The following is a 56655-nucleotide window of genomic DNA, read 5'->3' as shown; positions in this document are numbered from 1 at the left end:
GACACCACGGGCCCGCTGCTGCGGGCGGCGCGCTGGGCACTGAGCCTCGTACCGGGCCTGGCGGACGACTGGATGCAGCCCCCGCCGCCGAACGCGACGATGGCGTACATCGGATCGATCGACGCGTTCGCGCGGCGACTGCCGCTGCGGGCCGCCGCGATGCTGCTGCGGGTCCTGGAGGAGGCCGACGACCTGGCGGCGCCCCGCCTCGACGCCCTCGTCACGCGCTGGTGCGAGGTGTACGCGGACCGGTTCGGGGCGCGCTGGGTGCCGGTGGCCCATCAGGTCGAGCACCAGGCGCGGACGACGATCGCGGCGGTCCGGCACGCGCAGGGCTGACCGCGCCCGGCCGACCGGGCCCGCCGGATGACAAAGACGGACCGACGGCCTGCCGGCCGGTCTGTCGGTCTGTCGGTCCGTCGGCCGGTCAGTCGGGCGGTCGGCCTGTCGGCCGGTCAGTCGGGCGGTTCAGCCTGCGGAGAGCCGGAACGACATCCGGCCGAAGGCGACCTGGTCGCCGTCCTGGACGACGGCGGCGCCGATGACCCGCCGGCCGTTCACGGACGTGCCGTTCGTGGAGCCGAGGTCGCGCAGCACCCACGTGCCGCCCTGCCGGCTCAGCTCGGCGTGCACCCGCGAGACCGTCTCGTGGCTGAGGCGCAGGCCGTTCGCCGGGTCGCGGCCGATCCGCAGCGGGTACGGGTTGGCGACCGGCGGCAGCAGCAGCTTGGGCAGCCGCTCGACGGTCCAGGCGCGGCGCAGCCGCACGGTGAACCCGGAGACGGCCCCCACGGCCCCGAAGACGGCACGCGACCACCGGTTCTCGCGGCGCAGGTCGGCGGTGAGCACGGCCAGTTCGTCCGGCTTGCGGGCCGCGAGCGCCAGCTCCATGCGGCGCACGAACGTGTCGTGCGAGAGCCGGCCGAGCGCGACCCCGTCCCTGAGCACCTTCAGCGCACGGTCCCGCTCGGCGTCGGACAACCGCCCCGGGTACGTGTGGTGTTCAAAAGAGGACGTCACAGAGGTGATTGTCGGGCAGCGGGGGCCGGGGTGTCCAGAAAACCGGGAGCGTCCCGCTCCCGCCCCTGCTACGTTCGTCGCCGCCGCGGCCGGGAACGGGCCGCTCCACAAGGAGAGTTCTTGACCTCTGTCACGCAGGACCTGGTGATTCGCGCCCTCACGGACGGCGAGCCTTCGAAGGGCGACACCGCACTCTTCCACTCCATGGACGACCCGGGCCTCGTCGGCCGCGTCATCACCGGAGTCGACTACCGCACGTTCGCCGAGGGCGGTGACTACGACCCCGCCCGGACCTGGGTGGCGCTGCGCGCGGGACGCGTCGTGGCACGGGCCGCCTGGTGGGGCGCGCCGGACGACGCGGAGCCGGTCAACCTGAACTGGTTCGACGTCTCCCCCGACGACCTGGAAGCGGGCGTCGAGCTCCTGAAGCAGGCCCCGTACGACGTCGAGTACGAGCTGATCCTGCCCGCCGACTGGGAGGAGCGCCCCGAGGTGCGCGCCGCCGCCGAAGCACGCATGGAGGCGGCGCGACAGGCGGGCATGCGCCTTCTTGTGGAGCGTTTCCGTTACCGGTGGACTCCGGAGAACGGCGTTCCGGAGCGGCCCGGCCGGCTGGAGTTCCGGGCGGAGCCGGACGACGCGGTCGTCCTCGACGTGCTGCGTCGCGTGCACTCCGCGACGCTGGACGCGCACGCGCTGCGCGCGGTCGAGGAGGGCGGCCTCGACCAGGCCGCGCGGGAGGAGCTGGACTTCTTCCACTGGTGCCCTTCGCCCCGCTCATGGCTGCGATTGGCGTACACGAAGGACGGCGGCGACGTCGTCGGCATCCATGTGCCCGCGTACAACCACTCGGGCCCGATCATCGGCTTCATCGGGGTCGTGCCGGAGCAGCGCGGGCGGGGTTATGCGTATGACCTCCTGGTGGAATCGACGCGTTTCCTCGTCGAGCAGGGTGCCGAGGCGATCGACGCGGCCACCGACCAGGGGAACGTCCCGATGGCGGCGAATTTCACGAAGGCCGGGTACCCGGTGACGCAGAAGCGCGTCCATTACGTGTGACCCGGGCCGCAACTCGCCGAATCGGCCCTCCTGACGATCAAGAGTGACGCACCATGGACGCGTCGTCACCGGCCGCAGACGAGGGGGAACCGTCCGTGCAGTTCGAGGTGTGGGCACCACAGTCCGAGCGGGTCACGCTCCACGTAGCGGGCGCTGCGGACACAGAGCTGGAGCGTGATCCCGATCGCGTCGGCTGGTGGTCGGGGTCGGCCGAGGCCAGGGACGGGACGCGCTACGGGTTCGCGCTCGACGGCGGCCCCGTCCTGCCCGACCCCCGCTCCCGCCGCCAGCCCGACGGGCCCGACGGGCTGAGCGCGGTCGTCGACCACGACCGGTACGTCTGGCGGACCGGTTGGGCGGGGCGGGATCTGACCGGCGCGGTCCTGTACGAGCTGCACGTGGGCACGTACACGCAGGAGGGCACCCTCGACGCCGCCGCCGAGCGCCTCGACCATCTGGTCGACCTGGGCATCACGCACGTCGAGTTGATGCCGCTGTCCCCGGTCCCGGGGCGGCACGGCTGGGGCTACGACGGGGTCGGCCCGTGGGCCGTGCACGAGCCGTACGGCGGCCCGGAGGCGCTGAAGCGCTTTGTCGACGCGGCGCACGAGCGGGGGCTCGGGGTCGTCCTGGACGTGGTGCACAACCATCTGGGCCCGTCCGGCAACCATCTGCCCGCGTTCGGCCCGTACTTCACGGACACGCACCACACGCCGTGGGGCAGCGCCATGAACCTGGACGCGCCCGGCTCGGACGAGGTGCGTGCCTATCTGGTCGGCAGCGCGCTGACCTGGCTGCGCGACTACCGGATCGACGGGCTGCGGCTCGACGCGATCCACGAACTCCACGACCGGCGGGCGCTGACGTTCCTGGAGGAGCTGTCGGCGGACGTCGACCGCCTCGCCGGACAGCTGGGCCGCCCGCTCTTCCTGATCGGCGAGTCGGACCTCGGCGATCCACGGATCATCACGCCGCGCGCGGAGGGCGGGATCGGCCTGCACGCGCAGTGGAACGACGACGTCCACCACGCGATCCACGCCGCCGTCACCGGTGAACGGCAGGGGTACTACGCGGACTTCGCGCGTGAGCCGCTGGCGGCGATCGCCAAGACGCTCACGCACGGCTTCTTCCACGACGGCACGTACTCGACGTTCCGCGGCCGCCGGCACGGCCGTCCGGTGGACCGTACCCGGACACCCGGGCACCGGCTGCTCGCCTACACGCAGACCCACGACCAGGTGGGCAACCGCGCGCAGGGCGACCGGCTCGCCGCCTCCGTCTCCCCCGGCCTCCTCGCGTGCGCGGCGACGCTGGTGCTCACCGGCCCGTTCACGCCGATGCTGTTCATGGGCGAGGAGTGGGCGGCGAGCACACCGTGGCAGTACTTCACGGACCACACCGACCCGTCGCTCGCCGACGCCGTACGCAAGGGCAGGCGGCGGGAGTTCGCGGCGCACGGCTGGGCGGAGTCCGACATCCCGGACCCGCAGGACCCGGCGACGCGGCTGCGGTCCTGTCTCGACTGGTCGGAGCGCGAGAGCGGCGACCACGCGCGCGTGCTCGCGTGGTACCGGGAACTCATCGCCCTGCGCCACGCCCGTACGGACCTTCAGGACCCGGATCTGGCGGCGGTGCGGGTCGCGTACGACGAGGAGGCCCGCTGGATCGCGTACCGGCGGGGTGATCTGCGGGTGGCGGTGAACCTGTCGGGGGCGGCGGTGTCGATTCCGCTGGGGCGGCCGGTGGCGCGGTTGCTGGCGGCATGGGAGCGGGTGGACGTCCCTGGGGCGGACGGAGTGCTCACGATTCCGCCGGAGTCGTGCGTGGTCGCTGTCGCGCCTTAGGGGGGCGGCGGTGCGGGTGCGGGTGGGTGGAGGCTGAGCGGAACCGCGCCCTTATGCCCCGCGCCTCTGAGAGGGCGCACGCAGTGCGCATTTCAGAGGCGCGGGGAACTGCGCGACCAGCCCCCACCGCTCCCGCACCCGCACACCCGCACCGAACCGCACCCACCGGCCCGCATCCACCGCCCCAAGACCCCCCTCACCCCTCCGACACCAGCTCCAGCAGAATCGGCTCCCACACCCGTTCCAGCCGCACCCGCAGCAGCGCCCGATCGCCCTCCGGCCCGGCGTCGCCCTCCGCCAGCCGGACCAGCGCGTCGCACCGGCCCAGCCACAACCCCCGCAGACACACCCGCGCCCCGTACCCCGCCAGCGTCGCGGAGCGGACCGCCGCGCGTGCGCCGACCGATGCCGCGAGGCCCGCGATGTCCTCCGCGGGGTCGCCGATGACCGCGTCACCCCAGCCCAGCGCGCCGGTCACCCGCCCGTCGCGCGTGACGATCAGGTGCTCGCCGGAGAGGCCGTGGTGGACGAGGACGGCGTCGGGCAGCGGTCCGAGCTGAGCCACCGCGTGGCCGGTCAGCTGGCGCAGCCGCTCGGCGTCGAACTCGCCCTGCCCGTCGAGCTTCTGGGCCGCGGGGGCCGCCTGCCGCCGCAGGTTCTCCAGGGAACGCGGCGCGACCTTGGGCACGCCGAGCTGGGCGGCACGCGCGACCGGCACGGCCCGCAGCGCGGTGAGCAGACCAGCGAGGTCCTCCTCGCCGGCGGCCGTGACCTCCCGCTCCTGCGCGGTCTCGCCGGGCAGCCGGGTGTCCAGGGAGTAGACGAGTCCGGGCGCCCACTCCCCCGACGCGATGCCGACGGGCACCGAGACCGGCACGTAGGGGCGGACGAGGTCGCGCAGTCGCAGCTCGCACCGTCGCCGCGTCGACGCCGGAGCGTCGGGGGCGAGGCGCAGGACGTGCTTGTCGCCGACCCACCAGGCGTACGGCGTGTCACCGGCGCGGACCGAGCCGCCTCCCGGGAGCAGGGGCTCCAGGAGGTGGCGCACCGTCTCGGCGGTGGGGCGCGGTGGCGTCGGCATGGCGGCTCAGCTCACGATCGCCATGTCCCGCGCCGTGGCGTTGAGGCGTCGGCCGCCGTCCTCGGTGACGGTGACGATGTCCTCGACGCGGACGCCGAACCGGCCCGGCAGGTAGATGCCCGGCTCGACCGAGAAGCACATTCCGGGCACGAGTTCCTGCTCCTCGCCCTCGATCATGTACGGCGGTTCGTGCGTGGTGACGCCGATGCCGTGCCCGGTGCGGTGGATGAAGTACTCGCCGTACCCGGCGTCCGTGATCACCTTGCGGGCGACGCGGTCGACGTCCTGGCAGGCGATGCCCGGCCGCACGGCGTCGCACGCCGCCGTCTGCGCCTCGCGCACGATGTCGTGCACGCGCCGCTCCTCGTCCGTGGGCTCCCCGACGTGCACGGTGCGGGTCGTGTCGGAGCCGTAGCCGTGCTTCAGGCCGCCGAAGTCGAGGACGACCATGTCGCCGTGCCGGATGACGCGGTCGCTCGCCTCGTGGTGCGGGTTGGCGCCGTTGGGACCTGATCCGACGACCGTGAAGTCGACCTGCGAGTGCCCGAACTTCCGCAGCAGATCGGCGAGTTCGCGGGCGATGTCGTTCTCCTCGCGGCCCGCGAAGGCGACCTTCTTGATCTCCTCGTACGTCGCGTCCGCGGCGGCGCCCGCGGCGGCGAGGCGTTCCAGTTCGGCGGCGTCCTTGACGCCGCGCAGCATGGGCAGCGCCTCGGTGAGCGACACGTACGAGGTGTCGGGCAGCGTCTTCTGCAACCCGAGCAGGTGCATGGCCCAGGCGTTGTCGCTGACACCGAAGCGGCCGGTGACATCGAGCAGCGGGGCCGTGACGTCGTACGGGTTCGTGCCGTCGGTCCAGTCGCGCAGCGTCATCGCGTCGGCGCCGGCGGCCTTCGCCGCGTCGGGCGCCTCCAGCGTCGGCACGACGAGCGTGGGTTCCTGCCCGGCGGCGAGGACGAGGAGGGTGAGCCGCTCGGTGTCGGCCGGTACGGAGTAGCCGGTGAGCCAGACGAGGTCCGGTCCGGGCGCGACGAGCACACCGGCGAGTCCCGCGTCGGCGGCGGACTGCGCGGCACGCTCCATGCGGGCCTCGTAGTCGGCGGCGGTGAAGGGCGCGGGTGTGCCGGTCGTCATCTCCGGAACCTCCAGGAAGCTGCGGTCGCCTCACCGGACCCGGGAACACGGTCCGGTCTCTGGGCAGCATCCTGCCCGGCGGCCGCGGACGGCGCGAGTCCGCCTCCGGGCCGAACAGCCGCCCGTCACGGAGCACAAGCACACCCAGCACCGGCAATTAACGCCTCAGCCTTGTTCAAGCATTAACGCTAATGCTTAGATTCAGGAGAGCCATTACGTACGGGGTCTCCCGGCCCCTCTACCGGACAAGGACGTACGCCCATGCTCGTGCTCGCCCAGATCAGCGATCTGCACCTCGACGGGACCCCGCGCGCCACCGAGCGGGCCCGCCGCGTGATGGACCATCTGCGGGCGCTGCCGGGAGGGGTGGACGCGCTGCTCGTCACCGGCGACATCGCGGATCACGGCGCCGAGTCGGAGTACGAGGAGGCGGCCGCGCTGCTCGGTCTGCACGACCCGGCGTCACCGTTCCCGGTCCTGACCTGCCCCGGCAACCACGACAGCCGCGCCCCGTACCGCAAGGCCCTGCTGCGCGAGGCCGCCGCCGACGGGCCGGTGAACAGCGCGCACCGGGTGGGCGGGGCCGCGATCCTGATGTGCGACTCCAGCGTCCCGGGCGCCGACGAAGGGGCGCTCGACGAGGAGACGTACGGCTGGATCGAGGAGGAGCTGGACGCGCTCGACGGCGACACGCCCGCCCTGATCGCCTTCCACCACCCGCCGGTCGCCCTCCACCACCCGCTGCCCGACCGCTACCGGCTCGACCAACCCCGCTCCCTGGCACGCCTGCTGGAGAGCAGGCCGGAGATCGTCGCCGTCATCGCCGGCCATGCGCACACTCCGGCGGCGACGACGTTCGCCGGGCGGCCGCTGATCGCGGGGCCGGGTGTGACATGGACGTTGCGGCTGCCGTGGGAGGGCGAGCAGGTCGCCGACCGGGCGGCGCCGGTCGGGTTCGCGTTCCATGTCCTGGACGACGAGCGACGCCTGACGACGCACTTCCGTACGGTCTGAAGCCACCGCCGGTCCGCACGGCCCGATCACCCACGATTCCGTACGACGCCACGACGCCCCGACGGCATGACGGGACAATGACCGCGCCCTCCGTACGGTCCGGTCCGCGTCCGGCGTCGCGCGCTCTCAGGTCACCACTCCCGGTGTCACCGTCAACTCCTGCCGTGCACCGCTGTCGTGACGGACCGTCAACGTCAGTTGTCGCCCCGGGTGCGCGTCCCTGACGACCGCCGCGAGGTCGCTCGCCGAGCCGATCCGCGCCGTTCCGAGGCTCAACAGGACGTCACCGCGCACCAGTCCCGCGGTGTAGCCGGGCCCCGGCACGTGTACGGCGACGACCAGCGCGCCCGGCCCCTTCGGAGCGTCGACGACCTCCACGCCGAGGCTGCCCCTGGCCTCGGCGCGGGACCGCGAGGGCGCGGCGCTGTGCGCGGTCGGCGCGGCGGACGGCGTGCCCGGCGCCGGGGCGCCTGGGCCGCCTGCTTCCGCGTCTCGGCCAGCTTGCTCATGCCGATGACGGTGGCGCCGACGGTGCCGAGGCCCACCCCGGCCAGCACGAGAACGATCGCGCAGAGCAGGCCGGACAACCAGGTGACCAGGCGCTTTCCGCGGCGTCGCGCGGCATGTGGGCGGCGGGCGGGGCGCGGCTTCCGCCCGGGAGCGCCGCCGGGGTCGTGCCCCGCGGCTCCTGGCCTGGACTTGGGTCGCAACGCGGTCTGTTCCATAGGTCGCTCGCCTCCGGCCACAGCCCTACCCTCCGCCGCGGCACGCGACGATCCCCGAACGAGTGAGAGTGCCCGCCCTCGCGCGAATTCCCGCACCTCACAGCAGGTCAGCGCACTCATGCCGCCGTCGGTTCGGTCCACGCAAGCCGTACGGGCCCCGCCCGACTCACCTCAATAGACCCACCCGAAAGGAGAGTTCAGCAGCGAGAGGGCAACTCGAAGGGGCCGACGACAGCCCGGTCCGGCACTGGCGCGGTGTCATGCTCGGCGTGCGCCTCACCCGGGAGCACGACGCCCTGGCCGCCGCGGGCCTGCCGGACGCCGTGCGGGCCGCGGCCGACGCCCTGCGCGCCCAGCTCTCGGAGGCGGGCGCGCGGAGCGTCTGAGGCGACCGTCAGCGGATCAGGAGGCGATCCACTCGAAGGGCAGCCGGTGCGGGGCCGTCGGCGCCGACAGCACGACGCTGTCGGCGAGTTCGGGCTCGCGCACCGTCGGTGTCACCGTGGGCAGCGGGGCCGTCGGGATGCGGTCCGGCAGGAAGCCGTGGGCGCGGGCCGCCAGGTACTCGGGGCGGTAGCGGTCCACCTCCCGGTGCCAGTTGAGGATGCCCGCCATCCAGTTGCGCAGGTCCTCCACGTATCCGTCGAGGATTCCGCGCGCCTCGTCGGAGAGCTTGAAGTCCTCGTACAGGACGGGGAATTCGTGCGCGACGACGTGCTCGAACTGCTGCATGCGCTGCGTCATGAGGTCGTGCACGATGCCGAGCGCCCTCGGATAGTCGACGCCGAAGAAGTTCTGCACGACGAGGATCGCGTTGTGGATCTCGCCCTCGTACTCGATCTCCTTCTGGTACGAGAACACGTCGTTGATGAGCATCGCGTAGTCGACGGCGGCGTTCTCCAGCGAGCGGACGGGCCCGCTGCGGTACACCTCCGGCGGGACGGCCGGGCCGTGGCCCATGCGGCACAGGCCCATCGTCAGGTCGGCGCCGAAGGTGGCGCGGCGCATCTCCAGGTAGTCGACGGGGTCCGGGATGCGGTTCTGGAGCTGGTTGGCGACCTCCCACACCCAGCTCTCCGTCATCACGTCGACCGTCGCCTTCATGGTGCGCCGCTGCTCGGGCGTCATCGTGGCGGTGGTGCGCGCCCACAGGTCGACGAGGCCGCGTTCCATGGCGTTGACCGGGACGGGGGCGGGCTCGCCGTCGACGGGCATGCAGGCCGACAGGCGCGCGGTGCACGCCTTCGCGGCGGCGAGGTCGCGCCGGTGCCCGAAGACCAGCGGGTAGTAGTCGTCGCCGTACGTCCCCCACGCGAGCCACTGCGCGCTGAGGTCGAGGGCCTCGGGCGAGCCGTCCGGGTCGAGCCCGGCCGAGCACAGCGCCAGGTCGGCGGCGGCGAGCTTGACCTCGTCCCAGACGCCCTCCGCCAGGATGCCCATGCGGTGCGCCCACGGCACGAGACGGGCGCGGGCCCCGTCGAGTCCGGGGTTGAGGCGCAACTCGAACGGCATGAAGAAGTCGGGCAGTCGCGACGGCCCGACCTTCTGGTACGGCACGTGGGTGTACGCCCGCAGCCGTTCCGCGCCGACGGACGCGAGCAGCGCCGGTACGTCCGCGCCGCTCGTCCCGAGCCCGGTGGGCCCGCCCAGCGGCGACGGCTCGGCGACGGCCCCCTTGTTCATGTACCTGCTGGATCGCAGATGCCATTCGTGGCCGCCGGACTGCCAGTCCTGAAGGCCCCGCGTGTAGGCGGCGACGGCCGCGACCTCGTCCGGCGTGAGGCCCTTCTCCAGGGCCAGCGCCGGGACTTCGGTGAGCGCGGTGTGCTCGAACTGGTGCAGGCGCGAGCTGAGCACGTTGTTGACGGCCTCCGCCGCCTCCTGCGTGCCGCAGTCGAAGAAGGTCTCCAACACCAGGACCCCGTTGGAGAGTTCGCCCTCGTCGCACACCTCACGCTCGTACGAGAAGAGGTCGTTGCGCAGGTGCACGGCGTCGGAGAACGTCTCCATGAGGACGCGCAGCGGCCGCGACTCGGCGACGGAGGCGGGGACTTCGGCGGTCGCGTACTCGACGAGCCCCGCCGACCAGGGCGCGCCGCCCACCTTGCGGCGCATCTCGATGTACTCGACGGGGTTGGAGATCCGCCCCTCGTTGATGTTCGAGAGCTCCCACATCGACTCGTTGAGCAGGTGTTCGGTGGACTCGGCGAAGCGGCGGCGCCAGTCGGCCGACATGGCGGGGACGGTGCGCCGCCACAGGTCGATGAGCCCCGCCTCGACGGGGTTCTCCGGCTCGGGCACCTCGGCGTCGAGGTCCATCGGCATGAACAGCGGCAGCCGGTCGAGGTGGGCCTTGCCGGCCTCCCGGTCGTTGGTGCGCTTGAACATGTCCAGGAAGTGGTCGTCGAAGAAGAAGACCCACACGTACCAGTCGGTGATCAGCGACAGCGCGGGGCCGTCGCAGTCGGGGTGGGTGTACGCGCAGAGCAGACCGTAGTCGTGCGCGTCGAGGTCGCTCTGGTCCCAGACGCCGCTGCCCTCCAGCATGCCCATCTCACGGGCCCAGGCGCTGGAGTGCGTGCGAGCCTCGTCCAGGTGCGGGTTGAGCCGCGCCTGGTAGGGCATGTAGAAGCGCGGCAGGTGGAACGGCTGCGAGGACTGCTGTGTCATGTGCGCGGCCCTACCCGTGCCGGTCAACTGCCATCCGCGGGGCGGCACATGATCGTCCTATCGCGTGAACCGCGGCCGTTCGAGTCCCTTCGGGTTTATCGGCCCGGCGCCCGGGAAAGGCCCGGCGGTCATAGGGTCTACGCGTCCCAGTGCGCGGGCCGTCGCAGCGCCGCGGGCACCTTGGTGGTGGCGTCGCCGTGCGCCGCGTTCAGCTGGGCCTGGGTGAGGAAGACGCTGCCGGTGAGGTCGGCGCCCGCCAGGCGCGCGTCGCGCAGGTCGGCACCGATCAGGTCGGCCGTGCGCAGGTCGGCGCCGGTCAGGTCGGCGGCGACGAGGAGGGCGCCGCGCAGGTTGGCGCCGCGCAGGTCGGCCTTCCGCAGGCGGGCTCCGACGAGGTCGGCGCCGCGGTGGTTCTTCTTGCGCCCGAGCGCTCCGGGCACCTCGGCGCGCACCAGTTCGCTCGCCCTCAGCAGCAGGGTGTTGACGTCGCCCCGGATCGCGGGCACGTCGGCGGCGAGCAGCTCTTCGGCGTCCGCACGCGTGAGCAGGTCGATGGTGTCGAGGGCGCGCCGCGCGTCCTGATGCACGGCGGCGGCCCGGCGCAGTGCGAGGACCTCCTCCAAGTACCAGAGCAGCTCGTGCAGTTGGCGCATGACGGGAAAGACGTCGTACATGGTGCGCGCGCTGTCGGGGCGCTCCCGCCAGCTCACCCCGTCGAACGTGACCTGCGAGACCTTCTGCCCCGCGCCGAAGCAGTCGAAGACGGTGCAGCCGCGGTAGCCGTCGTCGCGCAGAGTGGCGTGGATGCCGCAGCGGAAGTCGCTCCGGAGGTTGCGGCAGGGCGTGCCCGCGTTCTTGTTCGCCGCGAAGTCCTGGGACTTGGCGAAGGGCAGCGCGACGCAGCAGAGGCCGAAGCAGGTGCCGCAGTCGGCGGTCAGGTCGGCGCGGGGCAGAGCGGGGCGACGGGCATCGGGAGAGGTCACGCCCCCTATTGTCGCCGACCGCCACCGCACGCCCTCTTGTGGCCCGGCCCGCGGAGCGCCACCGTTGACGCGACCGGAACCGCTCGTCCCACACCCCCAGGAGTCGACGTGGCCTCCTTCTCGCTGCCCCACGCGCTGCACGGCGACGGCCCGCACAAGGTGATCGCGGTGCACGGCTGGTTCGCGGACCGCTCCGCGTACGCGCCGATCGTCCCCGACCTCGACCGCGTCTCCTTCCAGTACGCCCTCGTCGACCTGCGCGGCTACGGCGAGGCGATCCAGACGCCGGGCGCGTACACGACGGCCGAGGCGGCGGACGACGTCATCGACCTGGCGGACCGGCTCGGCTGGGAGCGCTTCTCGCTGATCGGGCACTCGATGGGCGGCAGCGTGGCGCAGCGGGTGGTCGCGCGGGCGGGGGCGCGGGTGCGGCGCGTCGCCGGGGTGTCCCCGGTGCCCGCCTCAGGGCTGGCGCTGCCGCCCGAGCAGTGGGAGCTGTTCGCCGGGGCCGACACCGAGCCCGCGAACCGCCGCGCCATCCTCGACGTCACGACGGGCGGCGTCCGCCCCGCCGCCTGGCTGGACCGCATGGTCGAGCGGTCGCTGGCGTGCAGCGACGCCAAGGCGTTCCGGGCCTGGCTGGACTCGTGGGCGCGCGACGACTTCCACACCCGACTCGAAGGCTGTACGACGCCCGCGCTCGCTGTCACCGGCCAGCTCGACCCGGCGCTGTCGGCGGACCTGATGCGGCAGACGTGGCTGCGCTGGTTCGTGCGCGGCGAGCTCGTCGATCTGCCGGTGTGCGGCCACTACGCGATGGACGAGGCGCCGCTGGCGCTGATCAGGGTGGTGGAGGACTTCCTCCGGGCGGACGGCGCGTGACGGGCGGGCCGCCCGACGTCTTCGACCCGCGCCTGTACGCGGCGGGAGTCCCGCACGACCGCTACCGCGTCCTGCGCGACCACCACCCGGTGTCATGGCAGGCCGAGCCGGCGGTCCTCGGCTGGCCGGAGGGCCCCGGTTTCTGGGCCGTGTCCCGGCACGCGGACGTGGTCCGGGTCCTGAAGGACGCGACGACGTACTCCTCGTACCTCGGCGCGACGCAGATCCGCGACCCGGACCCGGCGGACCTGCCCTTCATCCGGGGCATGATGCTCAACCAGGACCCCCCGGCGCACGGCCGGCTGCGCCGCCTGGTGAGCCGGGCCTTCACGCCGCGCCGGGTCGAGGGGTTCGAGCGGGCGGCGCGCACCCGGGCGACGGCCCTGCTGGACAAGGCGCTCCGGGCGGACGACGGCACGTCCTCGGTCGACCTGGTCTCGACCGTCACCGACGACTACGCCCTGCTCAACCTCGCCGACCTCCTCGGCGTACCGGAGTCCGACCGCGCGCTGCTCCTGCACTGGACGCGGCGGGTCATCGGCTACCAGGACCCGGACGAGGCGCCGGAACCGGTCCTCGACGACGCGGGGCGCCCGGTGAACCCGCGCTCCCCGTCCGCCCTGGCCGACATGTTCGCGTACGCCGACGCGCTCGCCGCCCACAAGCGGGCGCACCCGGCCGACGACGTCATGACGACGCTCGCCACGGACCCCGAACTCACGCCGCCCGAACGGCAGATGTTCTTCTTCCTGCTGACGATCGCGGGCAACGACACGGTTCGCGGCGCGGCGCCGGGCGGCCTGTCCCTGCTGGCCGAGAACCCGTCGACGTACGCCCGACTCCGCGCGAACGAGCTGGACTTGGCGTCTCTCACGGACGAACTCCTGCGCCGTCACCCGCCGGTGCTCACGTTCCGCCGTACGGCGGCGAAGGACACGACGCTGGCGGGCACCCGTATCGCCGAGGGCGACAAGGTCGTCGTGCTCCACGCGTCCGCCCACCACGACGAACGCGTCTTCACCGACCCCTTCCGTCTCGACCCGCACCGCGCCCCGAACCCGCACGTGTCCTTCGGCGACGGCCCGCACGTCTGCCTGGGCGCGCATTTCGCACGGCTCCAGCTGCGGGTGCTCTACGACGAGGTGAGCCGCGCCCTGCCGGAGCTGCGCCCCGCCGGGACACCACGGCGGCTGGTGTCGAACTTCATCAACGGGATCAAGGAACTGCCGGTGCTCCGGGAGCCGTGAGGCGGCGGCCTCGACGGGGCTTCCGTACGCCGCCGGTCCCGGTGTACAGTGACGGCCGATCGATCCCGATCACAGGGTTGTTACTCCCCACGAAGACGTCGCCGTCCTCGTGAGGCGAGGCAAGGCCTGGGAAACGCCGTTTGGCGTTGCCCGGGCCTTTTTTGTTGCCCGGACCCGGGTCGGGAGCGATCACGAGCCGATGTACGACAGCAAGAATCCGAGATGCGAGGAAGCATCATGAGCAGCACCACCGCACCGGGTACCGAGGCGCTGGCGGAGAGCATTCTCCGTGGCGTCGGCGGGCCCGGGAACATCGAGAGCCTCACGCACTGTGCGACGCGGCTGCGCTTCCAGCTCCACGACGGGCAGAAGGTCGACCAGGCCGCCCTCGACGCCCTCGGTGGCGTCATGGGGACCGTGCCGCAGTCCGGCGACCGCTTCCAGATCGTGATCGGAGGCGCCGTCGCACGCGTCTACTCCGAGATCATGAACCTGCCGTCGATGACCGCGGGCGGCACGGCCAAGCCGAAGTCCGACGCGGACGTCAAGGCCGAGATGCGCGCCAAGAGCCGCGGCCGCTTCGCCTGGGTCGACAACTTCTTCGAGTACCTCTCGGACTCGTTCCGCCCGCTCATGGGCGTGCTGCTCGGCTCCTCGCTGATCATCGCGATCGCCTCCATGCTCGACGCCTTCGGGCTGGTCGACTTCCGGGCCACGGACAAGTCCGCGACCTGGGTGTTCGTCGACGCCATGTGGCGCTCGGTGCTGTACTTCCTGCCGATCTTCGTCGCGTACAACGCGGCCAAGAAGCTGAAGATCGACCCGTGGGTCGGCGCCGCCGTGATGGCCGCGGTGATGACCCCGAACTTCACCGGCATGCTCAACAAGGACTCCGGGATCCCCGGAATCACCTGCACCACCAACGCGACCCTGGGCACCCAGGAGTGCGTGGCGCACGTCTTCGGCCTGCCGATGCAGCTGAACGACTACGGCGGCCAGGTCTTCGTGCCGCTGCTGATGGTCGCCCTGCTCGCCCTGGTCTACAAAGGCTTGCAGCGCGTCTTCCCGGAGAACGTGCACATGGTGTTCGTGCCGTTCTTCAGCATGCTGATCATGATCCCGGTGACCGCGTTCCTCATCGGCCCGATGGGCATCTGGGCCGGCAACGGCCTCGGTGAGGGTCTGTCGTGGCTGAACAACAACGCCCCGATCGTCTTCGCGATCCTGATCCCGCTGATCTACCCGTTCCTGGTGCCGCTCGGCCTGCACTGGCCGCTGAACGCCCTCATGCTCCAGAACATCAGCACCCTCGGGTACGACTTCATCCAGGGCCCCATGGGCGCGTGGAACTTCGCCTGCTTCGGCGCCACCGCCGGTGTGCTGCTGCTCTCGATCCGTCACCGTGAGAAGGAGATGCGCCAGACCGCGACCGGCGCGCTCGCCGCGGGTCTGTTCGGCGGTATCTCCGAGCCGTCCCTGTACGGCATCCACCTGCGCTTCAAGCGGATCTACCCGCGCATGCTCGTCGGCTGCCTCGTGGGCGGTGTGATCGTCGGCGTCATGGGCGGCGTGGACACCGACGCCTTCGCCTTCACCTCGCTGCTCACCATCCCGGTCTTCGACCCGATGGTCACGTACATCATCGCGATCACCGCGGCCTTCTTCACCTCGATGGCGCTCGTCTACTTCTCCGACTTCCGCACCAAGGAGGACCGCGCCCAGGCCAACGCCGAGCGCGACGCCGCCGAGGCCGCCGCCCGCGGCGAGGACGCGCCGGCCGACGACCGTGAGGTCGTCACCGCCGCGAAGGTGGAGCTCGCGGCGCCGGTCGCGGGCCGTGTGGTCGGCCTCGACGAGGTCCCGGACCCGGTCTTCTCGTCCCGCGCGCTCGGTGAGGGCGTGGGCATCGAGCCGGCCGACGGCCGCATCGTCGCCCCGGTCGACGGTGAGCTCGTCACCGTCGTCGACACCGGTCACGCCTTCGGCATCCGCACCGCGGACGGCGTCGAGGTGCTGGTCCACGTCGGCATCGACACGGTCAAGATGCAGGGCGAGGGCTTCGACGTACGCGTCGAGTCCGGCCAGAAGGTCTCCGTCGGCGATCTCCTCGCCGAGGTCGACCTCGACGCCGTGCGCGCCGCGGAGCACCCGACCGTCACCCTCATGACGGTCCCCAACACCGCCGAGTTCGCCTCGGTCGAGCCGCGGATCGGGCAGGACGTCGTCGCCGGCGCCCCCGTGGTGACCGTCCAGCGGTAACCCTCCGCCGTCCGTCCGGTGCGCGCGTCCCTCCGCGGGGCGCGCGCACCGTGGCCGTTCCGGCGCGGTTGGCGCGGACGGCGGACAATACGGGATCATCGGACAGGCATCGGACCACGGACGGAAAGGAGGGCCGGTGGAGGCACTACGCGTCCTGAACAACAATGTGGTCCTCGCTCGTGACGAGCGGGGCCAGGAGGTCATCCTCACCGGGCGTGGCATCGGGTTCAGCTCGCAGCAGGGCAAGCCCATCGACCCCGCGCTGATCGTGCGCGTCTTCGTCCCGGCCGACGGCCGCGATCCCGATCATCTGGCCGAGGTCTTCGCCCTCATCGGCGAGGAGGTCCTGCGCGCCGTCGTCATCGCGCTCGAAGAGGTCGGCATCGAGGGGCGCGAGTCCACGCGGCCGACCCTCGCCATCGCGGTCGCCGACCATGTCGCGGGCGCCCTGGACCGGGCGAAGCGCGGGATCGTCGTCGAGTACCCGCTGCGCGCCGAGACGCAGGCCCTGTACGGCACCGAGTACGCCCAGGCGCAGAGCCTGCTGGCGGCCATCAACGAGCGGGTGGACCCGCGCCTCGACCCCTCCGAGGCGACGGCGCTCGCCCTGCACCTGGTCAACGCCGGCTTCGCGTCGGGCGACCTGTCGTTCACGTACACGATGACCGGGGTCATCCAGCAGATGCTCGCCGTCGTGCGCGAGCAGTACGGCCTGGACGTGGCGCAGGAGTCGTTGAGCGCGGCGCGGTTCATCACGCACGTCCGCTATCTCTTCGTGCGGATCCAGCAGCACCGCCAGCTGAAGGGCCACGAGTCCACGATCGGCAAGGGCATCCGCCAGCACTACCCGGAGGCGACCGGTACGGCGCAGAAGCTGGCGACGATCGTCGAGCTGCGGCTGGGCGAGCGGCTGAGCGACGACGAGATCTCGTACCTGGCGCTGCACATGGCCCGCATGACCATGGAGGCCGACGCCGACGCGGCGTGACCTCCAGGTCGAGCGGGCCGGGCGGCCCGGTCCGTCAGTCCTCGTCCGCCGCCAGTCGCAGCGAGATCGAGTTGATGCAGTACCGCTGGTCCGTCGGCGTGGGGTACCCCTCGCCCTCGAACACGTGCCCGAGGTGCGAGCCGCAGCGTGCGCAGCGGACCTCCGTGCGGACCATGCCGTGCGAGCGGTCCTCCATGAGCTCGACGGCGTCCGAGTTCTTCGGGTCGTAGAAGCTCGGCCAGCCGCAGTGCGACTCGAACTTCTCCGTCGAGGTGAACAGCTCCGCGCCGCAGGCGCGGCAGGAGTAGACGCCCTTGGTCTTGGTGTCGGTGTACTCACCGACGAAGGCGGGCTCCGTGCCGGCCTGGCGCAGTACCGCGTACTCCGCCGGGGTCAGCTCCGCGCGCCACTGCTCGTCCGGCTTCTCGACGTCGTACGACATGAGGTCTCCTTCAGCGCTGTGCGAGGTGGTCCAGGATCCGCGGGCCGAGGTCCGTGACGTCGCCCGCTCCCATGGTGAGAACGAGATCGCCGGGCTTCGCCATTCCCGCGATCGCCTCGACGGCCGCCGCCTTGTCGCTCGCCGGCTGCACGTCGGCGCCGGCCGCACGCGCCGCGTCGACGATCAGGGCGCTGGTGATGCCGGGGATCGGGTCCTCGCGCGCCGGGTAGATGTCGAGCACGACCGAGGCGTCCGCGAGCTTCAGGGCGTCACCCATCTCCTTGCCCAGCTCCTGGGTGCGGGAGAAGAGGTGCGGCTGGAAGAGGACCAGGATGCGGGAGTCACCGACCGCCGAGCGCATGGCTTCCAGGTCGGCGGTCATCTCGGTCGGGTGGTGGGCGTACGAGTCGACGACCTGCACGCCGTTCTCCTCGCCCTTGAGCTGGAGGCGGCGCTTGACGCCCGTGTAGGACTTCAGCGCGCCCGCCAGGTTCCGGGACGGGATGCCGAGGGCGACGCCCGCCGCGAGGGCCGCGACCGCGTTGTGCGCGTAGTGGCGGCCGGGGACCGAGACGGTGAAGGTGAGCAGCTTGCCGTCCAGGAGGACCGTTACCTCGCTGGCCAGCCCACGCGGGGTGATCTTGTGGATGCGGATGTCGGCCGACTCGGACTCGCCGTACGTGACGACCTTGAGGGACGTCGTGTCGCGGATACGGCGGGTCAGCTCGACCGCGCCGTCGTGGTCGGCGGCGATCACCAGCGTGCCGCCGGGGACGATCTTGGACGTGAACGTCTCGAAGGAGTCGTAGATCTCGTCCATCGACGCGTAGTTGGCGTGGTGGTCGAGCTCGACGTTCAGGATGATCGCGACTTCGGGCCGGTACTTGTGGAAGCTGCGGTCCGACTCGTCGGCCTCGGCGACGAAGATGTCGCCCTCGCCGTGCAGCGCGTTCGAACCAGGGGCGTCGAGGTCGCCGCCGATCGCGTACGACGGGTCGAGCCCGAGGGCGCTGAGCGAGACCGCCAGCATCGACGTCGTGGTCGTCTTGCCGTGCGTACCGGCGACGGCGATCGGGCGCAGGCCGTCCATCAGGGCCGCGAGCGCGTCCGAGCGGTGGACGACGGGGATGTCCAGCTCGGCGGCGCGGACCAGCTCCGGGTTGTCCTCGCGGATCGCGGAGGAGACGACGACGCAGCTGGCGTCGGGCGCGAGGTGCGCGGCGTCGTGGCCGATGTGGACCGTGACGCCGAGCGCACGCAGGGCCTCGGCGGTGGCGGACTCACGGGAGTCGCTGCCCGCGACCCGCGCGCCGCGCTGCGCGAGGATCTTGGCGATGCCCGACATTCCGGCGCCGCCGATGCCGATGAAGTGCGGTCGGTCCATGGCGGCGGTAGAAGTGGGCAGGCCGGGTGCCATACGTGTCGCTCCCCTGAGGTCGTCCTTGGGTGTCCTGATCCGCGGCCGGAACGGCGACGGACGGGGCCAAGCCTATTGCCTCGGCCCCGCCCGCCTCGCACCTCGGCTACGGCACCGCTCACGCCTTGCTGTACGAGAACAGCTTCAGAACCGGAACGCCCACCTTGTGCCGGGCGCGGGAGGCCCAGTCGCGGTGGAAGAACTCCTCGACGTAGTGCGGGTCGGTCAGCACGATGACCTCGTCCGCCTTGACGTCGTCGACCAGCGCCTTCAGGGCGTCCAGCGGGTGGTCCTCGATCAGTCGCCCCTCGGCCGCGCAGCCCGCCTGGTGCAGGGCCGCAAGGGAGACCGCGAGGGCCTGCTCGGCCGGCGCCTTGGCCTCGTCGCCTTCGGGGACCTCGTCCTCCCGCGCCGCCTCGTCGAGCTCGCCCATGGCGACGTCGTCGATGGCCCGCAGCAGGCGGTCGGCCTGGTCGCCGCGGGGCTGGAGCAGCACATGGAAAGAGACTTCCTCGTCACCGTGCAAAGTGGTGACGAACTCCACGTCGGCAGACGTCAGGGCCTTCTCGATCATCAATACGCTCGTGAACACGACGGGCGCCCTTCTTCTCCTACCGTGGGCCGCCTTGCGACGACCCCCCGGGGTGGACCAGCGGAACTGCGGAAACCATCCTGCCCCGTGGCCGCACGGGGTCTGCGAGATTTAGTGTGCCCAGCGGAAGCTAAACGGAACGACTCATTCCGTCGAGTGTCGGGTCCGACGGTACCGAGTGAAGAGAAAACCGTCCTCCTCCAGGAGAGATGCCAGTTCGAAACGTTCCAGCACGGCCAGGGTCGACCCTCCCGCGATGCGCTGCGCGTCACCCGCGGTGAGCAACGGCGCCACCGTCAGACACAGCTCGTCGAGTACCCGGGCCGCCACGAACTGACCCAGCATCCGGGGACCGCCCTCGGTGAGCTGCCGCCGCAGCCCGCGCTCGGCGAGGGCCCGCACCGCGCGGTCCGGGTCCACGGTCGCGCCCTCGCCGGCGACCAGCACCTCGGTGCCCGTCCTGCGCGCGGCCGCCACCCGGTCGGCCGGGGCGCCCGCCCCCGTGACCAGGAACGTCGGCGCCAGCGGGTCGGTGAACAGCGGCAGGTCGAAGTCGAGGTCGAGGCTCGCGCTGATGACCGCGATCGAGGGGGCCGGACGCTGGCCCGCGGCCGCCCGGCGTGCCAGGAAGGCCTCCCTGGCGCGGGCGGGCCGGTAGCCCTCCTGGCGGACGGTCTGGGCGCCGACGATCACCACGTCGGCGAGGCCGCGCAGGGTGCCGAAGATCCGCATGTCGGTGGGGCAGGAGATGGGCTGCGAGCGGCCGTCGTGCTGGGCCGCCCCGTCGAGCGTGGAGACCATGTTGGCGCGCAACCACACGTCCCCCTCCTGACCGACCTCCCGACCGGCTCCGGTACCGGCGGGGTAGGCGTAGGCGTCGGCGAGTTCGTCGAGACTCCACTCGCGGCTCACCGGCCCCTCGGCCACCTCCTGGCCCTCGTACCCCTTGCCATCTGCTGTTTCGTACGTCACAGGGAACAGGCGTCGCATGACGTGCAGTGTGGCACGGCCACTAAGCTGAGGAGTTGTGTCGTCCTCCACCGAAGCCGCCGACTCCCGGGAGTCCCGCCCCATGGGCATCAGCCCCATACCCGACGCGGCGCCGCTGTCCCTGTGCGCCCGTGAACCGCACGTCCCCGCGGAGCGCCTGGTCGCGGAGATGGTGCCGCCGCCCCGGTTCAGCACCGCCCGCTTCGAGACGTACATCCCCGACCCGAACCAGCCGAGCCAGACGCAGGCCGTCTCGGTCCTGAGCTCCTTCGCCGCCGGGCTCGGCGGGGCGCACGCCTCGGGCTCCGGGAAGAAGCGCGGGCTGTTCGGCTTCGGCAAGAAGGCCGCCGCCCCGACCGGGCCGCGCGGCGTCTACCTCGACGGCGGCTACGGCGTCGGCAAGACCCACCTCCTCGCCTCCCTGTGGCACGCGACCGCGGCCGCGCCGGAGCTCAAGGCGTTCGGCACGTTCGTCGAGCTGACGAACCTGGTCGGCGCGCTCGGCTTCCAGCAGACGGTGAAGACGCTCAGCGGCCACCGGCTGCTCTGCATCGACGAGTTCGAGCTCGACGATCCCGGCGACACCGTCCTGGTCTCCACCCTGCTCGGCAAGCTGGTCGACGCGGGCGTCGCGCTCGCCGCCACCTCGAACACACTGCCGGGCAAGCTCGGCGAGGGCCGGTTCGCCTCCGCCGACTTCCTGCGCGAGATCCAGGGCCTGTCCGCGCACTTCCGTCCGCTGCGCATCGACGGCGAGGACTACCGGCACCGCGGGCTGCCCGAGGCCCCCGCGCCGTTCTCCGACGAGCAGGTCACCAAGGCCGCGTACGCCACCGAGGGCGCGTCGCTCGACGACTTCCCGCACCTCCTGGAGCATCTCGCCCGGGTGCACCCGAGCCGCTACGGCGCCCTGACGGACCACCTCAAGGCCGTCTGCCTCACCGATGTCTCCGCCGTCCCCGACCAGTCGACGGCCCTGCGCCTCGTGGTCCTCGCGGACCGGCTCTACGACCGCGAGATCCCGGTGCTGGCGGCGGGCGAGCCGTTCGACCGGCTCTTCAGCGAGGAGATGCTGAACGGCGGCTACCGGAAGAAGTACTTCCGGGCGATCTCGCGGCTCACGGCACTGGCCCGGGACGCGAAGGGGCTCGTCCGCGCATAGGGGCTCGTCCGCGCCCAGGGGCCGCGCCTCCTCCCCCGTAGGTCCCGGGGCGGGAAGGCCGCTTGGCTACACGAGTAACCATCCTCTAGCTGCACTTGCTACGCGCGTGGTTCCCGTGACGGAGTGTGCGTGATAGACACAGCCGGGTCACAGTCCTGTCCGCCAACAGGAAGTTGCTCTCATGTCACGCACCACCGATGCACGGCAGTCCGCAACACGACGTCAAGTCCTCGCCCGCACCGGCGCGCTGGGGGTGGGGATCACCTTCGCCGGGGCCGTCTCCGAGCTGTTCGCCGGGTCCGCCGCGGCACAGGGGAAGGGCGGCTACGGGCCGTTGGTGCCCGACCCGGCCGGACTGCTCGACCTGCCGAAGGGGTTCTCGTACAAGGTGCTCTCCCGCGAAGGGGACCCCCTGCGGTCCGGGGAGGGCAAGGTGCCGAGCAACCACGACGGCATGGCCGCCTTCGCCGGGAGACAGGGCCGCGTGCACCTCGTGCGCAACCACGAGAACCGGGTCACCGCGAAGATCCAGGTGCCGACCGTCGCCGGCCTCACCTACGACCCGATGGGCAAGGGCGGCTGTACGGCGCTCACCGTCGACCGGCACGGGAACGTGCTGTCGGAGCGGGTCGCGATCGCCGGTACGGCCGTCAACTGCGCGGGCGGCCACACCCCTTGGGGCACCTGGCTCACCTGCGAGGAGACCGAGGACCGGGCCGGTACGAACGGCTACACGAAGGACCACGGCTTCATCTTCGAGGTCGACCCGGTCGACCCGCACCGCTCGGGTGCCGTCCCGCTGACCGCGATGGGTCGCTTCCAGCACGAGGCCGTCGCCGTCGATCCGCGGCGCGGCATCGTCTACGAGACGGAGGACGCGTTCCAGTCCCCGTTCGGCCTGTTCTACCGCTTCCTGCCCAACAAGCCCGAGGGCGGCCTGGGTTCGCTGCGCGCGGGCGGCCGGCTCCAGGCGATGCGGGTGCCGGGCGTGCCCGACCTGTCGGCGGTCCAGGAGACCGGGGCGAGCTTCGGCGGCGTCGAGTGGGTCGACGTACCGGACCCGCTGGCCGCGCAGACCCCCATCCGCAACCAGGACTTCGGGCCGAAGGGCATCACGCACGCCCAGAAGCTGGAGGGCTGCTACTGGGGCGGGTCGTGCGTCTACTTCGTGTCGTCGTACGCGCGCAGCAGGGAGGGCTCGGCCGCCGACCACTTCGGGCAGATCTGGCGGTACGACCCGGCGTCGCGCCGCCTCACGCTGGTCATCGTCTTCGGGCCGGACACCGACGTGCAACTGCCCGGCGAGGAGCCCGACAACATCTGCCTCGCGCCCAGCGGCGGCCTGATGGTGTGCGAGGACGGTGAGGGCGCGCAGCACGTCTTCGGCGTCACGCGCAAGGGCGAGGTGTACGCCATGGCGCGGGGCCGGCAGAACATCGGGACGCCCGAGGCCCCGGAGTGGGGCGAGTTCGCGGGGGTCACTTTCTCCCCCGACGGCGACACGATGTACGTGAACTGCTACACGCCCGGCACGACGTTCGCGGTGACGGGTCCCTGGCACTCCTGACCGTGTGCGTCACCGACCCGCCGGAACCTGTGCCGCCGGGCGGCACAGGTTCCGGCCCGGTCCCACCTCATCTCACTTCAGGTGCCGCCCGAAGAACCGGTTGCCGTCCTCCGCCTCGAACCACGGGGTGCCGGTGTGCCCGCCCAGGTTGGCGTGCAGCGTCTTCTCCTTGCTGCCGAAGGTGTCGAACAGCTCCAGGGCCCGCCGGCGCGGGTTCCCCTCGTCGTCCCACTGCAACAGCATCAGCAGGGGGACGGTGAGCTGCCGGGCCTCCTCGCGCTGGGCGCGGGGCACGTAGCCCCCGGCGAAGAAGCCCGCGGCCTTGATGCGCGGCTCGACCGCCGCGAGGCGGATGCCGAGGGCGGTCCAGCTCGTGTATCCGACCGGCCCGTCGTCGACCTCCGGCAGCTCAAGGGCGGCGTCCAGTGTGGTCAGCCATTCCGGGACCGCGTTCTCGACCAGCGGGCCGATGAGGGCTTCGAAGATCTCGTCGACCGGCTCACCGGCCCGCATCGCGCGGCCCAGCTCGGCGCGGGTCCGCTCGGCCTCGGCGGACCGGGGCCGGTCGCCGCATCCGGCGGCGTCGATGGTGACGACGGCGTAGCCGCAGGCCGCGGTGTGCCGGGCGCGGGCCACGAGGCGGGGCTGCGCCTTGGGCAGGCCGTTGTTGTGGGACATCAGGATCAGCGGGACCGGTGCGGACGCGGAAGCGGACGCGGGTGTCCACAGGGTGCCGGGGATCTCGCCGAGGGTGAACTCGCGCTCGACGATGCCGTCGTCGAGGCGCTGCTCAGAGAGGAAACGCATGGTCGTGCCTTTCGGGAGTGCACAGCGTGGCGCTCCCGGACGACCTATCGCCCGGCCGTGACCCCAGAGGGGAGCACCCATGTCAGTTGTGTCTTCACGGGTACCACCTCCTCGTTCTTCCGCACGGCCGCCCGCAAGCTACCAGGCGGGGCCGCGGTCCCGCGAACGGTTTTCCGCTGAGGCCGGGTAGCGGTGGTCCGCATCCCGACGCAGGATCGGAGGACCTGACCTGAAGGGGTGCGCTGTGGCGAAGAACAAGAAGGGCGGCGGGAAGGCCGGCGGACAGAGCAAGGCCGCCCGCAAGGCGTCCCGGAGCGCCCCGCCTCCGCTGCGCGAGCTGCTGCGCGTCCCCGGGGGCGAGCCGATCGACCTGTCGTCGTACGACGCGGCGGCGACGCCCGGCGGCCCCGCGGACAAGGCGGCGGGCGTCGCCGCGACCGCCCGGATGGGCGAGCGCCTCGCGGGCCTCCAGGAGCGGCTGTGGGCCGCGGGGTCGGCCGGCGACCGGCGGCGTGTCCTGCTGATCCTCCAGGGCATGGACACCAGCGGGAAGGGCGGCACCGTCAAGCACGTGATCGGGCTCTTCAATCCGTCGGGCTGCCGCATCAAGGCCTTCAAGGCGCCGACCAGGGAGGAGCTGAACCACCCGTTCCTGTGGCGGGTGATGAAGGCGCTGCCGGAGCCCGGCGAGATCGGCATCTTCGACCGGTCCCAGTACGAGGACGTGCTCATCGCGCGCGTACGGGAGTTGGTGCCGCGCAGTCAGCTCGGCCGGCGCTACGGGCAGATCAACCGGTTCGAGCAGTCCCTCGTCGACGACGGCGTGGTCGTCGTGAAGTGCTTCCTGCACGTCTCCTACGAGCAGCAGGAGCGACGGCTCCTGGAACGGCTCGACAACCCCGACAAGCACTGGAAGTTCAACCCCGGCGACATCGACGAGCGCGCGCTGTGGCCCGCGTACCAGGAGGCGTACGAGATCGCCCTGGAGCGGTGCTCGACGGACGCGGCTCCGTGGTTCGTGGTCCCGGCCGACCGCAAGTGGTATCGCAACTGGGCCATCAGCAAGCTGCTGTCGGAGCATCTGGAGGCGATGGACCCGCAGTACCCGAAGGCCGACTTCGACGTCGAGGAGTGCCGCAGGCGGCTGCTCGCCACCGAGTGAACCGCCGTACGCGTGGCCGGATTTGGCGGGTGGGGGGCCGCGTGCCGCGCGGGCGGCCTGGGCAAGGTCCCTGCATGGAACAACGGTCAACCACAGCGTGGGAGTTCACCGACGACCGCGGCCATCCGGCCGCTGCGGCGGAGCCGCCCGCCCGGGTCGTCGCCTACATACAGGCCGGGGCGGGCCTGTGGGATCTCGGGATACGGCCTGTCGGGATCTTCGGCTCGTACCACGACGGAGAGCATCCGGACCGCGCCAAGTCGGGCGTCCTGCCGCTCGACGACGTGGCGTATCTGGGCGCGGGGGCGGGGCTCGGCCTCGACGACGTGCTCGCGGTGCGGCCCGATCTGGTCGTGGCCCTCACGTACGGCGGCGGGCAGGTGTACGGGATCGAGCCCGACACGGCCAAGCACCTGGAGGAGCACGTCCCGGTCGTCGTGATCGACGTGGGGCAGGGGCGGAGCCTGGCCGGGGTGCGGGAGCGGTTCGCGGAGCTCGGGCGTTCGCTCGGCGCTGCGGAGGAGCCGTCCGTCCTGGCCGAACTGGAGCGTGCCGAGCGGGAGTTGGCGGACGTCGCGGCACGGAGCGCGGGCGGGGCCAGGGTGCTCGCCCTGTCGCCGGGCGGCGCCGACAGCGTGCATCTGGCGCGGCCCGGGAAGTGGCCCGACCTGAGCGCGCTCGGCGGTCTCGGCGTGCGCACGGTGGAGCCGCCCGAGGGCCCCGGCGCCAACTGGCACACGGGGACCTGGGGTGACGCGGCCGAACTCGCCCCGGATGTCGTCCTGTTGGACGCGCGGGCCAACGCGGCTCCGGCCGACGAGTACGTGGGCGACCCGCAGTGGGCCGCCGTCGCCGAGCGGGCTCTGGTGCTGCCGTGGAACCCGGAGCTCGCGGCCAGCGCGGTGGCCCACGCGGCGTTCTTCGACGCGGTCGCGGGGCGCTGCGCGCGCGGGCGTGACGCCCCGGGTCCGGTCGGGCCGTCAGCCGGAGGGCTCGTCGGGGACCGGCTGGTCGGGGTGGACGCCGCCGGAGCGCGGTGAGCCCTTGCGGCCCGTCCCGGATTCGTCGGGCTCGGGCACGGTGTCGTCCGGCGCCTCCTCCCGCGCCGCTTCCGGCGGGGTGACGTCGAGCGGGTCGCCGTCGTGGGCGCCCGCCTGCTGGTCGGGCAGGTCCCGGGGGACGGCCGGCGCTGTCTTGCCCGGCGTCTCGGGACGGATCTCCGGCTCGGGGTGCCTGGTCACGGTGACGGCCCTCCTTCATGTTCGACGGCGACTCGATGGCACTGCGGCTCATCGGCTCGCCGGCTCAGTGGTTCTGCGGTTCGGTCGTTCTGCGGTTCCGTCGTTCTGCGTTCCGTCGTTCAGCGGTTCCGTCGTTCAGCGGCCGAGTGCCTCGGCCAGTTCGGCCTTCGTCATCGACGAACGGCCCTTGATGTCGCGGCTCCTGGCCTCTTCGTAGAGCTGATCGCGTGTGGGGCCCGCGGCTCCCTGGTGCGAGCGGAGGCCGCCACGTCGGCCGGACGAGAGGTCGTGGGTCGAGGTACGGCTCGCCGTCCTCGCCTCGCCGGACCTCGCGCGCTCCTTGTTCACGGTGCGGGCGGCGATCTCCTCGGCCCGGCGGGTGCTCTCGCCGCGGTCCAGGGCGCTCCGCTTGATCTTCTCGTACTGGCGCTCGCGCTCGGCATCGGATCCGCTCGGCATCTTCTCGTCTCCCTTCCGTGTCGGTTCGGTGCGCGGGCTCGGTTGCCGGGTTCCGGGCGTGGCCGGGGCCGCGGTCCGTGTGGTCCCGCGGCCCCGGTTCCCCTTCGCTCCCCGGCCACTCGGGCCGGGGGCTCGGGTCCCCGTGGTCCGTGCGCCCAAACTCGGCGTTTTCACGCGGCTGTTGTGGGGCACCCGCGCCGTCATGCCGGTACCTGTGAGGGAAACGGAAATGGAGTGGCTCGAGCGGGCCGCGTGCGTCGGTGAGGACCCTGAGCTGTTCTTCCCGGTCGGCACGACGGGGCCCGCCGTGCACGACGTACACGAGGCGAAGGAGGTCTGCCGACGCTGCCCGGTCATCGCGGCGTGCCTGGAATGGGCCGTCGCGACCGGACAGACGACGGGGGTGTGGGGCGGCACGTCGGAGACCGAGCGTGCGGGCCTGCTGCGCGCCGAACGACGACGGGCCCGGCGGGCCGGGGCCCGCTGACCCGGACGATCAGCCGCTGTCGCCGCTCCAGCGGGGGCGGTGCTGGTCGTCGCTGGGCCTGCTGCTCTGGTGCTTGAGCTGGTGCGGGGTCAGCCGGTGTCGGTTGTCGTCCGTCTTCGGCATCTCCTCGGGCTCCCGCACTTCCTGGACCTCGCGCACGGGGCCGCTGTCGGGGAGCTTCGGCTGCTCCTCCGGTGCGGGAGGGCCGGGCTCGCGCCGGCGGGTCCTGATGCCGAACCACACGGCCCAGATCAGGGCCAGGGCGATGACCAGGCCTCCGACGAACGAGACGACCGCCGCGGAGACGTCAGGGAGTGCGGTGACGGTGGTGGTGGCGAGTCGGTTCATGGGAGCCGGGTACCCACGACTCGGCGATCACGCCTCCGGCGACGGAGACGTCACGCCGGTCCCGCTCCGTCACCCGTCGAGTCACGCGGTTCGACCTGCGCCTTCGTGCGGTAGCTCACCCCGGGCGCGAAGGACGGGTCCGTGATCGCGCGGTCCACGAGCGCCGCCACCTCGTGCGGTGCGGGGAGTTCCGTGCGCACGCTCGTCAGGCGCGGGCGCAGCAGCCGGGCGAGGAGGAGATCGTCGGCGCCGACCAGCGCCACCTCGCCGGGGATGTCGACGCCCGCGTCCTGGAGCGCGCGCATGAGGAGCATCGCGTACTCGTCGTTGTACGCGAAGACGCCGTCCACGTGGCCTTCCGAGATGGCCTGTCGGGCTCGGGCCGCCGATTCCTCCGTAGGGGCGAGCGGCAGCGGGGTCACGGTCGCCCCGGGGAAGGCGCGCGCCGCCGCCCGCGCTCCCGCGAGGCGCGGACCGCTGAAGGAGTCGAGGCCGCGCTCGTCCGGGACCACCACGCCCAGGGCGCGGCGACCTGTCGCCAGGAGGTGGGCCGCCGCGACGGCGCCGATCTCCTCCTGGTCGATCGTGATGCCGTGCGCGCCGGGCGTCGGCGCGGGCCCGAGGGAGAGGACCGCGCGGGTGCCCGAACGGTGCAGCAGGGCGACCGACTCCTCGGTGAGCGGGGCGCCGAAGGTGGTGAGAACGGCCGCGGGGCGCAGTTCGGCCCAGGCGCGGGCGGTGTCCAGCGGTGAACGGTCCGCGCGGGCGCCGTGCAGGACGCCGGTGTAGCCGTACTCCTCCAGCGCCGTCTGGAAACGCGCGACGAAACCCGCGAAGAGCGGCCCGAAGGCCGGGACCTTGTCGGCGGGGACCGCGATCAGGACCAGGGCGCTGCTCCCGGACCGCAGGGAACGCGCGGCCGCGTGCGGGACGTAGCCCAGGTCCTGCGCCGCCTGTTTGACCTTGGCCTGGGTGGCGGCGCTGACCCGGCCGGCGGCCTGACCGTTGAGGACGTAGCTGACCGTCGCGCGGGACACCCCGGCGTGGCGGGCGACCGCGGAACTGGTGGGCGGCGTGGGCGGCGTGGGCGCGTTGCGCGGACTGTCGTTCATGGCGTTCCGGGATTCATGACGTTCTGGCGATCACGACGTTCTGAGGTTCATGAGGCTCGGGGATTCATGAGGCTCGGGGATTCATGAGGTTCCGACATTCACGAGGTTCCGACTTCACGACTGGTGAGTCCCGCATCCTTTCACGTCGGCCACCTCGGCCATGTCGGCCACCTCGCTCACCTCGCCACCCTCGGCCGCCTCAGGCACATCGGGCACGAGACCCACGGAAGCCCCAGCACCCCCGCGACACCCCCCTCGGCGGCGATCGGACCGGATTCCCTGCGCGAAGGTCTGGTGCGCGACGGCACCCGGGTGCTAAGAATCCGTTACACGTGTCAGCTTACACGTGTAACCACTCTGTCATGAGGACACTCATGAGGACTCCGAGGAGGAGGGCAACGTGGCCCTTTCCGCCCAGCACGATCCCGTGGCCGGCGCCACCACCCCTGATGCCACCCCCGACGCCGCGCCGGACGCCACGCCTGGCGCCCCGGCCCGCGCCCCGCGCGGCCTGCTGCCGTTGCTCACCCTCGGCAACACCGCGATGTTCACCCTGTACGTCGGGGTGGGCGGCGTCCTGCTGCCCCTGCAGATCGAGGACATCGACCGGGCGGACAAGGTCGCCCTGCTCGGACTGGTCAGTGGGGTGAGCGCGGTGTTCGCCACGCTCTTCAACCCGGTGGCCGGAGCCCTGTCCGACCGCTCCGGGCGGCGCAACCCCTGGATCCTCGGCGGCGGGCTCGCCGCCGTCGGGGCGATGGCGCTGCTCGGCGGGGTGAACACGGTGCTGCTCGTCGCCATCGCCTGGTGCGTGGGACAGGCCGTCATGAACGTGTTCCAGGCCGCCCTCACCTCCGTCGTGCCCGACCGCGTGCCCGTCTCCGCGCGCGGCAGGGCCTCGGCCGCCGTCGGTCTCGGCATGCCCCTCGGGTCGACGCTCGGAGCCGTCATAGGCGCGGCGTTCACCGAGCAGTTGCGTACCGGATATCTGATCCTCGGCCTCTTCGTGGCCGTCGCCGGTGTGGTGTTCACCGCCTGTACGCGGGAGGAGAAGCAGCCCGCGCGTGAAGTGGCCCCGCTGAAGCAGCAGGTGGCCGCGTTCATGAGCGCCCTGCGCGATCACGATTTCAAGTGGGCTTTCATCGGGCGGGCGTTGCTCGTGCTCGGCTACTTCTCGGTCTTCGGCTACCAGCTGTACATCCTGGATGATCATGTCTCGCTGCCGAAGGGGATGGAGCCCGCCGATGCCGTCGCGATCCTCACGCCCGTCTCCGCGGTCGCCATGGCCGTCGCCACGCTGGTGGGCGGCGTCCTGTCCGACCGGATGGACCGGCGCAAGCTGTTCGTCGGCGTCTCGGCGTTCGTCTCCGCCGTCTCGCTGCTCGTCCCGGCGATCTCGCCGACATGGCCCGCCATGCTCGTCTTCGCCGGCCTCAACGGCCTCGGTTTCGGCTGCTTCATGGCCGTCGACAACGCCCTGGTGACGATGATCCTGCCGAGCGAGGGCGACACGGCCCGCGACCTCGGCGTCCTGAACATGGCGACCGCGGGGCCGCAGATCGTCGCCCCGTTCGTGGCCTCCGTGATCGTGTCCGTGTCCGGCGGCTACACCACCCTGTTCGTCGTCGGCGCGGCACTGGCCGTGCTCGGCGCGCTCGCCGTGCGCCCCATCCGTGGCGTGCGCTGAGCACCGTACGTACGTGAGAGAGAGGCATCCCCTGATGAAGTTGCACACCCGTGAGTGGGGCAGCGGTGACCGCGTCGCCCTGCTGGTCCACGGGATCATGTCGGACCACCGGACCTGGCGGCGGGTGGGACCCGCGCTCGCGGGGCTCGGGTACCGGGTGATCGCCGTCGATCTGCGCGGGCACGGGGCGAGCGGGCGCGGGGCGTACAGCGTCGACGCGTTCGCCGACGACCTCGTGGAGACCCTGCCCGCCGGTGCCGAGCTGGCGCTGGGGCACTCGCTCGGCGGGCTCGCGCTCTCGCTGGCCGTGGAGCGGCTCGCCCCGCGTCGCGCGGTGTACGCGGATCCGGCGTGGGCGCTCAGCCAGGAGTTCGACCCGGCGGTGTTCATGGAGTTCCGCGGGGCGAGCCGCGAGATGATCCGGAACCTCAACCCGCGCTGGGAAGAGGCCGACATCGACGTCGAGTTGGCGACGCTCGCCGACTGGGACCCGCGGTCCGCGCTCGCCGTCGCCGGGGAGCGGGCGATCGACCGCACCCCGGCGACCGCCGTCGTGCCGTCCCTCGTACAGGTCGCCGACCCGAGCTTCCTGGTCCCGGAGGAGATGAGGGAGGAGCTGGTGCGGCGCGGGTTCGAGGTGCGGACCGTGAAGGGCGCGGGGCACACGATCCACCGTGACGACCTCGACGGTTTCCTGGCGTCGCTGGAGGGCTGGCTGTGACGGCCGTGACCACGCTCACGGCGAGCGGCGAGGTGCGCGGCACCCGGCTGCGCGGTGGTGTCCAGCGGTATCTGGGGATTCCGTACGCGGCCGATCCCGTCGGCGAGGCGAGGTTCAGGCCGCCGGGGAGACCGGCGGCGTGGACCGGCGTACGGCACTGTCTCGCCGCCTCGCCCGCACCGCCGCAGGGACCCGACCCGCTCCTGGAGGAGGTGGTCGGAACCGGACGGGTGGCCACCGACGAGGCGGGCAGCCTGACCGTCAACGTGTGGACGCCGAGCGGCCGTTCGGGCTGCCCGGTGCTCGTGTGGGTGCACGGCGGCGGCTACGTCCAGGGGTACGGCCACCAGGTGTGGACCGACGGCGCGCGGCTCGCCGAGCGGTACGGCGTCGTGGTCGTGTCGCTCAACTACCGCCTGGGCGCGCTCGGTTGGCTGTACGTGCCCGAACTGCTCGGCGAGGAGTACGCGGCGTCCGCGAACCTGGGGCTCCAGGACCAGATCGCCGCGCTGACGTGGGTGCGGGACAACATCGCGCGGTTCGGGGGCGATCCGGGGCGGGTCACCGTGTTCGGGGAGTCCGCGGGCGGCGGCAGTGTCGCCGCGCTGCTCGGGGCGCCCGCGGCCCGGCCGCTGATCCACCGGGCGATCCTCCAGAGCCCGCCGGCCCGTGCGGTGCGCTCCGCGGCCGAGGCCGCCGAGGTGGCGCGGGCGTACGCGGTCGTACTGAAGGAGCGGACGGGCGCGGGCGACGTACGAGACGCCCTGCGGACGGCGAGTGCGGAGCAACTGCTGGTCGCACAGGACGAGTTGATGCGCCGACATGCCGTACGGGCGATCCCGTTCACGCCGGTCGTGGACGGGGCCGTGCTGCCGGTGCATCCGTTGCGGGCACTGCGCAACGGCTCGTGCGCCCACATACCCGTGCTCGCGGGGACGAACGAGCACGAGGGCCGGCTGTTCACCGGGCTCGGGCCCGGCGCGACGGAGGAGGACTTCGAGGACGCGCTCGCCGGGGCCTTCCCCGACGCGGACCCGCGGGGCCGGGCGCGTGCCGTCTACCGTGCGCAGGAGGGGAGTTCGGCCACGGCGAGGCTCGCCGCGCTGCTCACCGACGACCTGTTCCGCGAGCCCACCGACGCGTTCCTGGACGCGGCCGCCGAGGGCGGCGGGCGCGTGTGGTCGTATCTGTTCCGGGAGCCGACCCCGGCGCTCGGCGGGCAGCTGGGCGCGGCGCACACCCTCGACATCCCGTACGTGTTCGACGTCCTGGACGGGCCCGGACTGCGCGCCTGGGTCGGCGACAAGGCGCCGCAGCGGCTCGCGGACGCGATGAGCGGGGCCTGGGCGCACTTCGCGCGCGAGGGCTCCCCGGCGCACCACCTGCTGCCGACCTGGCCCCGGTTCACCGGGACACGGCGGGAGACGCTGCTGCTCGGCGGCCGCGACGCCACGGCGACGGGCGGCGAGCAGGTGGGTGAGGTCGCGCTTGACCCGTTCGGGGAGCGGCGGGCGCTGTGGGGTGAGACCGGTCGCCGGCTGACCGAATAATCCCATTTACGGCGTTATGGTCACGGCGTGATCAGCTACGTACGCCGTCTCGTGTCGACCTGCGCCCTCGGCGCTCTCGCCCTCGGTGCCGCCGCCTGTGGTGGCGGCACCGAGCCCACGCAGCCGGGGCGGGCCGGGCATCCGGCCGCGAGCCCTCGGTTCGGCCGTCGCCGACCGTGCCGCCCACGCTCGCCCCGGGCCCGGCCGGTCTCACTCCGGTCTTCAAGAGCGCCGCGCGCGCGAAGGAGCGCACCGTCGCGCTCACCTTCGACGCCGACATGACCGCCGACCAGGGCGCGCGCGCCGCGGCGGGCGAGCACTTCGACAACCCACAACTCATCTCGGCGTTGCGGACGTTGAAGGTGCCCGCGACCGTCTTCATGACGGGACGCTGGGCCGAGGAGTATCCGGCCGCGGCCAAGGACATCGGGCGCGACCCGCTCTTCGAGGTCGCCAACCACTCGTACAGCCACTACGCCTTCACCGGCGACTGCTACGGGCTGCCGAGGGTCCCGGCCGCCGGGATGCGCGCGGACGTGGAGCGGGCGTTCACGGCGTTCCGCAAGGCCGGGGTCGAGCACGTCGTCCCGTACTTCCGCTTCCCGGGCGGCTGCTACGACAAGCAGGCGCTGCGGGCCCTCACCCCGGCCGGGGTCACGGCCGTGCAGTGGGACGTGGTGAGCGGGGACGCCTTCGCGACGGACGCCGACGCGGTGACGCGGCAGGTGCTCGACGGGGTGCGCGCCGGTTCGGTGGTCGTCATGCACTGCACGCGCAGCGCGGCGCCGACGACGGAGCGCGTGGTGCGCGCCGTGGTGCCCGCGCTGCGCGCGAAGGGCTTCCGCTTCGTCCGTGTCTCGGAGCTGCTCGGGGCGGCCAGGACGGCGTGACCGTACGCCGAGGGCCGCGACCGTGCGCCCGCGGCCGCGACCACGCAGGGAAGGTGCTGACCGTAGGCTGAACGGTATGGCCGACGACTACTGCACCCCGCCCGCGGACCGTCCCGCACCCGCCGCCGAAGGGCCGTTCGCCGAGTGCGTGCTGTGCCGCAGGCCCACCGAGTACCCGGAGTCGACGAAGGGCGCGACGCTGTGCCCGGTGTGCGAGTGGCAGGAGGCGCAGCGCACGGCCTGCTCGGGCTGAGGACCCGCTCGGGATGCGGCGGGGCCGGGGCCTGTCCGGCGGATCAGGTCGCGGCGCGGGTCGCGTCCGCGACCAGCGCCGGACAGACCCTAGCGGCGGGACGACAGGAAGCACGCGGTGGTCGCGCAGGCCGCCGCCAGGAGCGCGGACGCGGCGAGCGGCAGCAGCGGGAGCGGGACCGAGCCCCGCTGCGATCCCTCGACGAGGGCCGTCACCGCCGCGCTCGCCGGGGAGCCGGGGACGACCAGGGCGAGCAGCGCGCACAGCAGCAGCGCGGCGACGCCGAGCCCGGGGGCGCGCAGCACCGGCCAGGTGGTGACGGCGCCCACGACGGTGCCGACCAGCGCGCACACCAGCATCGCGAGCAGGCCCGCGCCCGCCGCGGGCACGATCGCCACCTTGACCTGGTGGTTCGTGCTCGCGCCGTCGCTGACGAGGGCGACGACGGCGGTCGCCACCGCGCCGAGGGCCGCCGTGGCGAGGAACCCGGTGACCAGACTCGCCAGGTGCGCGCGCCACGGGGTGGTCGCCGCGGCGGTGCAACTGCGGGCGGCGGACGGCTCGTTGGAGACGCAGATCCGTACGAGCCAGGCGCCGACGGGCAGCAGGGACGCGGCGGCGTAGCCGAGCGAGTCGAGCACCGGCTGGCCGCCCTGCACACCGATCGCGACGAACGCGGCGTACAGGACGACCGGGGCGAGCCAGCGCTGCGAGCGGAGCAGCAGGGCCGACTGGTACGCGAGGAGTGCGGTGGTCATCGGGGCTCCGTGGGGGCGGTCGCGGGCTCGGTGCGGAGCGCGACGACGTGCCAGGGCGGCCGCGCGTCGAGCAGCGCCCGCAGGACGGCGTCCGAGTGCGTGGCGGGCGCGGTGATCCGTACGGTGCGGGCGTCCGCGCGGGTGAGGGTGTGCGGGTGGGGCAGGCCCTCGGGGTCGTGGGCGGGGCCCGTCGCCTCCACGACGACGCGCGGCCCTTCGACGACCGTCGGCACCTCGCCTCCCCGTCACGGCGGAGGCGTGTGCCCTCGATCAGGTATGTGGCGTCGGCGGCGCCCGCGAGGCGGCGCGGGTCGTGGTCGACGAAGACGACGGCGCCGCCGGCCGCGGTGCGTTCGGCGACGGCCCGGTCGAGTTCGTCGCGGGCGGCGGTGTCGAGGCCGGTCCACGCCTCGTCGAGGACGAGCAGCTCCGGTGCGGCGAGCAGCGCTTGGGCCACCGCGACCTTCTGGCTGCTGCCCTTGGACAGCGCGGCGAGCGGCGTGTGCGCGTACCCGTCGGCGCCGAACCGCTCCAGCCACTCCCCCGCCCGCCGTACGGCCTCGCGCCGGACGAGTCCGTGGACGCGGCCCAGGTGGGTGAGGTAGCCGAGCGCGCTGAAGGGGAGGGCGGCCGGGAAGCGTTCGGGTACGTACGCGGTGCGCGGGCGTCCGGTGATCCGGCCCTCGCTCGGCGCGTCGATCCCGGCGACGAGCCGCAGGAGCGTCGACTTCCCGGTGCCGTTGGGTCCCTGCACCCGCACGAGGGTGCCCGGCCGCACGTCGAGGTCGACGCCGCGCAGCACCCAGGGGCCGCCGAGTCCGTAGCGGCGGCCGACCGTGCGCAGCGCCAGGTGGGCCGGGAGCGGGTCGGTGGTGTGCATGCGGTCATGGTCGCGTACGGGGCGTGGGTGCGGGGCAGGGGGTGACCGGCGGGCGGGAGGCGGTGCGGGGTGTGCTGGCAGACTGGAGGGCGTGACCAGCGATGACACCGGCACCACGCCGACGGCCCCGGCCTCCGACAGTCCGTTCCGCGACGAGCGCACCGCCCGCGACGAGGCACCGCAGTTCGTGCTGCCACTCGTCGTGCGCATCGAGCGCGCCGAGCCCCCGGCCCGTACGGACGCGCTGGAGACGGCGGCGCGCGCCGTGCTGGTGATCCTCTCCGACGAGCGTTCGCTCGGCGACGGCGAGTGGGCGCAGGTCATGCGTGACTGGCAGGACGCCCGGATCCGCAAGGTGGTGCGGCGGGCCAGGGGCGCGGAGTGGCGGCGCGCCGAGGCGCTCGACGGGATCACGGTCACGGGCCGTGGCGGCGCGCAGGTCCGGGTCTTCCCACCGGTCCCGCTCGACGGCTGGCCGAAGGACCTCGCCCGCCTCCAGGTCTCCGGCACGGACCTCACCGACCCGGAGCCGCCGGCCGCGCCCGACACCACGGCCCCGGTCCTGTGGCTCAACCCCGACCTCGACATGACGGCGGGCAAGGCGATGGCGCAGGCCGGGCACGGGGCCCAACTCGCCTGGTGGGCGCTGTCCGACGCGGAGCGCAAGGAGTGGCGCGAGGCGGGCTTCCCGCTGTCGGTGCGCACGGCCGACCCGGCCCGCTGGGAGCCGCTGACGCGCGCCGGGCTTCCGGTGGTGCGGGACGCCGGGTTCACGGAGATCGCACCGGGCTCGTGCACGGTGGTGGCCGAGGGGCCGCGTACGGGCGGCGCCCTGCCGGGACTCGGCACCGCGGACCCGGCCTAGGGCCTGTCTCCCAGATCTCTCCTGCCCGCGCCGCACCACCTGGCCCGTCCGGCACTCCCGGCGTGACCGCCGGGCGGGCGGACGGAGTTCGGCGACCGCACCGGCACCTGTCCGATTCGCCCCCTGGCGGCCCGGCGTGTGGAGTTCTAGCATCGAGACAGCCGAGCTTCTTCACACTCGGACGGGTCGACTCCGTTGAGTCCGCCCGCGCATCGCCCCCGAGACCCCGGGCACGTACGACCGCAGCACCCACAGCGGCCGGGGGCGTTTTCGCCGACATTCGACCCCGGTCACACGTCCTCCTGGCACACCGGGGCGAACTCCCGCACGCCCCCTCCGGCCGGTGGGGACGGTGAGCGCGTGCACACACGCCGGGGGAGACGTGTGAGCCCGCGCTCGCGGGCCGCCGCCGATGCCGGCTCAGCCGCCGGCGGCGGCCGCTCCCCCGTACCTCATCATGGACGTATGACGGAGGCGGGCGGCGTGGTGGACGGCAGGGTCGAGCGCGGGAACGAGACCCGGCGGCTCGTGCTGCGCAGGACGGTCGACCTCGCCTCGGTGGAAGGGCTCGAAGCCCTGTCGCTCGGCCGGATCGCCACGGAACTGGGGCTCAGCAAGAGCGGCGTCTTCGCCCTCTTCGGTTCCAAGGAGGAACTCCAGCTCGCGACCGTCCGCGCGGCGGCCCGCGTCTACCAGGACGAGGTCGTCGATCCCGCCTTCACGACCCCGCCCGGCATCGCCCGCCTCCGGGCGCTGTGCGAGAGCTGGCTGGAGTACTCGCGCCGGCGCGTCTTCCCCGGCGGCTGCTTCTTCTCCGGGGTGCTCGCCGAGTACGACGCCCGGGAAGGCGCGGTGCACGACGCGCTGGCCGGGGCGCAGCGCACCTGGGTGGAGCTGGTGGAGCGGTGCGCGGCCGAGGCGCGGGACCTGGGCGAGCTGCGCCCGGACACCGAAGTGGCGCAGCTGGCCTTCGAGTTGATCGCCCTGATGGAGATGGCGAACGCCCACTCCGTACTGCACGGCGACCCGGCCGGCTACCGGCGCGCCCGCGTGGGCATCGCGACGCGGCTCTCCGCGCAGGTCACCGATCCGGGTCTGGCGCCGGAAGTCGGTTGAGCGGCGGCCCTCCGTGCGGGAGGGTCTGCGGTCATGGAGTTCTTCTGCTACCACCGCGACCGGCCCGGTTCCCTTGCGCTGCGTGAGCGGCTCGTCGAGGCCCACTGGTCCTACATGGACGGTTTCGACAAGGAGTTGATCGCGCGCGGCCCGACGTTCGGCGCCGACGGCGAGACACCCACCGGCAGCGTGCACATCGTCGACCTGCCGGACGCGGCCGCGGCCCGCGCGTTCGCGTTCGAGGAGCCGGGGTGGCAGGCCGGCGCCTACCGGGACGTGCTGGTGCGCCGGTGGCGCAATCTGCTGGGCCGCACGATGTGGGAGTTCCCCGGCGGCCGCAGCGGCGGCAACCGCTATCTCGTGCTCGGCCTCGGCCCGGAGCGGCCCGTGGACGACCTCGCCGTACCGGCCACGTTCCGGGACGAGCTGATCGCGTTCGGGCCGCTGCTGTCCGACGACGGGTCGGCACGGCTGGGGACGGCGGCGCTGCTGCGGGCGGCGGACGCGGACGCCGCGCGGGCCGTCCTGGAGGGCGTGGAGCGGTACGCCGGGATCGAGGTGCACGACTGGGAGTTCGGCGGGCGCCGGTGAGCGAGGCCGACTGAACGAGCGGCGGGCGGGGCCGGGCGGATCAGGGTCGACTGCGCGGTTCCGCCCACTTCTTGGACAAACTTTCAGCACGACCGTTCGTTTAGTTTTATGGTCGAGGCATGAAGTCTGGGGACAGGACAGATCGAGGCACGACACGTCGAGGCACGAAAGCCTCCCTCCTGCGGGCCCGTTGGCAGCCGGGCCCCGACCCGGACCCGGCCGACGCCCCGGTCTGGATCAGCGTCACGGAGTTCACCGCCGACGGGCACCGGCGCGCGCTCGGTGTCGCGCTCAACGGCCTTCGCCTGCGCCGCGGCTGGCCCGCCACCGACGGCGCCGTCGGCATGTGGCTCTGGGCCGATCCGCGGCGCCGCCGCTCGGGAGCCGTCTCGGTGTGGTCCGGCGGGCCCGCGATCGCCGGGTTCGTCGGCCGCCCCGACCACGCCCGGATCGCGGGGGCGTTCCGCGCCCACGGGACGATGCGGGCCACCCTCTGGTCCCAGCCGCGCTTCGACGCGGCGGCCGCCTGGGGCACCGCCCACGACCTGCTCGTCGGGGCGACGCCCTGGCCGGAAGAGGCGTCCCGATGACCGACCTGACCCGTCTCGTCACGCTGGACCGCGTCGCCGTGGAGGAGTCCGTACGTCTCGTCGGCCTGGTCCGCGCCGACGACTGGGTCCGTGACACCCCCTGCGCGGCCTGGACGGTGCGCCGGCTCGTCGCGCACATGACGGCTCAGCACCGCGGTTTCGCCGCTGCCGCGCGGGGCCGGGGCGGCGACCCCGACGTCTGGCGGGAGGCATGGGCGGAGGCGGACCCCGCGGGTGCGCACCGGGACGCCGCCCTCGATCTGATCGCGGCGTTCGCCGAACCGGGCACCGCCGAGCGGGAGTTCACGCTGCCGGAGCTGGACCCCGGGCCAGGGCCCGGCGGCGGCTGGCCCGCGCGGAGCGCCGTGGGGTTCCATCTGGTGGACCACGCCGTCCACGCCTGGGACGTCGCGGTGGCCGTCGGCGCCGGGGTCGAGCTGCCCGAGCCGGTCGTCGCCGCCGCGCTGAAGGTCGCTCTGCGGGTCCCGACGGGGGCGGCCGCGCGGGGGCCGGGGGCCGCGTTCGCACCGCCGGTGTCCGTGCCGCCCGGCGCCCTGCCCTTCGACCGCATGCTGATGGCGCTGGGCAGGGACCCCCGGCGCCGACCCGCCGCGCGGTAGGCCGGGACCCCGTCGGGAAACCTCAGATCTAGCTCTGAACGTCCCCCTTCAGGGGTTCGGCCGGGCGCGCCGGGGTCAGAAGACCTGCACGGAGCAGGAGGGGGACGGGCACATGGAGCATCTGACGCACCTGGGTACGGGGATCGGCTGGCGGCCCGAGATCGCCGACATCGTGGAGGCGATGCCGGGCATCGACTGGGTCGAGGCCGTCGCCGAGAACCTGTGTCCGGGACATCTGCCCGACTCCCTGCTGCGGCTGCGCGAGCGCGGCGTCACCGTCGTGCCGCACGGCGTCTCGCTCGGTCTCGGCGGTGCCGACCGGCCCGACGAGCAGCGTCTCGCGGACCTCGCGGCGCGCGCCGAGGCGCTGGGCTCGCCGCTGGTGACCGAGCACATCGCGTTCGTACGGGCGGGCGGCGAGCGGACCGCGACACAGCCGCTGGAGGCCGGGCACCTGCTGCCCGTGCCGCGCACCCGGGACGCGCTCGACGTGCTGTGCGCGAACATCCGGATCGCGCAGGAAGCGCTGCCCGTGCCGCTGGCCGTGGAGAACATCGCGGCGCTGTTCGGCTGGCCCGGTGAGGAGATGTCCGAGGGGCAGTTCCTGTACGAGCTGGTGGAGCGCACGGGCGTCCGGCTGCTCATCGACGTGGCGAACCTGCACACCAACCACGTGAACCGCGGCGAGGACCCGGCCAAGGCGCTCGACGAGCTGCCGGTCGAGGCCATCGCGTACGTGCATGTGGCGGGCGGCTTCGAGCGGGACGGCGTGTGGCACGACAGCCACGCCCACCCGGTGCCGCGCCCCGTCCTGGACATCCTGGCCGACCTGGCGTCGCGGGTGACGCCGCCGGGGGTCCTGCTGGAGCGGGACGAGAACTTCCCCGAGGACGAAGGGGAGTTGGGGCGCGAGGTCGCGACGATCCGCGAGACCGTCGCCGCGGCGGCAGCCACCCCGTCACCCCCTGGTTCCCGCTCAACTCCCGTGCACGCGAGCGACGTCGACGAGTCGGTACGCGGACGGGTCGGGCTCGCCCAGGCCGCCCTGCTCTCCTCGCTCGTCGCCGGGACCCCGGCCCCCGAGGGCTTCGACCGGGCCCGGCTCGCCGTGCAGAGCCGGGCCCTGGCCGGCAAGCGGGCCGACATCGTCGCGAAGGTGGCGCCCGAACTCCCCGTCGTCCTGGGGGCGTCGGCGTATCGCACGGCGTTCCTCGCGTACGCGCAGCGGCGGCCCATGGCGGGCGGCTACCGGCGTGACGCGCTCGACTTCGCCGAGGACCTGCTCCTCACGCAGGCCGTCCAGGAGCCGGGCGCGCGGCGGCGGTTGACCCAGTGGTGGCTGGAGCGCTCGGGTCCCGCGCCGCTCACGGGGCGCCCGGTGGCGCGGGCGCTGCGGGCCGCACGGTTCGCGCTGCGCCGGGGATGACCGGCCGTGGCGGACCCCCCGACGCGCCGGTGTTCCAGCCGCCTCCCCCGCCCGCCCCAGCGGCGGCGTACTGACCCCAGCGGGGCGCGCGAGCCGCACAACCCCCTTGTCCCGTACGGTGGTTGACGTAGTCCATGCTGATGCCTGGCACCCCGCGCCCGAGGCGCACTAGCGTGCGGTGCCGCAACAGGAGGCACCATGCGACGACACATACCCCACCGCGTCAACGGCACGGCACTCATCGTGACCGGCCTGCTGGCGACCCTCGCCGCGCTCGTCTTCCCGATCTGGTCGTACGCGGACCGCTCGGGCACCGGTCTGGACACGCTCAACGCCGAGACCGTGTCGACCAGATTCGGCCCGCTGTCGGCCACCGACCGGATCTTCATCACGAAGGTGCGGCTCGCCGGGCTGTGGGAACTCCCGGCCGGGCAGCAGGCCGAGGAGCGCGCGCCGAGCAAGGCGGTGGAGACGGCGGGCGAGCACCTCGTGCAGGGGCACACCTTCCTGGACGCGCGGGTGCGGGAGGTCGCGGCGCAGCTGAACCTGGAGCTGCCCAATCAGCCGAACGAGCAACAGCAGGGCTGGCTACGGCAGTTGACGGCCGCTCAGGGGCAGGACTACGAGCGGAAGTTCGCGAACGTGCTGCGCCGGGCGCACGGCCAGGTGTTCTCGCTGGTGGCCCAGGTGCGCGCGTCGACCCGCAACTCCCTCGTCCGGGACCTCGCGGACGACGCGAACACCACGGTCCTCGACCACATCAAGGTCCTGGAGGCCACGGGCCTGGTCGACTTCGACTCGCTCGCCAGGGACGGCGCCACCGCGAGCCCGCCGCCGGCGACCCGCTCCCCCGCCCCGCCGGGACCGACGACGTCGCCGGACGAGCCGACGCCCGTGACGCCGTCGCCGACGACCTCGTACCCGCTGCCGCCCGCCGCGTCCCGCCCCCCGGGCGAGGACGACGGGGAGCGGCAACCCGGGGCCTCCGGAACGAAGGGGCCGCGGAAGAAGCCCGAGAACGCGCAGGGGCCTCAGGACGCGCGGGACCCGCAGGACGCGCAGCCGCCCGAGCGGAAGGCGAGCCACCGCTGACATGTTGTCCGCATACTGAACGAGCCGTAGCGGATACGCGGACAACTGTCGTAGAAACACGGCATGTTCTGGGTGCTGTTTCTCGTCCTGGCCTGCGGCGTGGCCATCGCGTCCTGCGGGCGCCTGTGCCTGGCCGCCGTACGCGCCGCCGAGAGCGAGCGCCGCGCGGGCGACGCCCACCGGGGATACGAGCTGTCCCTGTACGAGACGGCGTTCCTGTCGGGCGGTCCGGTCCGGGTCGCCGACGTGACGCTGGTGTCCATGGCCCGTGCCCGCCGCCTGCTGCTCGCGCACACCGGCTGGGCGACGGTCGTCGACCCCGTGGGCCGGGACGACCTGGAGCGCTCCGTGCTCGGCGCGATCGGGCCCGCCGGGCAGTCGCGGACAGCCCCGCTGCGGGCCGCGGCCGCGGCGGGCGAGGCCGTGCGCGCGCTCGCCGAGCACCTCGTCGCGACGGGGCTGGCCGTGCCGGACGCCGAGCGGGCGACGGTCGCGGGGGCCGTGCGGCAGGTGCAGGCGGCCACCGTCGGGGTGGTGGCGCTGGGCGCGGTCGCGGTGCTGATGCCGGGGCAGACCGACCCCGGGCAGACGCCGGTGGCCCTCTGGTTCGCGCTGCCGCTGCTGCTCACCGTGAGCTGCCTGGGCATCGCCCGTATGGAGATCCACCCGTACACGCGCTGGGCCTCCCCGACCGGGCAGCGGCTGCTCGCCGCGCTGCCCAGGGGCACGGGATCGCTGCTCGCGGTCGCCGTGCGCGGGGTGCGCGCCGTGGACGATCCGGAGATGCGGGCGGCACTCGGCGGCGCCCGGAACGCCACGGCCGAGTGAGCTGAGAAACGCCCGAGTGGCGCATCGGAGTCATTGATCCGACACCGGCGACCTGGTGCTTTACATCGCCAACGACCGCCCCAAGTATCCCTTTGTTCCCGAGCCGCAAGGGTTCGAGAGCCCGACGAAAGGGATGCATCCAAGCGATGAGAGCAGCATCCGCCCTTTATGCCGCCGCGGGATCCCTGGTCCTCTCGGCCCTGGTCGCCGCCCCCGCGGGCAGTGCGACCGGCACCACCTCCCCCGAATCCCAGGGCACGGAACTCGCCGCCCGGCGCGCCGCGGCGGCCGGCATCACCTTCGGCGCCTGCCCCGCCGTGGAGAACCTCCCGGAACCGGTCACCTGCGGCACCGTCACCGTCCCCCTGGACTACGCCCGCCCCGACGGCCGGCAGATCAAGCTGACCGTCAGCCGTGTGAAGGCGACCGGCAAGCGGGGCGGCGAGAAGGTCGCGCGCCAGGGCGCGCTGGTCTTCAACCCCGGCGGTCCCGGCGGCAACGGCATGTACTTCCCGCTGGTCTCGATGATGCCGGAGTGGAAGAACATCGGCTCCGCGTACGACCTGGTCGGCTACGCGCCGCGCGGCGTGGGCCGCTCCGCGCCGCTGTCCTGCCAGGATCCCGAGCGGTTCGCCAAGGCCCCCAGCCAGTCGCCGACGTACCCCTCGCCCTCGTACAAGAAGGAGCGCGTCGCGCAGGCGCAGTCGTACGCGCGGGGCTGCGCCAAGAACCCCGGGCTCCAGCACTACACGACCCTCAACAACGCCCGTGACCTGGACGTCCTGCGGGCCGCGCTCGGCGAGCCGAAGCTGACGTACATGGGCGCCAGCTACGGCACGTACATCGGCGCCGTCTACGCACAGCTGTTCCCCTCGCACGTGCGGCGCATCGTCTTCGACTCGGCGGTCAACCCGGATCCGGACCAGATCTGGTACGTCAACAACCTGGAGCAGTCTGCCGCGTTCGAGCGCCGCTGGAGCGACTTCCGGGCGTGGGTCGCCCGGCACGACGCCACGTACCACCTGGGCACGACGCCCGAGGAGGTGCTGCACTCGTACGAGAAGGCGCGCGCGCAGCTCGCGCACGAGCCGGCGGGCGGGAAGGTCGGACCCGGCCAGTTGCAGGCGGCGTTCCTTCAGACGGGCTACTACGACGACTACTGGCCGATGCGGGCCGTGGCGCTGTCCGAGTATCTGAAGGGCAACCCGAAGCCGCTGATCGGCCAGGCCGCGCCGGCGCCACAGGCCGCCGCCGAGAACGAGAACGGCAACGCCGTCTACACGGCCGTCGAGTGCAACGACGCGCCCTGGCCGACGGACTTCGACACCTGGGACCGCGACAACTCGCGGCTCGCGCGCGTCGCGCCGTTCGAGACGTGGGACAACGCGTGGATGAACCTGCCGTGCGCCTACTGGTCGGCGCCGCGGCAGCGTCCCGTCGACGTGCGCACCCGGCCGGGCGCGCTGCCGCCCACGCTGATCCTGGCGGCCGAACGGGACGCGGCGACGCCGTACGCGGGCGCGCGCGAGCTGAACCGCCGTCTCGCGGGTTCGGTCCTGGTCACGGAGCGGGAGGCGGGCACGCACGGGATCGCGGGCGGCCCGAACGCCTGCGTCAACGGCCACCTGGACGCGTACCTGCTCGACGGCCAGGTCCCGATGCGGCGCGCCGCGACCTGCGCGCCGCACGCCGAGCCGACGCCGCTGGGCGGCTAGGGCCCCTCGGAGAGCTCAGAGCACGAGGAGCGGGGCCCGGGGCAGTGCCCCGGGCCCCGCTCCTGTGTGCCACGCGGTCGGGCTACAGCGCGCCCAGCCGCTCGAACGGGAACGGCGACTGGACCAGGGGCCTGACCGCCAGCCTGGTCAGCGGCAGCGCGTTGTCGTCGCCCGCCGTGCGGTTGGCGTGCAGTACGCCGCAGCGCGTGCAGCGGTGGACGAGCACCCACTCGCCGTCACCGCGTACGGAGATGGCGAGCGGCTCCATCCGGGCACCGCAGTCGGCCGCCCGGTCGCCCGGGGTGTCGTCGAGGTGACGGCTCCACAGGCAGGTCGGGCAGTGGTTGCGGTGGTCCGTGCCGACGGCGGTCATCGAGACGTCGAGGCCGCAGTTCAGACAGCGGAAGGACTGCGCGCGGGCCTCGGTGCGGGCCCGTCGTGAGGTGTTGCGGGACATCGTGGAAACGACTCCTGAGCGATACGGAAGGGACAGCGGTCAGCTGAATTCCCGTCTCGCATCCGGGAGTTCACGCAGCGGATGCGAGAACGGTCCCGAGGGCCGTGGGCATACAACACCACCTCTACGTCAAGGGCTCGGACCTTCGCATGAAAGCCCGAGCCATGACCGTGCGACAACCGATTTACGCGAGACCCTCGACGAGCTCGGCGACGGACTTGCGGCGGCCCGTGTAGAACGGGACCTCTTCGCGCACGTGGCGGCGCGCCTCGGAGGCACGCAGGAGACGCATGAGGTCGACGATCCGGTACAGCTCGTCGGCCTCGAACGCGAGGATCCACTCGTAGTCGCCGAGCGAGAACGAGGCGACCGTGTTGGCGCGCACGTCCGGGTAGCCACGGGCCATCTTGCCGTGGTCGGCGAGCATCTTGCGGCGCTCGTCGTCGGGCAGCAGGTACCAGTCGTAGGAGCGCACGAAGGGGTAGACGGAGACGTAGTCGCGAGGCGTCTCGTCGGCCAGGAACGCCGGGATGTGCGAGCGGTTGAACTCGGCGGGGCGGTGCAGCGCCATGTTCGACCACACCGGCTCCAGGGCGCGGCCCAGCCGGGTGCGGCGGAACAGGTTGTACGCCTCCTGCAGCTGGTCGGCGGTCTCCGCGTGCCACCAGATCATGAGGTCGGCGTCGGCGCGCAGGCCCGACACGTCGTACGTGCCGCGGACGGTGACGTCCTTCGCGGCGAGCTGGTCGAACAGCTCCTGGACCTCGTCGGCGTACCCGGAGCGGTCCTCGGGCAGGACGTCCTTCAGCTTGAAGACCGACCAGAGCGTGTAGCGGATGACCTCGTTCAGGTCCTTCGCCAGCTTGCCCTTGTTCGGGATGCGCTCTGCCGCCGGGTCGGTGGTGGGGTTCTCGTCGCTCATGTCCCTCATTCTCCCGCTCCGCCGTGCAGGCTCTGCACCGGGTGGGCCTTCAGCTCCTCGCGGGCGCCCGTGTCGCCGCTCAGCTCGTCCACCGCGGCGTACGCGCTCGCGATGCAGGCGGGGATGCCGACGCCGTCGTACGCCGCTCCGCAGACGGCGAGGCCGGGCAGCGGGGCGAGGTGCTCGCGGATGCGGGCGACGCGCGCCGTGTGGCCGACGGGGTACTGCGGCAGGCCGTCCTGCCAGCGGGTCACGTGGGACGCGACGGGGGCGGCGGACAGGCCGGTGGCCTCGCGCAGGTCGTCGCGGGCGATGCCGGTCAGCTCCGCGTCGTCGCGGGCCAGGTCCTTCTCGTCGCCGTAGCGGCCCACCGAGGTGCGCACGACCAGGAGGTCGGGGTTCTCCTCGGCGATCCAGCCCCACTTGTGGGAGGCGAAGGTGGCGGCCTTGATGGTGTGGCCGTCGACGGGCGGGACGAGGAAGCCGCTGCCCTCGGGCAGGTCGGCGCCGGCCTTGCGGTAGGCGAGCGTGATCAGGGCCATGGAGGCGTACTCGATCCCGCGCAGCTCCTGGGAGGCCATGGGGGACGCCGTGCGCAGCAGGCTAGCGGCGGGGGCGGCCGGCAGGGCGACGATCACCTGGTCGGCCTCGAAGGTGCGGCCCGACTCGGTGTCCACGCGCCAGGCGCGCTCCGCCCCACGGGCGCCCAGGGCCGTCGCGCGCACCCCGTGCAGGATGGTGCCGCCCTTGGCGCGCACCGCGTCCGCGACCGCCTCGGGCAGCGTGCCGACGCCGCCCTCGATGCCCATGAAGACCGGGCCGAGCTGCTGGTTCGCTGCCGTACGGGCCTGGATCGCGCGGACCGCCTCCGTGAGGGAGGTGTAACGGCGGGCCTCCTCGAAGAGCTGGGGGACGGCGCTGCGCAGCGAGATGCGGTAGGCGTCGCCCGCGTAGACGCCGCCGAGGAGGGGCTCGACGAGGCGGTCGACGACCTCCCGGCCGAGGCGCGCGGCGACGTACTCGCCGACCGCGATGTCGTCGCCGATCTCGGTGGGCGGGAGCTCGGCGTCCCGTCCGATGCGGGCCAGGCCCTCGTCGGAGAGGACGCCGGCGAGCGCGTCGGCCGTGCCGGGCACGCCCATGACGTGGCCCTTGGGCATGGGGCGCAGCTCGCCGCGGGTCCAGATCGAGGCCGTCGCCGTGGACGGCGGCTGGAGGCGGTCGGCGAGACCGACCTCACGGGCCAGGCCCACCGCCTCGGGCCGGCGCGCGAGCAGCGACTCGGCGCCGAGGTCGACCCGCGCCCCGGCGATCTCGCCGGCGCGGAGCTTGCCGCCGACCCGGTCGGAGCTCTCCAGGACCGTGACCCGGGCGTCGGGGTCGTGGTCGAGCAGCCGGTGGGCGGCCGCGAGTCCCGCGATGCCGCCGCCGATGACGAGGACGTTCCGGCCGTGCCCCGTACCCGTACCCGTGGATGTGTCCGTTTCGCGCATGCCCCCACTCTGTCAGAACGTCCGAGTCCCGACCGTGACCGGTTCGGGACCGCGCGGCAACCACCGAACCGGGGTGCTCGCGCGTCGAAGGAGTCGTCCGATGACCGTCACGTCCTTCGGGGGGTACGTCGATGCACGTTCCAGGTACGACCCGCACCGCGCCGCGCCCGCGGCCCGTCCATGCCGTCGCGAGCGTCCTGCTCGCCGCGGCACTCGCGCTCACCGGCTGCTCGGCCGGTGGTGGCGGCAACGACAGCAGCGACGCGAAGAGCCAGGCCGACAGCGCGGCGAAGGGCGCCGGCGGCGCCGGCGCCGACTCGTCCTCGTCGCAGGAGGCGAAGAAGCCGCCCAAGCTCACCGGCGTCCACATCATCCGCACCGCGAACCTCTCCCTCCGCGTCAAGGACGTCCCGGACGCCCGCGCCGAGGCGCGTACCGCCGCCGAGGACGCGGGCGGCATGGTCGGCAACGAGAACACCGACCGCGACGGCCACGGCCGCGAGCGGTCCCGGCTGACCCTGCGGGTGCCACAGGAGTCGTACGCCGAGGTGCTCGACCAACTCTCGGGCTCCGGGCGCCTGTTGGCGCTCGACGAGAGCGCGAAGGACGTCACCGACCAGGTCGTCGACGTGGACAGCCGCATCAAGTCGCAGCGGGCGAGCGTCGCGCGCGTCCGTGAACTCATGGACCGGGCGACGAAGTTGAGCGATGTGGTCACTCTGGAAGGGGAGTTGAGCAACCGCCAGTCGGAGCTGGAGGCGCTGCTCGCGCAGCAGGCGTCCCTGAAGGACCGCACGACGCTCGCCACGATCACCCTGAAGCTCACCGAGGCCCCGCCGGCCGGGGCCGCGGCCGCCGACGACGACCCCGGCTTCCTGGACGCGCTGTCCGGCGGCTGGAGCGCGTTCGTGACGGTGCTGAAGTGGATCGCGATGGCGCTCGCGGCCGTCCTGCCGTTCGCGGCGGTGACGGCGCTCCTGGTGGTCGCATGGCTGCGGCTCGTGCGGCCCCGGCTGCCGCGCCGCCCCGAGGAGCCCGCGGTGCAGACGGCGCTCGGCCCGCTGCCCGCCCACCCCACGTCCGATCCGGACCAGCGGGGCTGAGGGCCTTCCGCGCACCCCCGCCCACGTAGCGTGGGGCGCATGAGCACTGGGAATGAGCGACTCGTGGTCATCGGCGGCGACGCGGCGGGCATGTCCGCCGCGTCGCAGGCACGCCGACTGCGCGGTCCTGACGAGCTGGAGATCGTGGCCTTCGAGCGGGGGCACTTCACGTCGTACTCGGCGTGCGGGATCCCGTACTGGGTCGGCGGCCAGGTCGACGAGCGGGACGACCTCGTGGCACGCTCGCCGGCCGCGCACCGGGAGCGGGGCATCGATCTGCGGATGCGGACCGAGGTCGTGGAGATCGACACCGCGGGGCGGCGGGTCCGGGCGCGCGAGCTGGACGGCGGGGCCGAGTCCTGGACGTCGTACGACAAGCTCGTGATCGCGACGGGCGCGCGGCCGATCCGCCCCGCGCTGCCCGGCATCGACGCGGCGGGCGTGCACGGTGTGCAGACCCTGGACGACGGGCAGGCGCTGCTCGACACCCTGCGGGTGACGAAGGGGCGCCGCGCGGTGGTGGTGGGCGCCGGGTACATCGGCGTGGAGATGGCCGAGGCGCTGATCAACCGGGGCTACGAGGTGACGGTCGTCAACCGGGGCTCCCAGCCGATGTCGACGCTCGACCCGGACATGGGGCGCCTGGTGCACGAGGCGATGACGGGCATGGGCATCACCATGGTCGACGACGCCGAGGTGACGAAGGTCCTCACCGGCGACGACGGGCGGGTGCGGGCGGTCGCGACGCAGGACGCCGAGTACCCGGCGGACGTCGTGGTGCTGGGCATCGGCGTGCGGCCGGAGACGACCCTGGCGAAGGCGGCCGGGCTGCCGCTCGGCGACCACGGCGGGCTGCTCACGGACCTGGCGATGCGGGTGCGCGGGCACGACGACATCTGGGCGGGCGGCGACTGCGTCGAGGTCCTCGACCTGGTGTCGGGGCGCGAGCGGCACATCGCGCTCGGCACGCACGCCAACAAGCACGGCCAGATCATCGGCTCGAACGTGGGCGGCGGGTACGCGACGTTCCCCGGCGTCGTCGGAACGGCCGTCAGCAAGGTGTGCGACCTGGAGATCGCGCGGACGGGGCTGCGCGAGAAGGACGCGCGGCGGGCCGGACTGCAGTACGTGACCGTGTCCATCGAGTCGACCAGCAGGGCGGGTTACTACCCGGGCGCGGCGCTGATGACGGTGAAGATGCTCGCCGAGCGGCGCACCGGAAAGCTCCTCGGGGTGCAGATCGTGGGCCGCGAGGGCGCGGGCAAGCGGGTCGACGTCGCGGCGGTCGCCCTCACGGCCGGCATGACGGTCGAGCAGATGACGGCCCTGGACCTCGGCTACGCGCCACCGTTCTCCCCGGTGTGGGACCCGGTCCTGGTGGCGGCGCGCAAGGCGGTGGCGGCGGTGCGCGCCGGGTAGCGGTGCGAACCCCCGGGGCCCGCACCGCCGTCCTCGGCGCGCTCAGTCCGCGAGCCCCGCGGGGACCCGCGTCAGGATCGCCTCGGTGTCGACCTCGGGCGGCAGCGTGCCGAACGCGATGCCCCAGGAGCCGCCGAGCCGCGAGGAGTTGAAGGCGTCGGCGACGGCGGGCGTGCCGTGGCGCACCAGGAGCGAGCCCTGGAACACCAGGGCCATGCGCTCGACGAGCCGGCGGGCCTGGAACTCCAGGGTGTCGGTGTCCTGGAGGTCCTTGCGCAGTGCGGTGACGGCGGCGTCCAGGCGCCGGTCCGCGCCCCGGGCGAGCTCGACCTCGCCGAGGAAGCTGTCGAGGACCTCGGGCTGCTTGCGCAGGGCGCGCAGCACGTCGAGCGCGGCCACGTTCCCCGCGCCCTCCCAGATCGACTGGAGCGGCGCCTCCCGGTAGAGGCGCGGCATCCCGGACGTCTCGATGTAGCCGTTGCCGCCCAGGCACTCCAGGGCCTCGCCGACCACGGCCTGGGCGCGCTTGCACACCCAGTACTTGGTCACCGCGAGGCCGAGCCGCCGCACGTGCGACTCCGTCTCGGACTCACCCGCCCGGTCGGTCGCCCCGCCGAGCCGCATCAGCGCGAACACGGCGGCCTCGGACTCCAGGGTGAGGTCGGCGAGGACGTTGCGCATGATCGGCTGGTCGACGAGGCGCTTGCCGAACGCCGAGCGGTGCCGCGCGTGGTGGACGGCGCGCACCAGGCCCTTGCGCATGAACGACGAGCTGAGCACGGTGCAGTTGAGGCGCGTGAAGTTGACCATCTCCATGATCGTGCGCACCCCGCGCCCCTCGTCGCCGATGAGCCAGCCGGTGGCGCCGTGGTACTCGATCTCGGCGGACGCGTTGGACCGGTTGCCGAGCTTGTCCTTGAGCTGCTCGATACGGATCGCGTTGCGGGTGCCGTCGGGCAGGACGCGGGGCAGCAGCAGGCACGTGATCCCGTTCCGCGTCTGGACGAGGGTCAGGAACGCGTCGCACATGGGCGCCGAGGTGAACCACTTGTGGCCGAACACCTCGTACGTGCCGTCCGGGCGGGGGCGGGCGTTCGAGATGTTGGCGCGGACGTCGGAGCCGCCCTGGCGTTCGGTCATCGACATGCCGAGGACGAGGCCCGGCTTGTCGTCGAGGCGGCCCGGCGCGCCGTCGTAGTCGGGGACGGCGAGGCGGCGTTCGTAGGCGGCGGCGAGGTCCGGGGCGTGACGCAGGGTCGGGACGGCGGCGTACGACATGCCGATGGGGCACATGTGTCCGGACTCGGCCTGGCCCCAGGCGAACGCCTTCGCGGTGCGGGCGGCGTGGGCGCCGGGCCGCTCCTCGAACCAGGGGGCGGCGTTGAGCCCGTACGCGCAGGCCGCGGCCATGAGCGCGTGGTACGCCGGGTGGTACTCGACCTCGTCGCGGCGGTTGCCGACCGCGTCGTAGCGGTGCAGGACGGGCGCGTGCTCGTTGGCCAGGCGGCCCCACTCCTGTGCCTCGCGGCTGCCCGCGTGCCGGCCGACCCGGGCCAGGTCGTCGAGCGCCCACCCGGCGCCCTCCCGGACCAGGCCCTCGCGCAGGGCGGGGTCGGCGGAGACGTCGTAGTCGACGAGTTCGGGGGTCTGGTTGACGACTTCGTAACCGGTGTTCACCACTGCCTCCTCAAAGGCCTCGAAGACCTCGAACGACTTAAAGACCAAGGGACTTGGACACGACGCTCTTCATGACCTCGCTGGTGCCGCCGAAGATCCGCGACACCCGGGCGTCGGTGTAGAGCCGGGAGATGTCGTACTCCCTCATGTAGCCGTAGCCGCCGTGCAGTTGGAGGCAGCGGTCGATAACGCGGGCCTGCGTCTCGGTGCAGAACAACTTGGTCTTCGCTGCGTCGGCGACGGTGAGGGTGCCCGCGTCGAGGGCTGCGAGCGCCCGGTCGACGAGGGCCTGGCCCGCCTCCAGTTCGGTGGCGCAGTCGGCGAGGACGAACTTGGTGTTCTGGAAGTCGGCGACGCGGCGGCCGAACACCTTGCGCTCCTTGACGTAGTCCACGGCCAGGCGCAGGGCCGCGGTCGCCGTCGCCTGCGCATTGATGGCGATGGTGAGGCGCTCCTGCGGCAGGTTCGCGGTGAGCATCGTGAACGCGTCGCCCTCGGCGCCGAGCAGGTTGGCGGCCGGCACCCGCACCTCGTCGAACGACAGCTCGGCGGTGTCCTGCGCCTTGAGGCCCATCTTGTCGAGGTTGCGGCCGCGGGCGAAGCCGGGCATGCCCGCCTCGACGACCAGCAGCGACAGGCCCTTGCGCCGGTCCTCGGCGTCGTCCGAGGTGCGGGCGACGACCACGACGAGGTCGGCGTTGATCCCGCCGGTGATGAACGTCTTGGCGCCGCTGAGGACGTAGTCGTCGCCGTCGCGGACGGCCCGGGTGGCCATGCCGGCCAGGTCGGAGCCGGTGCCGGGTTCGGTCATTGCGATCGAGGCGATCAGGGAGCCGTCGGCGAAGCCGGGGAACCAGCGCCGGCGCTGCTCGTCGTCCGCGTACTCCAGGAAGTACGGCAGGACCGTGTTGAGGTGCACCTGGAGCCCGCCGACGGTGGCGGCGGCGTAACCGGTCTCCTCCAGGACGACGGCGTTGAAGCGGAAGCCCTCGACGCCGCCGCCGCCGAACTCCTCGGGTATCTGGAGGCCGTTGATGCCGATCGCCGCCGTCCTGCGGAACAGGTCGCGGGGCACGAGCCCGGCGCTCTCCCACGCCGGGACGTGCGGGACGATCTCCTTGTCGAAGAACTGCCGGACGACCTCGCGGAACGCCTCGTGGTCCTCGGTGTAGACGTCTCTGCGCATGGCTGTGTCTCGCTCCTGATGGGTGTCTGCGGTGGTGGGGTGCGGTTCAGACGCCGACGTGGATCACCGAGGCGGCGGCGAGGGCGTCGATCTCGGCCTGGGCGTAACCGAGTTCGGTGAGCAGTTCGGCGGTGTGCTCGCCGAGGGCGGGGGCGGCGCGGAGGCTGCCGGGACCGGTCGAGCCGAGGTGCCAGGGCGAGCCGAGGGTGGTGGCGCGGGTGCCGTCGGCGGCCTCGGCCTCGACGAACAGGCCGCTCGCCACGGCGTCGGGGCTCTTGATCACGTCGTCGTAGCCGCTGATCCGGCCGGCGACGAGACCGTTCGAGGTGAGCAGGTCCATCGCCGCGTCGGTCGTCATGTGCGCGAAGGAGGCGCGGAGTTCGGCGAGGAGGGCGGGGCGGTGCGCGACGCGCGCCGAGTTGGTCGCGAAGCGGTCGTCGGCGGGCAGGTCGTCGCGGCCGAGCAGCGCGCACAGCTTGGCGAAGTGCGGGGGCGCGTAGGCGGAAAGGACGAGGAGGCCGTCGGCGGTGGGCACGAGGTCGGCGGCGGGTGCGACGGCGGGCTGGCCGTTGCCGCTGCGGACGGGGGCCTTGCCGGTGATCAGGTACTCGCCCCAGTTGGGGCCCTGGAGGTGGATGGCCACTTCGAGCAGGGACACCTCGACCTCGTCGCCGACGCCGTGCCGCAGCCTGCGGATGTAGGCGCCGAGGACGGCCTCGGCGAACACGTGTCCGGCCGCGGCGTCGACGACGGGGAAGCCGACGCGCTGCGGTGCGCCGTCCGCCTCGCCGGTGACCCACATGATGCCGCTCTCGGCCTGCGCCGCGATGTCGAGCCCGGCACGGCCGCGGGACGGGCCGTGCGGGCCGAAGCCGGTCACGGTCGCGTAGACGAGGTGCGGGTGGGCGGCGCGCATCGCGGCGGCGCCGAGCCCGAAGCCGTCCATGACGCCGGGGCGCAGGTTCTGCACCACGATGTCCGCTCCGGAGATCAGCCGGCGGGCCACCTCGCGGCCGCGCGGGTCCTTGAGGTCGAGGGCGACGGCGCGCTTGCCGCGGTTGTACGTGCGCAGGATCGCGTCGCCGTAGAGGCCGATGCCGCGGGCGGCCTCGCCGCGCACCGGTTCGACCTTGACGACATCGGCGCCGAGGTCGACGAGGGTCTGGGTGGCGGCCGGGGCGGCGATGTACTGCCCGAAGTCGAGGACTCGGACGCCTTCCAGCGGGGCGTGCCCGGCAGCGTCGACCGGGGTGTTCATCGGGTGCCTCCCACGCGCTCGCGGATCCGGGCCAGGTCTCGTTCGGGTCGTACGAGGTACACGGCGACGGCGCCGCCGGCCACCATCAGGGCACCGGTGAGCCCGAACCCGTTGCCGTAGCCGATCTCGGCGGAGGGGGCCGCGTCGACGAGGTGGCCGAGCAGGAGCGGCGCGAGGATGCCGGCCAGGCTGTAGAAGGCGGCCAGGCCGCCCATCACGGCACCGCGCTGCTCGGGGTGCACGACGTCGCCGACGGCGATGAACGCCACGCCGTACGCCGCCGAGTTCATGGAGAAGGCCAGGCTGATGAAGACCATCTGCAACGGCCGGTCGTCGATCACGGTGAACAGGTACATCGACGCCCCGGCCAGCATCACCAGGCCGCCCGCGAGCCAGCCGCGCGTGACGCGTCTGCTCACGCCGCGCGCGGTGAGCCGGTTGGACAGCAGGCCCGCCGAGACCGCCGCCACCGCCGCGACCCCGTACGGCACGGTGACCAGCCAGCCGCTGGTGACGGTCCCGTAACCGAGCCCCTCGTTCAGGTAGAGCGGCAGCCAGGCGACCTTGAGGGTGGTCGCCAGGTAGGCGAAGGCGGTCAGGAGCGCGATGCCGATCACGGTGCGCGTGCCGACGAGGACGCGCAGCGGGGCCTCGACGGGCAGCGCCTCCGCGGTGAAGACACTCGCCTCCGGACCGGCCTCGGGCGCGTCCTTGCCGAGGGTCAGCCACGCCACCAGCCACAGCGCGCCGGCGACGACGAGCACGCCGAACGCCGTGTGCCAGGACCAGCGCGCGATCACCCAGGTCAGCAGGGGTGCCGCGAGCAGCGGGCCGATCGAGGCGCCCGCGGTGACCAGGCCGCCGGGCAGGCCCCGCTTCTCCGGCGGGAACCAGGAGTGCACGACGTGCGTGGCCAGCGCGTACGCCGGGCCCTCGGCGAAGCCGAGCACGATCCGGCAGGCCAGGACCGTGCCGAAGCCGACGGGGCCGAGCAGCGGCACCATGGCCGCGACCCACAGGAACATCAGGGCGGCGACCAGCCACCGCGCCTTGAAGCGTGCGGTGAGGGCGCCGAGCAGGACCGCGCCGACGGCGAACAGCCAGAAGAAGGACGACTGAAGGACGCCGAACTGCTCGGCTGATATGCCCAGGTCCCGCTTGAACTCGACGCCGGCGAATCCGAGTACGGCCTTGTCGGCGAAGTTCAGCAGCATGAACGCGAGCAGCAGGAACGTGACCACCCAGGCCCGGCGTCCCACCGGGCGGCTGCGAGTCGGCGCGGGCCGACTCCGGGGGCTGATGACGGTCATGGCGACTCCAGGGGTGAAAGAGACCGCGCGGAAGGAAGGTCAGCGGCCGGTGAAGACGGGCCGTCGACGTTCGAGGAACGCCGCGGCGGCTTCGCGGGCGTCCTCGGAGTGGAAGCAGCGCACCATCCGGTCGGTCTCCGGGCCGAGGTAGTCGGCGAACGGCACCGTGGTGGCGTCGAGCAGGTTCTGCTTCATGGCGCGCACCGCGAGCGGCGCCGAGGCCGCGAGCCGGCCGGCGATCCCCTCGACGGTCTTCTCCAGCTCGCCGTCCGGCGCGACCTCCATGACGAGGCCGAGCGCGGCGGCGCGGCGCGCGTCGAACTTGCCGGGCAGCAGGAACAGTTCGCGGGCGCGGGCGGCGCCGAGCAGCCGGGTCAGGAGCCAGATGCCGCCGAAGTCGCCGGAGAGGCCCGCGTTGAGGAAGGCCGTGTTGAACACCGCGCCCTCGGCGGCGATCCGCAGGTCCGTGGCCAGGGCGAGGGAGAACCCGGCCCCCGCGCAGGCGCCGTTGATCGCGGCGACCGTGACCTGCGGCATGTGGTGCAGCTGTTGCACGACGCGGCCCGCCCGGCGCAGCCGCGCCGTGTCGCCCTCGACCGAGTCGCCGCGCAGCGACCTGGCCTCGGGCGGGGCGGCGAGGTCGGCGCCGACGCTGAACGCCGAGCCGGATCCGGTGAGGACGACGACCCGTACCTCGGGGCTCGCCTCCAGGTCGCCGAGCACCTCGGAGAGCTCGCGCAGGAGTTGTACGGACACGGCGTTGCGGCGCTCGGTGTTGCGGAGCGCGACCGTCGCGACGGATCCGGCGATGGAGCAGGTGACCTGCGCGGACATGGCGGACCTCCAGGTGCGGTGCGGCGGCTCTCAAGTCGCGGGCCCGAGGCCGGACTTGATGTGCCTCCCATCGAAGCGCCTGCCGACCGGGAGGGTCCAAGACCCAATTCGAGCCGGACCGACTGTCCGCGCCTATCGATCCTCACGGCCGAACCCAAGGGACCGCCCCCCGCCCATCGACCCTCACCGCCGAACCCGACCGACCGCGCACATCGACCCTCACCGCCGAACGGGGCCGACCGCCCCCGCCTATCGATCCGTAGGTGCCGTGCCATGCGGTGGTCCGTCCGGCACGTCCGGTCCGTCCGGCACGTCCGGTCCGTCCGGTCCGTCCGGCGCGTCGACCCGGACCGGCAGCGAGCGCCGGAAGCGTTCGCGTTGCCGCTGTTCGACCGCGGCCATGGTGGCGGCCGACGCCTCGACCAGGGACTCGCCGGCCGCCATCCGCCGCTCCACGGCCCGGGACCAGGACGCGAGCCGGTCCTGGGTGTGCGCGAGGAACGCCGCGGCCGCCGGGGTGAGCCGCCCCGGCCGGTGGACGACACCGACGCGCCAGGAGGTGTGCGGTGCCAGGTCCCGTACGACGGCGCCGCGCTGCCGGGCCTCCAGCGCGACCCGCAGCGGCAGGATCGCGGCGCCCGCGCCGGACAGCACCATGGGGACGACCGCGCCCCGCTGCGGCACCTCGACGACCACCGCGGGCTCCACGCCGTGGGCGCGCA

Annotated in this window: 52 protein-coding genes and 3 pseudogenes (2 of these 55 cut by a window edge); 29 read left to right on the top strand and 26 right to left on the bottom strand. The window is 73.0% G+C overall.

All coding sequences use genetic code 11. The features are described 5' to 3' along the window. Positions 1-339, top strand: the end of a protein-coding gene (locus V2W30_RS30925) for a M14 family zinc carboxypeptidase (protein WP_338701678.1). Its footprint begins 903 nt before the window's first position; the window shows 339 of its 1242 coding nt (coding positions 904-1242); the start codon falls outside the window, past its left edge; its stop codon occupies positions 337-339. Positions 340-468: 129 nt separating this feature from the next. Here V2W30_RS30925 and V2W30_RS30920 read toward each other — a convergent pair whose 3' ends face one another. Further along, positions 469-1020 carry a DUF1707 and FHA domain-containing protein gene (locus V2W30_RS30920; protein WP_338701676.1) on the bottom strand — a complete coding sequence of 184 codons (552 nt, stop codon included), beginning with the start codon at positions 1018-1020 and terminating at the stop codon, positions 469-471. Between the two features lie 120 nt (positions 1021-1140). On the opposite strand from V2W30_RS30920, the gene V2W30_RS30915 reads away from it, so the two are divergent. Both V2W30_RS30915 and treZ read left to right on the top strand, forming a co-directional pair. After that, positions 1141-2079, top strand: a complete 939-nt coding sequence (locus tag V2W30_RS30915) for a GNAT family N-acetyltransferase (protein ID WP_338701674.1) — start codon at positions 1141-1143, stop codon at positions 2077-2079. Between the two features lie 95 nt (positions 2080-2174). After that, positions 2175-3923 carry a malto-oligosyltrehalose trehalohydrolase gene (gene treZ / locus V2W30_RS30910; RefSeq protein ID WP_338701671.1) on the top strand — a complete coding sequence of 583 codons (1749 nt, stop codon included), beginning with the start codon at positions 2175-2177 and terminating at the stop codon, positions 3921-3923. A gap of 196 nt (positions 3924-4119) precedes the next feature. Here the strand turns inward: treZ and V2W30_RS30905 are convergent, their stop codons facing one another. Both V2W30_RS30905 and V2W30_RS30900 read right to left on the bottom strand, forming a co-directional pair. After that, entirely contained in the window at positions 4120-5004 is an 885-nt protein-coding gene (locus tag V2W30_RS30905) for an aminoglycoside phosphotransferase family protein (protein ID WP_338701669.1), read from the bottom strand. A 6-nt stretch (positions 5005-5010) separates the two neighbouring features. Continuing rightward, positions 5011-6138: an aminopeptidase P family protein gene (locus V2W30_RS30900; RefSeq protein WP_338701667.1), complete on the bottom strand. Its 1128-nt coding sequence runs from the start codon at positions 6136-6138 to the stop codon at positions 5011-5013. 261 nt (positions 6139-6399) lie between these two features. On the opposite strand from V2W30_RS30900, the gene V2W30_RS30895 reads away from it, so the two are divergent. After that, positions 6400-7152 carry a metallophosphoesterase gene (locus V2W30_RS30895; RefSeq protein WP_338701666.1) on the top strand — a complete coding sequence of 251 codons (753 nt, stop codon included), beginning with the start codon at positions 6400-6402 and terminating at the stop codon, positions 7150-7152. Positions 7153-7278: 126 nt separating this feature from the next. Here V2W30_RS30895 and V2W30_RS41690 read toward each other — a convergent pair. The 3 genes and pseudogenes from V2W30_RS41690 to V2W30_RS30880 form a co-directional block, all read right to left on the bottom strand. After that, a pseudogene (locus tag V2W30_RS41690) lies at positions 7279-7877 on the bottom strand (PDZ domain-containing protein). 402 nt (positions 7878-8279) lie between these two features. Continuing rightward, positions 8280-10547 (bottom strand): germacradienol/geosmin synthase Cyc2, encoded by a 2268-nt coding sequence (gene cyc2 / locus V2W30_RS30885; RefSeq protein WP_338701664.1) that lies wholly within the window; start codon positions 10545-10547, stop codon positions 8280-8282. A gap of 137 nt (positions 10548-10684) precedes the next feature. Further along, complete coding sequence (locus V2W30_RS30880; protein ID WP_338701662.1) at positions 10685-11530, bottom strand: pentapeptide repeat-containing protein; 846 nt, start codon at positions 11528-11530, stop codon at positions 10685-10687. Positions 11531-11638: 108 nt separating this feature from the next. Here V2W30_RS30880 and V2W30_RS30875 point away from each other — a divergent pair, with 108 nt between their 5' ends. The 4 genes from V2W30_RS30875 (at position 11639) to V2W30_RS30860 (ending at position 16906) form a co-directional block, all read left to right on the top strand. Next, positions 11639-12412, top strand: a complete 774-nt coding sequence (locus tag V2W30_RS30875; RefSeq protein ID WP_338701661.1) for an alpha/beta hydrolase — start codon at positions 11639-11641, stop codon at positions 12410-12412. Then, complete coding sequence (locus V2W30_RS30870) at positions 12409-13659, top strand: cytochrome P450 (RefSeq protein ID WP_338701660.1); 1251 nt, start codon at positions 12409-12411, stop codon at positions 13657-13659. Before V2W30_RS30875 ends, V2W30_RS30870 begins: the two co-directional genes overlap by 4 nt. A 237-nt stretch (positions 13660-13896) precedes the next feature. After that, positions 13897-15918, top strand: a complete 2022-nt coding sequence (locus V2W30_RS30865; protein WP_338701658.1) for a glucose PTS transporter subunit IIA — start codon at positions 13897-13899, stop codon at positions 15916-15918. Positions 15919-16054: 136 nt separating this feature from the next. Then, entirely contained in the window at positions 16055-16906 is an 852-nt protein-coding gene (locus tag V2W30_RS30860; RefSeq protein ID WP_338701656.1) for a PRD domain-containing protein, read from the top strand. Positions 16907-16940: 34 nt separating this feature from the next. On the opposite strand, the gene msrB is transcribed toward V2W30_RS30860, so the two are convergent. The 4 genes from msrB to V2W30_RS30840 form a co-directional block, all read right to left on the bottom strand. Next, a complete protein-coding gene (msrB, locus tag V2W30_RS30855) occupies positions 16941-17348 on the bottom strand; it encodes a peptide-methionine (R)-S-oxide reductase MsrB (protein ID WP_338701654.1) in 408 nt (135 codons plus the stop codon). Between the two features lie 10 nt (positions 17349-17358). Next, positions 17359-18765 (bottom strand): UDP-N-acetylmuramate--L-alanine ligase, encoded by a 1407-nt coding sequence (gene murC, locus V2W30_RS30850; RefSeq protein WP_338701652.1) that lies wholly within the window; start codon positions 18763-18765, stop codon positions 17359-17361. Positions 18766-18883: 118 nt separating this feature from the next. Next, positions 18884-19357 (bottom strand): indole-3-glycerol phosphate synthase, encoded by a 474-nt coding sequence (locus tag V2W30_RS30845; RefSeq protein WP_338701650.1) that lies wholly within the window; start codon positions 19355-19357, stop codon positions 18884-18886. A gap of 144 nt (positions 19358-19501) precedes the next feature. Continuing rightward, positions 19502-20347: a pyrimidine reductase family protein gene (locus V2W30_RS30840; protein WP_338701649.1), complete on the bottom strand. Its 846-nt coding sequence runs from the start codon at positions 20345-20347 to the stop codon at positions 19502-19504. A gap of 82 nt (positions 20348-20429) precedes the next feature. Between V2W30_RS30840 and zapE the strand changes: the two genes are divergently transcribed. Then, positions 20430-21509 (top strand): cell division protein ZapE, encoded by a 1080-nt coding sequence (gene zapE / locus V2W30_RS30835; RefSeq protein ID WP_338703832.1) that lies wholly within the window; start codon positions 20430-20432, stop codon positions 21507-21509. A 181-nt stretch (positions 21510-21690) separates the two neighbouring features. Continuing rightward, the gene (locus tag V2W30_RS30830) at positions 21691-23076 is read left to right on the top strand and encodes a PhoX family protein (protein ID WP_338701648.1); all 1386 of its coding nucleotides are present in this window, start codon (positions 21691-21693) and stop codon (positions 23074-23076) included. A 72-nt stretch (positions 23077-23148) separates the two neighbouring features. Here V2W30_RS30830 and V2W30_RS30825 read toward each other — a convergent pair whose 3' ends face one another. Continuing rightward, a complete protein-coding gene (locus tag V2W30_RS30825) occupies positions 23149-23883 on the bottom strand; it encodes an alpha/beta hydrolase (protein WP_338701646.1) in 735 nt (244 codons plus the stop codon). 244 nt (positions 23884-24127) lie between these two features. Between V2W30_RS30825 and V2W30_RS30820 the strand changes: the two genes are divergently transcribed. Together V2W30_RS30820 and V2W30_RS30815 are read left to right on the top strand one after the other, a co-directional pair. Continuing rightward, on the top strand, positions 24128-25045 hold the full coding sequence (locus V2W30_RS30820; protein WP_425244616.1) for a PPK2 family polyphosphate kinase: 918 nt from the start codon (positions 24128-24130) through the stop codon (positions 25043-25045). A 74-nt stretch (positions 25046-25119) separates the two neighbouring features. Next, positions 25120-26085 carry an ABC transporter substrate-binding protein gene (locus V2W30_RS30815; protein WP_338701645.1) on the top strand — a complete coding sequence of 322 codons (966 nt, stop codon included), beginning with the start codon at positions 25120-25122 and terminating at the stop codon, positions 26083-26085. On the opposite strand, the gene V2W30_RS30810 is transcribed toward V2W30_RS30815, so the two are convergent. Continuing rightward, a complete protein-coding gene (locus V2W30_RS30810) occupies positions 26026-26286 on the bottom strand; it encodes a hypothetical protein (protein WP_338701644.1) in 261 nt (86 codons plus the stop codon). The two genes, V2W30_RS30815 and V2W30_RS30810, sit on opposite strands and share 60 nt — an antisense overlap. A gap of 135 nt (positions 26287-26421) precedes the next feature. Beyond that, positions 26422-26745, bottom strand: coding sequence for a plasmid stabilization protein (locus V2W30_RS30805; protein ID WP_338701642.1), 324 nt, complete (start codon positions 26743-26745; stop codon positions 26422-26424). A gap of 229 nt (positions 26746-26974) precedes the next feature. Here V2W30_RS30805 and V2W30_RS30800 point away from each other — a divergent pair, with 229 nt between their 5' ends. Next, positions 26975-27232, top strand: a complete 258-nt coding sequence (locus tag V2W30_RS30800) for a WhiB family transcriptional regulator (RefSeq protein WP_338701640.1) — start codon at positions 26975-26977, stop codon at positions 27230-27232. Between the two features lie 9 nt (positions 27233-27241). Here the strand turns inward: V2W30_RS30800 and V2W30_RS30795 are convergent, their stop codons facing one another. Together V2W30_RS30795 and V2W30_RS30790 are read right to left on the bottom strand one after the other, a co-directional pair. Then, a complete protein-coding gene (locus V2W30_RS30795) occupies positions 27242-27580 on the bottom strand; it encodes a DUF6479 family protein (RefSeq protein ID WP_338701638.1) in 339 nt (112 codons plus the stop codon). Positions 27581-27630: 50 nt separating this feature from the next. Further along, on the bottom strand, positions 27631-28692 hold the full coding sequence (locus tag V2W30_RS30790; protein ID WP_338701636.1) for a LacI family DNA-binding transcriptional regulator: 1062 nt from the start codon (positions 28690-28692) through the stop codon (positions 27631-27633). A gap of 400 nt (positions 28693-29092) precedes the next feature. Here V2W30_RS30790 and V2W30_RS30785 point away from each other — a divergent pair, with 400 nt between their 5' ends. The 5 genes and pseudogenes from V2W30_RS30785 to V2W30_RS30765 all read left to right on the top strand — a co-directional run bounded on the left by V2W30_RS30785 (position 29093) and on the right by V2W30_RS30765 (position 33793). Beyond that, on the top strand, positions 29093-30379 hold the full coding sequence (locus V2W30_RS30785) for an MFS transporter (protein WP_338701634.1): 1287 nt from the start codon (positions 29093-29095) through the stop codon (positions 30377-30379). Between the two features lie 34 nt (positions 30380-30413). Then, positions 30414-31100, top strand: coding sequence for an alpha/beta hydrolase (locus V2W30_RS30780; RefSeq protein ID WP_338701632.1), 687 nt, complete (start codon positions 30414-30416; stop codon positions 31098-31100). Then, the gene (locus tag V2W30_RS30775; protein ID WP_338701630.1) at positions 31097-32650 is read left to right on the top strand and encodes a carboxylesterase/lipase family protein; all 1554 of its coding nucleotides are present in this window, start codon (positions 31097-31099) and stop codon (positions 32648-32650) included. Before V2W30_RS30780 ends, V2W30_RS30775 begins: the two co-directional genes overlap by 4 nt. A 27-nt stretch (positions 32651-32677) precedes the next feature. Beyond that, positions 32678-33540: pseudogene (locus V2W30_RS30770) on the top strand (polysaccharide deacetylase family protein). Between the two features lie 76 nt (positions 33541-33616). Next, positions 33617-33793, top strand: coding sequence for a hypothetical protein (locus tag V2W30_RS30765; protein WP_338701628.1), 177 nt, complete (start codon positions 33617-33619; stop codon positions 33791-33793). A gap of 89 nt (positions 33794-33882) precedes the next feature. Here the strand turns inward: V2W30_RS30765 and V2W30_RS30760 are convergent, their stop codons facing one another. Continuing rightward, a complete protein-coding gene (locus tag V2W30_RS30760; RefSeq protein WP_338701626.1) occupies positions 33883-34551 on the bottom strand; it encodes an ABC transporter in 669 nt (222 codons plus the stop codon). Then, positions 34548-35431: pseudogene (locus V2W30_RS30755) on the bottom strand (ABC transporter ATP-binding protein). The gene V2W30_RS30760 and the pseudogene V2W30_RS30755 overlap by 4 nt, the downstream one beginning before the upstream one ends. A gap of 91 nt (positions 35432-35522) precedes the next feature. Here V2W30_RS30755 and V2W30_RS30750 point away from each other — a divergent pair. The 9 genes from V2W30_RS30750 (at position 35523) to V2W30_RS30710 (ending at position 44274) form a co-directional block, all read left to right on the top strand. Continuing rightward, positions 35523-36296 (top strand): peptidyl-tRNA hydrolase, encoded by a 774-nt coding sequence (locus tag V2W30_RS30750; protein ID WP_338701624.1) that lies wholly within the window; start codon positions 35523-35525, stop codon positions 36294-36296. Between the two features lie 465 nt (positions 36297-36761). Then, positions 36762-37412 (top strand): TetR/AcrR family transcriptional regulator, encoded by a 651-nt coding sequence (locus V2W30_RS30745; RefSeq protein ID WP_338701622.1) that lies wholly within the window; start codon positions 36762-36764, stop codon positions 37410-37412. Positions 37413-37445: 33 nt separating this feature from the next. Further along, positions 37446-38003 (top strand): YciI family protein, encoded by a 558-nt coding sequence (locus tag V2W30_RS30740; protein ID WP_338701621.1) that lies wholly within the window; start codon positions 37446-37448, stop codon positions 38001-38003. 119 nt (positions 38004-38122) lie between these two features. Continuing rightward, on the top strand, positions 38123-38593 hold the full coding sequence (locus V2W30_RS30735) for a hypothetical protein (RefSeq protein ID WP_338701619.1): 471 nt from the start codon (positions 38123-38125) through the stop codon (positions 38591-38593). Continuing rightward, on the top strand, positions 38590-39213 hold the full coding sequence (locus V2W30_RS30730) for a TIGR03086 family metal-binding protein (RefSeq protein ID WP_338701618.1): 624 nt from the start codon (positions 38590-38592) through the stop codon (positions 39211-39213). Before V2W30_RS30735 ends, V2W30_RS30730 begins: the two co-directional genes overlap by 4 nt. A gap of 112 nt (positions 39214-39325) precedes the next feature. Continuing rightward, complete coding sequence (locus V2W30_RS30725) at positions 39326-40639, top strand: DUF692 domain-containing protein (RefSeq protein WP_425244615.1); 1314 nt, start codon at positions 39326-39328, stop codon at positions 40637-40639. 198 nt (positions 40640-40837) lie between these two features. Next, a complete protein-coding gene (locus V2W30_RS30720) occupies positions 40838-41731 on the top strand; it encodes a DUF4142 domain-containing protein (protein WP_338701617.1) in 894 nt (297 codons plus the stop codon). Between the two features lie 63 nt (positions 41732-41794). Further along, positions 41795-42559, top strand: coding sequence for a TIGR04222 domain-containing membrane protein (locus V2W30_RS30715; RefSeq protein ID WP_338701615.1), 765 nt, complete (start codon positions 41795-41797; stop codon positions 42557-42559). 146 nt (positions 42560-42705) lie between these two features. Beyond that, a complete protein-coding gene (locus tag V2W30_RS30710) occupies positions 42706-44274 on the top strand; it encodes an alpha/beta hydrolase (protein ID WP_338701613.1) in 1569 nt (522 codons plus the stop codon). A gap of 82 nt (positions 44275-44356) precedes the next feature. On the opposite strand, the gene V2W30_RS30705 is transcribed toward V2W30_RS30710, so the two are convergent. From V2W30_RS30705 to hemG, 3 genes are all read right to left on the bottom strand, one after another. Further along, entirely contained in the window at positions 44357-44731 is a 375-nt protein-coding gene (locus V2W30_RS30705; protein ID WP_338701611.1) for an RNHCP domain-containing protein, read from the bottom strand. A gap of 184 nt (positions 44732-44915) precedes the next feature. Beyond that, positions 44916-45653, bottom strand: coding sequence for a hydrogen peroxide-dependent heme synthase (gene hemQ, locus V2W30_RS30700; RefSeq protein WP_338701609.1), 738 nt, complete (start codon positions 45651-45653; stop codon positions 44916-44918). Between the two features lie 5 nt (positions 45654-45658). Further along, positions 45659-47146, bottom strand: a complete 1488-nt coding sequence (hemG, locus tag V2W30_RS30695) for a protoporphyrinogen oxidase (protein ID WP_338701607.1) — start codon at positions 47144-47146, stop codon at positions 45659-45661. A 131-nt stretch (positions 47147-47277) separates the two neighbouring features. On the opposite strand from hemG, the gene V2W30_RS30690 reads away from it, so the two are divergent. Both V2W30_RS30690 and V2W30_RS30685 read left to right on the top strand, forming a co-directional pair. Next, positions 47278-48249, top strand: a complete 972-nt coding sequence (locus V2W30_RS30690) for a DUF4349 domain-containing protein (protein WP_338701605.1) — start codon at positions 47278-47280, stop codon at positions 48247-48249. Positions 48250-48288: 39 nt separating this feature from the next. Continuing rightward, the gene (locus V2W30_RS30685; protein WP_338701604.1) at positions 48289-49668 is read left to right on the top strand and encodes an FAD-dependent oxidoreductase; all 1380 of its coding nucleotides are present in this window, start codon (positions 48289-48291) and stop codon (positions 49666-49668) included. A gap of 42 nt (positions 49669-49710) precedes the next feature. On the opposite strand, the gene V2W30_RS30680 is transcribed toward V2W30_RS30685, so the two are convergent. The 6 genes from V2W30_RS30680 to V2W30_RS30655 all read right to left on the bottom strand — a co-directional run. Next, positions 49711-51345 (bottom strand): acyl-CoA dehydrogenase family protein, encoded by a 1635-nt coding sequence (locus V2W30_RS30680; protein ID WP_338701602.1) that lies wholly within the window; start codon positions 51343-51345, stop codon positions 49711-49713. Between the two features lie 37 nt (positions 51346-51382). Continuing rightward, positions 51383-52531, bottom strand: a complete 1149-nt coding sequence (locus V2W30_RS30675) for an acyl-CoA dehydrogenase family protein (protein WP_338701600.1) — start codon at positions 52529-52531, stop codon at positions 51383-51385. 46 nt (positions 52532-52577) lie between these two features. Continuing rightward, positions 52578-53789 carry a CoA transferase gene (locus V2W30_RS30670; RefSeq protein ID WP_338701598.1) on the bottom strand — a complete coding sequence of 404 codons (1212 nt, stop codon included), beginning with the start codon at positions 53787-53789 and terminating at the stop codon, positions 52578-52580. Then, positions 53786-55099, bottom strand: a complete 1314-nt coding sequence (locus tag V2W30_RS30665) for an MFS transporter (RefSeq protein WP_338701597.1) — start codon at positions 55097-55099, stop codon at positions 53786-53788. Before V2W30_RS30665 ends, V2W30_RS30670 begins: the two co-directional genes overlap by 4 nt. Before the next feature lie 39 nt (positions 55100-55138). Beyond that, positions 55139-55933, bottom strand: coding sequence for an enoyl-CoA hydratase-related protein (locus V2W30_RS30660; RefSeq protein ID WP_338701596.1), 795 nt, complete (start codon positions 55931-55933; stop codon positions 55139-55141). A 249-nt stretch (positions 55934-56182) separates the two neighbouring features. Beyond that, a protein-coding gene (locus V2W30_RS30655; RefSeq protein WP_338701595.1) for a LysR family transcriptional regulator crosses the window boundary here: on the bottom strand, positions 56183-56655 show its 3' portion. 625 nt of this gene lie beyond the right edge of the window; the window shows 473 of its 1098 coding nt (coding positions 626-1098); the start codon falls outside the window, past its right edge; its stop codon occupies positions 56183-56185.

The organism is Streptomyces sp. Q6, from assembly GCF_036967205.1.
Taxonomy (GTDB): Bacteria; Actinomycetota; Actinomycetes; order Streptomycetales; family Streptomycetaceae; genus Streptomyces; species Streptomyces citrinus.
The sequence above is the reverse complement of the archived record's forward strand: the minus strand, read 5'-3'. Positions and strand labels throughout refer to the sequence as shown.

Coding starts and splice junctions, on each gene's coding strand:
- V2W30_RS30905 (WP_338701669.1), bottom strand. CDS start 5,004: ATGCCGACGCCACCGCGCCCCACCGCCGAGACGGTGCGCCACCTCCTG.
- V2W30_RS30900 (WP_338701667.1), bottom strand. CDS start 6,138: ATGACGACCGGCACACCCGCGCCCTTCACCGCCGCCGACTACGAGGCC.
- V2W30_RS30895 (WP_338701666.1), top strand. CDS start 6,400: ATGCTCGTGCTCGCCCAGATCAGCGATCTGCACCTCGACGGGACCCCG.
- cyc2 (WP_338701664.1), bottom strand. CDS start 10,547: ATGACACAGCAGTCCTCGCAGCCGTTCCACCTGCCGCGCTTCTACATG.
- V2W30_RS30865 (WP_338701658.1), top strand. CDS start 13,897: ATGAGCAGCACCACCGCACCGGGTACCGAGGCGCTGGCGGAGAGCATT.
- msrB (WP_338701654.1), bottom strand. CDS start 17,348: ATGTCGTACGACGTCGAGAAGCCGGACGAGCAGTGGCGCGCGGAGCTG.
- murC (WP_338701652.1), bottom strand. CDS start 18,765: ATGGCACCCGGCCTGCCCACTTCTACCGCCGCCATGGACCGACCGCAC.
- V2W30_RS30840 (WP_338701649.1), bottom strand. CDS start 20,347: ATGCGACGCCTGTTCCCTGTGACGTACGAAACAGCAGATGGCAAGGGG.
- zapE (WP_338703832.1), top strand. CDS start 20,430: ATGGGCATCAGCCCCATACCCGACGCGGCGCCGCTGTCCCTGTGCGCC.
- V2W30_RS30830 (WP_338701648.1), top strand. CDS start 21,691: ATGTCACGCACCACCGATGCACGGCAGTCCGCAACACGACGTCAAGTC.
- V2W30_RS30825 (WP_338701646.1), bottom strand. CDS start 23,883: ATGCGTTTCCTCTCTGAGCAGCGCCTCGACGACGGCATCGTCGAGCGC.
- V2W30_RS30815 (WP_338701645.1), top strand. CDS start 25,120: ATGGAACAACGGTCAACCACAGCGTGGGAGTTCACCGACGACCGCGGC.
- V2W30_RS30805 (WP_338701642.1), bottom strand. CDS start 26,745: ATGCCGAGCGGATCCGATGCCGAGCGCGAGCGCCAGTACGAGAAGATC.
- V2W30_RS30800 (WP_338701640.1), top strand. CDS start 26,975: ATGGAGTGGCTCGAGCGGGCCGCGTGCGTCGGTGAGGACCCTGAGCTG.
- V2W30_RS30795 (WP_338701638.1), bottom strand. CDS start 27,580: ATGAACCGACTCGCCACCACCACCGTCACCGCACTCCCTGACGTCTCC.
- V2W30_RS30790 (WP_338701636.1), bottom strand. CDS start 28,692: ATGAACGACAGTCCGCGCAACGCGCCCACGCCGCCCACGCCGCCCACC.
- V2W30_RS30780 (WP_338701632.1), top strand. CDS start 30,414: ATGAAGTTGCACACCCGTGAGTGGGGCAGCGGTGACCGCGTCGCCCTG.
- V2W30_RS30765 (WP_338701628.1), top strand. CDS start 33,617: ATGGCCGACGACTACTGCACCCCGCCCGCGGACCGTCCCGCACCCGCC.
- V2W30_RS30760 (WP_338701626.1), bottom strand. CDS start 34,551: ATGACCACCGCACTCCTCGCGTACCAGTCGGCCCTGCTGCTCCGCTCG.
- V2W30_RS30745 (WP_338701622.1), top strand. CDS start 36,762: ATGACGGAGGCGGGCGGCGTGGTGGACGGCAGGGTCGAGCGCGGGAAC.
- V2W30_RS30740 (WP_338701621.1), top strand. CDS start 37,446: ATGGAGTTCTTCTGCTACCACCGCGACCGGCCCGGTTCCCTTGCGCTG.
- V2W30_RS30735 (WP_338701619.1), top strand. CDS start 38,123: ATGAAGTCTGGGGACAGGACAGATCGAGGCACGACACGTCGAGGCACG.
- V2W30_RS30730 (WP_338701618.1), top strand. CDS start 38,590: ATGACCGACCTGACCCGTCTCGTCACGCTGGACCGCGTCGCCGTGGAG.
- V2W30_RS30725 (WP_425244615.1), top strand. CDS start 39,326: ATGGAGCATCTGACGCACCTGGGTACGGGGATCGGCTGGCGGCCCGAG.
- V2W30_RS30720 (WP_338701617.1), top strand. CDS start 40,838: ATGCGACGACACATACCCCACCGCGTCAACGGCACGGCACTCATCGTG.
- V2W30_RS30715 (WP_338701615.1), top strand. CDS start 41,795: ATGTTCTGGGTGCTGTTTCTCGTCCTGGCCTGCGGCGTGGCCATCGCG.
- V2W30_RS30710 (WP_338701613.1), top strand. CDS start 42,706: ATGAGAGCAGCATCCGCCCTTTATGCCGCCGCGGGATCCCTGGTCCTC.
- V2W30_RS30705 (WP_338701611.1), bottom strand. CDS start 44,731: ATGTCCCGCAACACCTCACGACGGGCCCGCACCGAGGCCCGCGCGCAG.
- hemQ (WP_338701609.1), bottom strand. CDS start 45,653: ATGAGCGACGAGAACCCCACCACCGACCCGGCGGCAGAGCGCATCCCG.
- hemG (WP_338701607.1), bottom strand. CDS start 47,146: ATGCGCGAAACGGACACATCCACGGGTACGGGTACGGGGCACGGCCGG.
- V2W30_RS30690 (WP_338701605.1), top strand. CDS start 47,278: ATGCACGTTCCAGGTACGACCCGCACCGCGCCGCGCCCGCGGCCCGTC.
- V2W30_RS30685 (WP_338701604.1), top strand. CDS start 48,289: ATGAGCACTGGGAATGAGCGACTCGTGGTCATCGGCGGCGACGCGGCG.
- V2W30_RS30675 (WP_338701600.1), bottom strand. CDS start 52,531: ATGCGCAGAGACGTCTACACCGAGGACCACGAGGCGTTCCGCGAGGTC.
- V2W30_RS30670 (WP_338701598.1), bottom strand. CDS start 53,789: ATGAACACCCCGGTCGACGCTGCCGGGCACGCCCCGCTGGAAGGCGTC.
- V2W30_RS30665 (WP_338701597.1), bottom strand. CDS start 55,099: ATGACCGTCATCAGCCCCCGGAGTCGGCCCGCGCCGACTCGCAGCCGC.
- V2W30_RS30660 (WP_338701596.1), bottom strand. CDS start 55,933: ATGTCCGCGCAGGTCACCTGCTCCATCGCCGGATCCGTCGCGACGGTC.